This window comes from Streptomyces sp. SS8 (genome assembly GCF_054072955.1).
The window spans coordinates 1-56,359 of sequence record NZ_JBSVCZ010000017.1; the positions used below are offsets into that span (position 1 = coordinate 1).

Sequence of the window (56,359 nt, forward strand, 5' to 3'; positions counted from 1 at the left end):
TTCCAACCTTACCAGAATCATTTTCCGGTCCGTTTCCGTCCCGTTCACTGATTCCGGCTGCCGGGAACCTGTCAGTGCAAGACTGCTTCCGGTTCCCGTTCGGCGGAGCCCTAAACGTACTGGAGCGGGGCGCCCGGATGCAAATCCGGGTGCCCCGCCCCTGGTTGAGCCTCAGACCTCGACGACCACGGGGAGGATCATGGGCCGGCGGCGGTAGTTGTCCGACACCCACCTGCCCACCACACGGCGGACGAGCTGCTGCACCTGGTGCGGCTCGGAGATGCCGTCCTGAGCCGACTTGGCCAGGACCTCGTCGATCTTGGGGATCACCGACTCGAAGTCCTTGTCGTCGATGCCGGAACCCCGGGACTGGATGTGCGGACCACCCGTGATCTTGCCGGTGGTGCTGTCCACCACCACGAAGATCGAGATGATCCCCTCCTCGCCCAGGATCCTGCGGTCCTTCAGCGATGTCTCGGTGACGTCGCCGACCGACAGACCGTCGACGTATACGTAGCCCGCCTGGACCTTTCCGACGATCTTGGCCCTGCCGTCGACCAGATCGACCACCACGCCGTCCTCGGCGATCACGATGTGGTCCTTGGGTACACCGGTCTGCGCGCCCAGTTCCGCGTTGGCTCGCAGATGGCGCCACTCGCCGTGGACCGGCATCAGGTTCTTCGGTCGGCAGATGTTGTAGAAGTACAGCAGTTCACCGGCCGAGGCGTGGCCGGAGACGTGGACCTTGGCGTTGCCCTTGTGGACGACGTCGGCGCCCCAGCGGGTCAGCCCGTTGATCACCCGGTAGACCGCGTTCTCGTTTCCCGGGATCAGCGAGGAGGCCAGGATCACCGTGTCGCCGGGGACGATGCGGATCTGGTGGTCGCGGTTGGCCATCCGCGACAGCGCCGCCATCGGCTCGCCCTGCGAACCGGTACAGACGAGCACCACCTCGTCGTCCGGCAGGTCGTCCAGCGTCTTGACGTCCACGACGAGCCCCGCGGGCACCTTGAGATAGCCCAGGTCCCGGGCGATGCCCATGTTCCGGACCATCGAGCGGCCGACGAAGGCGACACGGCGGCCGTACTCGTGAGCCGCGTCGAGGATCTGCTGGATGCGGTGGACGTGACTGGCGAAGCTCGCCACGATGATGCGCCTGCGCGCTCCGGCGAACACCTGGCGCAGCACCTGGGAGATGTCGCGCTCGTGCGGGGTGAAGCCCGGCACCTCGGCGTTCGTGGAGTCCGACAGCAGCAGATCGATGCCCTCCTCGCCCAGACGCGCGAAGGCACGCAGGTCGGTGAGGCGCCGGTCCAGCGGGAGCTGGTCCATCTTGAAGTCGCCGGTGTGCACGGCCATGCCCGCGGGGGTGCGGACGGCGACGGCCAGGGCGTCCGGGATGGAGTGGTTGACCGCCACGAACTCGCAGTCGAAGGGGCCGATGCGCTCGCGGTCGCCCTCGGTCACCTCGAGGGTGTAGGGGCGGATGCGGTGTTCCTGGAGCTTGGCCTCGATCAGGGCCAGGGTCAGCTTGGAGCCGATCAGCGGGATGTCCGGCTTCTCCCTCAGCAGGTACGGGACGCCGCCGATGTGGTCCTCGTGGCCGTGGGTCAGGACGATGCCGTCGATGTCCTCCAGCCGGTCCCGCACGGAGCTGAAGTCCGGGAGGATCAGGTCGACTCCGGGCTGCTCCTCCTCGGGGAAGAGCACGCCGCAGTCGACGATGAGCAGCCGTCCGCCGTACTCGAAGACGGTCATGTTGCGGCCGATCTCCCCCAGGCCGCCCAGCGGGGTGACGCGCAGGCCGCCTTCGGGCAGTGGCGGCGGCGGGCCGAGTTCGGGATGCGGGTGGCTCAAAAGTCTCTCCTCACCACGCGCGCCACGCACCCTGGCGGGCACGTGGCGCGCGATCGTCGTGCACTTGCAGTTGTTGGTCCTTATCCAGTTGTGAAGTCTGTTTCAGAGCTGTACCCCGCCGGCGGCGAGATCGCGCTTGAGCTGCTCGGTCTCCTCAGGGCTCAGCTCGACGAGCGGCATGCGCAGGGGGCCGGCCGGCAGCCCCTGGAGCGCGAGAGCGGCCTTGGTGGTGATCACGCCCTGGGTGCGGAACATACCGGTGAAGACCGGCAGCAGCTTCTGGTGGATCTCCGTCGCCTTGGTCACGTCGCCGCTGAGGTGGGCGTCCAGCAGGGCGCGCAGTTCGGGGGCGACCACATGGCCGACGACCGAGACGAAACCGACGGCGCCGACGGACAGCAGCGGGAGGTTGAGCATGTCGTCACCGCTGTACCAGGCCAGTCCGCTGGTGGCGATGGCCCAGCTCGCACGCCCCAGGTCACCCTTGGCGTCCTTGTTGGCGACGATCCTGGGGTGCTCGGCCAGCCGGACGATGGTCTCGGTGTTGATGGGGACGCCGCTGCGGCCCGGGATGTCGTAGAGCATGACCGGCAGGCCGGTGGCATCGGCGATGGCGGTGAAGTGCCGGTACAGGCCCTCCTGCGGGGGCTTGCTGTAGTACGGCGTGACGGCCAGCAGGCCGTGGGCGCCGGCCCGCTCGGCCGCGCGGGCCAGTTCCAGGCTGTGCCGGGTGTCGTTGGTACCGGCTCCGGCGACGACGTGGGCGCGGTCTCCGACCGCCTCGACCACGGCCTTCACGAGCTGGGCTTTCTCCGCATCGCTGGTGGTCGGGGACTCACCGGTGGTGCCGTTGACGACGATGCCGTCGTTGCCGGCGTCCACCAGGTGGACGGCGAGCTGCTGCGCGCCGTCGAGGTCGAGATCGCCGTCCGCGGTGAACGGCGTGACCATCGCGGTCAGGACCCGCCCGAAGGGCGTCTGCGGTGTGGAGGTCGGAGCCATGGGTCCCACGCTACTCGCAGCCTGAGGTCCGGCGCGCCCTCGGGAGGCGGTTGAGGAGCCCGGCACTGTCCGCTCGGGGGTTCAGACAGTGCCGGGTCCGTGAGAAAAGCGTAGACGAACATTCCCGAAGGCCGCAATCCGGACATATGGCGCAGTGGTCCGTGTATTACGGGGCGACCCGCCCGTTGGCGTTGAACGCCTCGTGCGTCAGCGGCATGAGACCGGCCCAGTGCGCCTCCATCCGCTCGGCGACCATCTCGATCTCCCGCTGGGGGAAGGAGGGCACCTTCGCCAGTTCGTGCCGGGTGCGCAGCCCCAGGAAGTGCATCAGCGACCGGGCGTTGCAGGTGGCGTACATCGAGGAGTAGAGGCCGACCGGAAGGGCCGCGCGGGCGACCTCGCGAGCGATGCCGGCGTCCAGCATCTCCTGGTACGCCTCGTAGGAGCGGCGGTAGCTGTCCTCGAGGGTTCGGACGGTGCCCCGGTGCTGCTCGGCCGTGCCCTCGACGAACCGGTACTTGCCCGGACGCCCCTCCTGCACCAGCTTGCGGGAGGTGTCCGGCACGTAGAAGACGGGCTCCAGCTCCCGGTACCTGCCGCTCTCCTCGTTGTAGCTCCAGCCGGCCCTGTGACGGTGGAACTCGCGGAAGACGAACAGCGGCGCGCTGATGAAGAAGGTCATCGAGTTGTGCTCGAACGGGCTGCCGTGCCGGTCGCGCATCAGGAAGTTGATCAGCCCCCTGGAACGCTGCGGATCCTTCTCCAGCTCCTCCAGGGACTGCTCACCCGCGGTGGAGACCCGCGCCGCCCACAGCACGTCGGTGTCTGCGGCCGAGTGTTTGACCAGCTCGACGGTCATGTCACTGCGGAAGCGGATGTCGGGGGCGTCGGACACCGGGAATCCTTTCGGTCGTGCCACGCGGGAAGTCGGGGCGGCGCACAGCCTATGGCGGGGGCGAACCGGGGGGCGACCTCGCCCCCTCGGCCCGCCTCCGCCGGCACGGCGGCGGGCACGGTCGCTGATATTCTTCCGCAAGCAGCAGAAAACGGGCACTCGACCGAACGTCTGGGCGTTCTCCCCGTGGCAGTACAGATCACCCCTGAAGGAGCAGCAGCAGATGGCCCGCCGCGAGGAGTCCGTTCCCTTCGCCTTCGTCGCCGACTCCGGGCGATTCCGCAGTAACGTCACTCCCCCGCGCAGCCGTCCGTCGAGGGCTGACATGGCCGGTCGCGTACTGCTGGGAGTGGTCGTGGTCGCCGGCCTCGTGGGTTCCCTGCTCCTGGGGATGCCGGCCCTGGACACCCCACGGCCGCAGGACGGCGGGCCGCACCAGCCGACCGCCGCCGAGAGCCGCTGATAATCTCCTCGCTCACAGGCCCCCACCCACTGTGTCCGTGAGCGAGGAACCCGTGCCACTGCACTTCCTGACGGCCGACGGCGAACTGGACGCCACCGCCTCCGACGCACCGCTGCCGTACGAGGAACGGGAGAGATGGCGTCGACCGTACCGGCCGGGCCCCTGGCGGGTCGCCGGGGCGGCGCTGACGCTACTGCTCGCCGCCTACATGCTGATGTCCACCCTGATCATCGCCATGGCGGGCGGCACCGTGGAGGCGGTCGTGTGCCTGCTGGTGGCGGTGCTGGTGATCGTGTACGCGCTGCGGCTGCTGCGGATGGGGGTGTGGGTCAGCGCCCGCGGGATACGCCAGGTGGGCCTGGTCTCGACCACGACGCTGTCCTGGCGCGAGGTCTCGGCCGTGCGCACCGTGCAGCAGCCGGTGAAATGGCTGGGCCTGCCGCGGACGGTGCAGGGGCAGGCCCTGCTCGTCGAACCGCGGCGCGGCGAGGCGCTGAGGCCGGTGCTGACCGACCACAACGCCGACTTCCTGTCCCGCCCCGACTCCTTCGACCAGGCGGCGGACGTGGTCGAGGGCTGGGCCGCGGAGAACCGCCGCCCCTAGCCCACGCCGATACGGCGGGCCCCGGGGCGGCCGGCTCCCTTCAGGCGGCGGTCTCCCGCACGGGGCCTGCCGTCGTGCAGCGTGATGGCGCGCTGCATGGCCTTGCGGGCCCGCGGGGTGTCCCGGGCGTCGTGGTAGGCCACGGCCAGCCGGAACCAGCAGCGCCAGTCGTCCGGGGCGGCCTCGGTCTCCTCCTTGCGCCGGGCGAAGACCTCGTCCGCCGACGCCCTGTCCACGCGTCCGCCCGCCGTCCGCGCGGGCCCGTCCTGCGGCAGCCCGCCCTCGGCCTCCAGCTCCCGTGCCAGACGGCCGGCGTTCCGCGCGAAGCGGGTGTTGTGCCACAGGAACCAGGCGCCGACGCACGGGAGGACGAAGGCGACGACCCCCATCCCCATCGCGGCGGGCTCACCCGTCCTCAGCAGCAGCACGCCCTGCATGGCCACCACCGCGAAGACGGCGACCAGGGAGACGGCGAGGAAGGCGTAGGTGATCTTTCCGCCCATGGTTGTCAGTCCAGTTCCATGAAGTGCTCCAGCCCCACGGTGAGGCCGGGCGTGTCCGTCACACGGCGCACTCCCAGCAGGATGCCGGGCATGAAGCTGCTGTGGTGCAGTGAGTCGTGGCGGATGGTGAGGGTCTCGCCGGTGTCGCCGAAGAGAACCTCCTGGTGCGCCAGCAGTCCGCGCAGCCGCACCGCGTGCACCGGGATTCCGTCCACGTCCGCGCCGCGGGCGCCGTCGAGTGCGGAGGTGGTGGCGTCCGGCTGCGGCGGGCAGCCCGCCTCGGCCCGTGCCTCGGCGATGAGCCGGGCGGTGCGGGTGGCGGTGCCGGAGGGCGCGTCGGCCTTGTTCGGGTGGTGCAGTTCGACGACCTCGGCGGACTCGAAGAAGCGGGCGGCCTGACGGGCGAAGCGCATGGTCAGCACGGCGCCGATGGAGAAGTTCGGCGCGACCAGCACTCCGGTGCCCGGGGACGCCTCCAGCCAGGTGCGCAGCCTGCCGAGACGCTCGTCGGCCCAGCCGGTGGTGCCGACGACGCCGTGGATGCCGTGGCCGACGCAGAACTCGAGGTTGCCCATCACCGCGTCGGGGTGCGTCAGGTCCACCGCGACCTGGGCGCCCGCCTCGGTGAGCGCCTCCAGGGAGTCGTCCTTGTCCAGGGCGGCGACGAGCTCCATGTCGTCGGCGCCCTCCACGGAGCGGGCCGCCTCGGAGCCGATGCGGCCCCTCGCGCCGAGGACTGCTACGCGGAGCTTGCTCATGTGCGTGTTCCCTTTCACGGGTACGGGCCCGGCGGGGCCCGGATCGGGCGGACCGGCCAGGCCGGGCGGGCCTGTGGTCAGGCGACGGCTTCGTCCAGGCGGGCGCTCTGCCGGTCGGTCAGCGGCCCGATGACCGACAGCGAGGGCCGCCACCCCAGGATCTCGCGGGCCACCGAGCGGATGTCGTCGGGGGTGACGGAGGCGATCTTCGCGAGCATCCCGTCGACCGACAGCTGTTCGCCCCAGCACAGCTCACCCTTGCCGATGTGGTTCATCAGCGCGCCGGTGTCCTCCAGGCCCATGACCGTGGAGCCGGAGACCTGGCCGATGGCGCGGCGCAGCTCCTCGTCCCCCAGGCCGTGCGAGGCGACGTGGTCGAGCTCGTCGCGGCAGATCTTCAGCACGTCGTGGATCAGGTTGGGGCGACAGCCCACGTACACGCCGAACAGACCGCAGTCGGCGAAGCCGGAGGTGTAGGAGTACACGCTGTAGGCCAGTCCGCGCTTCTCGCGCACCTCCTGGAACAGCCGGGAGCTCATCCCGCCGCCCAGGGCCGCGCTGAGCACTCCGAGCGCCCAGCGGCGCTCGTCGGTGCGGGACAGGCCGGGCATGCCGAGGATGACGTGGGCCTGCTCGGTGGCGCGGTCCAGCAGGTCGACGCGGCCCGCGGTGCGGATACGGCGCGAACCGCTCCGGGGGGCGACGGGCTCGGCGTCGGTGCGGCCCAGGGCGCCCGCGCGTTCGAAGGCCTCGCTCACCTGACGTACGACCGTGTCGTGGTCGAGGTTGCCTGCGGCGGCGACGACCAGATGGGTGGGATCGTAGTGCCGGCGGTAGAAGCGGGCGATCTGGTCGCGGGTGAGGGCGTTGATGGTGTCGGTGGTGCCCAGGACCGGGCGGCCCAGCGGGGTGTCGCCGAGCATGGTCCTGGCGAACAGGTCGTGGACGCAGTCCCCGGGATCGTCCTCGGTCATGGCGATCTCCTCCAGGACGACGTTGCGCTCGGCGTCGACGTCCTCGGAGCGGATCAGCGAGCCGGTCAGCATGTCGCAGACGACGTCGACCGCCAGCGGCAGGTCGGTGTCCAGGACCCGGGCGTAGTAGCAGGTGAACTCCTTCGCCGTGAAGGCGTTCATCTCGCCGCCGACCGCGTCGATCTCCGCGGAGATGTCCAGGGCGCTGCGCCGTCCGGTGCCCTTGAAGAGCAGATGCTCCAGGTAGTGGGTGGCACCGCCCAGCGCGGGCGTCTCGTCGCGGGAGCCGACCCGCGCCCAGATGCCGAAGGTGGCGGAGCGGACGGTCGGCACCGACTCGGTGACCACCCGCAGGCCCCCGGGTAGCACGGTCTTGCGGACGGTGCCCGTGCCGTTTCCGGCCGTGGTGGCGGACGGGGACCAGCGCCCGAAGGCGGGCCCGGCGGCCGGGCGGGGGGTGTGATGGGGACGGGCGACGGCCCGCCCCACCGGGGCGGTGGGGCGGGCCGTCGTACGGGGCGTGCGCGTCACTTGGTCGCGGTGTCCTTCGCGTCGGTGGTCTCGGCGCCTTCCTTCTCGTCCTCCTCGAGGACCGGGATCAGCGACAGCTTGCCGCGCTGGTCGATCTCGGCGATCTCGACCTGGACCTTCTGGCCGACCCCCAGCACGTCCTCGACGTTCTCCACGCGCTTGCCGCCGGCGAGCTTGCGGATCTGCGAGATGTGCAGCAGGCCGTCCTTGCCCGGGAGCAGGGAGACGAAGGCTCCGAAGGTGGTGGTCTTCACGACCGTGCCCAGGTACCGCTCGCCGACCTCGGGCATCGTCGGGTTGGCGATGCCGTTGATCGTGGCGCGGGCGGCCTCGGCGGCCGGGCCGTCGGCGGCACCGATGTAGATGGTGCCGTCGTCCTCGATGGTGATGTCGGCGCCGGTGTCCTCCTGGATCTGGTTGATCATCTTGCCCTTGGGGCCGATGACCTCGCCGATCTTGTCGACCGGGATCTTCACGGTGATGATCCGCGGCGCGTTGGGGGACATCTCGTCCGGGACGTCGATGGCCTCGCTCATCACGTCCAGGATGTGCAGGCGGGCGTCGCGGGCCTGCTTGAGGGCCGCGGCCAGCACGGAGGCCGGGATGCCGTCCAGCTTGGTGTCGAGCTGGAGGGCGGTGACGAACTGGCGGGTGCCGGCGACCTTGAAGTCCATGTCGCCGAAGGCGTCCTCCGCACCGAGGATGTCGGTGAGGGTGACGTAGTGGGTCTCGCCCTCGATCTCCTGGGAGATCAGGCCCATGGCGATGCCTGCGACCGGGGCCTTGAGCGGCACGCCGGCGTTCAGCAGCGACATGGTGGAGGCGCACACCGAGCCCATGGACGTCGAGCCGTTGGAGCCCAGCGCCTCGGAGACCTGGCGGATGGCGTACGGGAACTCCTCGCGGGTGGGCAGCACCGGGACGATCGCCCGCTCGGCCAGCGCGCCGTGGCCGATCTCGCGGCGCTTGGGGGAGCCGACGCGGCCGGTCTCGCCGGTGGAGTACGGCGGGAAGTTGTAGTTGTGCATGTAGCGCTTGCGCGTCACCGGCGAGAGGGTGTCGAGCTGCTGCTCCATGCGGAGCATGTTGAGCGTGGTGACGCCCAGGATCTGGGTCTCGCCGCGCTCGAACAGCGCCGAGCCGTGGACCCGCGGGATCGCCTCGACCTCGGCGGCCAGGGTGCGGATGTCGGTCAGCCCGCGGCCGTCGATGCGCTTCTTCTCCTTGATGACGCGCTCGCGGACCAGGGCCTTGGTCAGCGAGCGGTACGCCGCGGAGATCTCCTTCTCGCGCCCCTCGAACTGCGGCAGCAGCTTCTCGGCGGCCAGCGCCTTGACGCGGTCGAGCTCGGCCTCGCGCTCCTGCTTGCCGGCGATGGTCAGCGCCTGGGACAGCTCGTCGCGGACGGCCGTCTGAAGCGCCTCGTACACGTCGTCCTGGTAGTCCAGGTAGATCGGGAACTCGCCGACCGGCTTGGCGGCCTTGGCCGCCAGGTCCGACTGGGCCTTGCACAGGGCCTTGATGAAGGGCTTGGCGGCCTCCAGGCCGGCGGCGACGACCTCCTCGGTCGGCGCCTCGGCGCCGCCCTTGACCAGCTCGACGGTCTTCTCGGTGGCCTCGGCCTCGACCATCATGATCGCCACGTCGCCGTCGGGCAGGACACGGCCGGCGACGACCATGTCGAAGACGGCCTCCTCCAGCTCGCTGTGGGTGGGGAAGGCCACCCACTGGCCGCGGATCAGGGCGACGCGGGTGCCGCCGATCGGGCCCGAGAAGGGCAGGCCGGCCAGCTGCGTGGAGCAGGAGGCGGCGTTGATGGCGACCACGTCGTAGAGGTGGTCGGGGTTGAGGGCCATGATCGTCTCGACGATCTGGATCTCGTTGCGCAGGCCCTTCTTGAAGGACGGGCGCAGCGGGCGGTCGATCAGGCGGCAGGTGAGGATCGCGTCCTCGCTCGGGCGGCCCTCGCGGCGGAAGAAGGAGCCGGGGATCTTGCCCGCGGCGTACATCCGCTCCTCGACGTCGACCGTCAGGGGGAAGAAGTCCAGCTGCTCCTTGGGGTGCTTCGAGGCGGTGGTGGCCGACAGCACCATGGTGTCGTCGTCCAGGTAGGCCACGGCGGACCCGGCGGCCTGGCGGGCCAGGCGGCCGGTCTCGAAGCGGATGGTGCGGGTGCCGAAGGATCCGTTGTCGATGACGGCCTCGGCGTAGTGGGTCTCGTTCTCCACCAGGGAATTCTCCTCGTCTGCGTCCGCGCCCGTGTGGCCCGGACGGTGTCGGTGGAGCGTCTTCCCGTACGGGCCGGTCTTCGATCGAAGCTCCCGGGACCTTTCGCCCGGGGGCCACTACCGAGGACCGGCGGCGTGAAGGCGCTCCGCCTCGTTCTCGTATGTCGTTGTGGGACCAGACTACAAAGCTTCCGGCCTCCGTGAGTGCCTGTGAGGTGCCGCGAGTACGGCGAAGGGAGCGGTTCCCGGCCGGGAACCGCTCCCTCTCACGGCGTACTACCGGGCGCCGGCCGCACCGCGGCGGATGCCCAGGCGCTCGACCAGCGCGCGGAAGCGCTGGATGTCCTTCTTCGCCAGGTACTGCAGCAGGCGGCGGCGCTGGCCGACCAGGAGCAGCAGGCCCCGGCGGGAGTGGTGGTCGTGCTTGTGGGTCTTCAGGTGCTCGGTGAGGTCCGAGATGCGGCGGGTGAGCATCGCGACCTGGACCTCGGGGGAGCCGGTGTCGCCCTCCTTGGTGGCGAACTCGGCCATGATCTGCTTCTTCGTAGCGGCGTCGAGCGACACGCGATACTCCTTGGGTTCTTCGTCGAGGCCACCGAGTGCCCCTGGTCTTCCGCGCAGGGGATCTTCCATGACTCGGGAGGCGGGGTCCGCTGGGCGCTGCCTCCAGGTGATCACCGGAAGACGCGTACACAAACGGCCGCCGACAACCCTACCAGCCGTGCGACGGGTCACTCACCGCAGGTCGCCGCCGGACCCCGGAGGCCGCCGGGGCGGCCCGGACGTCCGTCTCAGCCGGTCATGCTCCGTGCGGCGGAGTAGGCGTCCAGCACCGCCAGGCACAGCGGGACCAGCGACAGCAGGACGAAGCCCTCGGCGAAGTCGAGGAAGCGGCCCCAGAAGGGGGTGACACCGCGCCGCGGCACGATCAGGCCGACGGCGGTGGCCAGTGCCGCCGCGCCGGCCAGGGCCGCCGACAGCCAGACGGTGCGCAGGTCCAGCGGGCCGCTGTCCCCGGCCAGCAGTTCGCCCACCAGGTCGACGGGCGGGTTGAGGGCCAGGCCGAGGGCGAGGAGGGACAGGGCGGCCAGTCCCGCGGCGAGGGTGCAGGCGACCTGGGCGGTGTAGCGGAACAGGCGGGCGCGCGTCAGCGCCGCCAGGCCGGCGGCCAGGGCCAGGAGCTGTCCCCAGCCGGAGTCGGAGAAGCCCAGGACGGCCGCGGAGGCGACGGTGACGGCCGAGCAGCCTCCGACGAGACCGAGCAGCGTCTCGTGGCCGCGGCGGGCCTGGGCCGCGATGCGGTCCGCGTCGACGGGGCCCGCGGTGTCGGGAGCGGCGTCGGGGTCCTCGTCGTAGCGCATGCTGCCGGTGCGCGGCGCGTTGTAGCCGATGGGGAGCCGGGCGAAGCGGGCGGACAGGCCGGGCAGGAAGGCGATGGCGCCGATCGCCACGGGTGCGCACACGGCCGCGGTCTGCACCGGGCTCAGTTCGGCGAGGATGCCGGTGAAGGTGACCAGGGTGCCGACGACGGCGGCGAAGGCCGCGGCGACGAACGGGCCGTCCCCGCCCGGCATGGCGGCGATAAGGGCGACGGAGGCGACGAGGACGGCCACGCATCCGAGCAGGAACTGCAGTCTGCCGATGCCGCCGCCGTCCGCCAGGGGCAGCAGCCCGGACCCGGCGATCATCACGTGCGGCAGGGAGGCGAGTCCGAGCGCCGTCGCGGAGGGCCGGTCGTCGTACACCCGGGCCCGTACCGCCGCGAAGGCGATCAGCAGCACTCCGGTCACGGCGGCGAGGACGCCCGGCAGGCCGTGCATGTCGTGGCGGACGGGGTCGGCGAACCACAGCACGAAGGCCATCAGCGACAGCAGCACCACGCCGCCGGCCAGACCGGCGCCGCGCATCAGGTCGTCGCTCCACATCCTGCGGTCCTTGGAGACCGCGGAGGCGACCGCGTCGGAGACGTCGTCGAAGACGGCCGGCGGCAGCGACTCGGCGAACGGGCGGAGGCTGAGGACCTCGCCGTCCAGGACCTGCTGGGCCGCCAGGGAGCGGGCACTGTCGAGTACTCCGCCGTCGCGGCGCACCAGGTGGTAGCCGACGGGGGCGCCCTCCGCGGAGGTCTGGCCGCTGAGGCGGAGGATCTCGGGGTACAGGTCGGCGGCCGGCACGTCCTCGGGGAGGGCCACGTCGATACGGCTGTCGGGTGCGACGATGGTGACCCGGCAGAAGCCGGTGGCGGCTGCCGGTGCAGTCGTACTCACCTTGAGATCCCCCTCGTGGGCTGCTCGCTGGCTCACTGGCTCCACACGATGCGCACGGGCATTTCGCCGGAACCCCGCGTTCTCCCGCGGCTTCTCACCCCTGGTCGGCCGCTCACGCCGCGCATGCGCCGCGCGCCACCCTACCGCCCCCCGGCATCACCGGCTGCCAGTAGTATCGCCCCGCGCGGACGGGGTCCGTCGCCACGGGGGCGTCGGCAGGCACACCACCGTCCCGCTCTGCCCGAGGGATTGATGCTTCCGTGAGCCAGATCGTCGTCAAGCGTCCGCCGCGGGTGCTGCCGCCCAGCGTGCCCGGCGAGGATCTGAGGCTCGAACCGCCGCCCGAACTCCCGCGCGGGCAGCAGGAGAGCGTGCTGTTCCAGCTTCTGCCGATGCTGGGCATGGGCGGTTCGGTGGTCTTCTTCTTCATGCCGAACGCACATCCCTTCATGCGCATCATGGGCGTGATCATGATCGCGTCCACCCTGGCCATGCTCGTCGCCACCATCGTGCGGTACCGGCGGGGCACGCAGGGCGAGATGGCCCAGATGCGCCGCGACTACCTCAAGTACCTGGCGCAGACCAGGCGCAAGGTCCGCAAAGCGGCGCGGACGCAGCGGGACGCGCAGTACTACCTGCACCCCTCGCCGGACCAGCTGTGGGTCCTGGTCGCCGAGTCCTCCCCGCGCTTCGCCGGGGAGGCGCCCAGCCGGGTGTGGGAACGGCGCGCGAGCGACGACGACTTCGTGCATGTGCGCGTCGGCCTGGGCGAGCAGCGGCTCGCCACCCCTCTGGTGGCTCCGGAGACGGCTCCGGTGGACGAACTGGAGCCACTGACGGCCGGTGCGATGCACCAGTTCCTGCAGACGCAGGGCACCGTCGCGAACCTGCCGATGGCCGTGTCCCTGCGTGCCTTCTACCACCTGACGGTGAGCGGCGACCCGGAACCGGTGCACGGTGCGGTCCGTGCCATGGTCGCCTCCCTGGTCACCCTGCACTCCCCCGAGGACCTGGTGGTCGGCGTGGTGACCGGGCGGGAGGGCGCCGAGCGCTGGGAGTGGGCCAAGTGGCTGCCCCACGTCCAGGTCCCCGGTGTCGCCGACGGCGCGGGCAGCGGACGGCTGATCACGGGCGACCCCGCGGGCCTGGAGCATCTGCTGGGCGCGAAGCTGGAGGGCCGCCCCCGCTTCAACTCATCCGCACCGCCGCTGCTGGACCAGCCGCATGTGGTGGTCGTGCTGGACGGCGGCTCCGTGGTGCCCCCGGACTCGATGCTGGCCTCCGCCGAGGGGCTGCAGGGGGTCACCGTCATCGAGGTCGTCCCCGGTGACATCGGCAGTCCGCGCGGCGGCCTGTCAGTGGTCGTACGTCCCGGCGAGCTGCGGCTGGAGTCGCCGCACGGTGCGGTGTACCGGGGCCGGCCCGACCACCTCTCCGTCGAGGCCGCCGAGGCTCTGGCCCGCCAGCTCGCCCCGCTGCGCATGGGCACGGGCGGCGACGACGACGAACCGCTGCTGGCGAACCTGGAGTTCACCGACCTGCTGAGCCTGGGCGACGCCGCCTCGGTCGACGTACGGCGCACCTGGCGGCCGCGGTCGACGGCCGAGCGGCTGCGGGTGCCCATCGGTGTGGGCGAGGCCGGCCAGCCGGTCATGCTGGATTTGAAGGAGGCCGCGCAGGACGGCATGGGCCCGCACGGCCTGTGCGTCGGCGCGACCGGCTCGGGCAAGTCGGAGCTGCTGCGCACCCTGGTGCTGGGCCTGGCGGTCACGCACTCCTCGGAGACGCTGAACTTCGTGCTGGCGGACTTCAAGGGCGGCGCGACCTTCGCCGGGATGTCGCAGATGCCGCACGTGGCGGCCGTCATCACCAACCTGGCCGACGACCTCTCACTGGTCGACCGCATGGGCGACTCCATCCGCGGCGAGCTCAACCGCCGGCAGGAACTGCTGCGCGACGCCGGCAACTACGCCAACATCCACGACTACGAGCGGGCCCGGGCCGCGGGCGCCCCGCTGATCCCGCTGCCCTCGCTGGTGCTGGTCATCGACGAGTTCAGCGAACTGCTCACGGCCAAGCCGGACTTCATCGACATGTTCATCCAGATCGGCCGCATCGGCCGTTCGCTGGGCGTGCACCTGCTGCTGGCCTCGCAGCGTCTGGAGGAGGGCCGGCTGCGCGGCCTGGAGACCTATCTGTCGTACCGGATCGGTCTGCGCACCTTCTCCGCGGCCGAGTCCCGCGCGGCGCTGGGCGTGCCGGACGCGTACCACCTGCCGTCGGTGCCCGGTTCGGGGTACCTGAAGTTCGGCACCGACGAGATGGTCCGCTTCAAGGCCGCCTACGTCTCCGGCACCTACCGCTCCGGCGTCTCCGCCTCCGCCGGGGCCTCCGGCGGGCCGCTGCCCGCCGAGCGCCGGCCGGTGCTCTTCACCGCCAGGCCGGTGCCGGTGCCCGCCCCCCGGCGCCCCGAGCCCGTCCCGGCCCCCGTGCCCGCCGCCCCGGCCGACGACGACGCGCTGGCCGACACCGTTCTGGACGTCGTCGTGCGCCGGCTGGAGAACCAGGGTCCGGCCGCCCACCAGGTGTGGCTGCCGCCGCTGGACCAGGCTCCGCCGCTGGACGAGCTGCTGCCCGGTCTGGCGGTGGTCCCCGGCCGCGGCCTGACCCAGCCGGACTACCAGTACGCGGGCCGGCTGACGGTCCCCCTGGGTCTGGTGGACAAGCCGTTCGAGCAGCGGCGCGAGACGCTGCTGCGCGACTTCTCCGGCGCCGCGGGCCACATGCTGGTCGTCGGCGGTCCGCAGGCGGGCAAGTCCACCCTGCTGCGCACCCTGATCACCTCCTTCGCCCTCACCCACACCCCGCAGGAGGTCCAGTTCTACGGGCTGGACTTCGGCGGCGGCGGTCTGTCGGCCGTGCGGGAGCTGCCGCACGTGGGCGGCGTCGCGTCCCGGCTGGACCCGGAGCGGGTGCGGCGGACCGTGGCCGAGGTCGCCGGTGTGCTCAACCAGCGAGAGGAGTACTTCCGGGCCACCGGCGTCGACTCCATCGCCACCTTCCGGCGCCGCCGGGCCCGCGGGGAGATCACCGACCAGCCGTGGGGCGATGTGTTCCTGGTCATCGACGGCTGGGGCGCCTTCAAGCAGGAGTACGAGATGCTGGAGGCCGTCGTCACCGACATCGCCTCCCGCGGTCTGGGCTACGGCATCCACGTCGTGGTGGCGGCCTCCCGCTACATGGAGGTGCGTCCGGCCCTGAAGGACCAGCTGCTGAACCGGCTGGAGCTGCGGCTGGGCGACACCATGGACTCGGAGTTCGACCGCAAGGTCGCGGCGAACGTGCCCACCGGCGTCCCCGGGCGCGGCCAGACGCCGGAGAAGCTGCACTTCATGACCTCGGTGCCGCGCATCGACGGCGTCGCCTCCGACGAGGAACTCTCCGACGCCACCGCGGCGCTGACCCGGGCGGTGGCCGAAGCCTGGCAGGGCCCCGCGGCCCCGCCGGTGCGGCTGCTGCCGCGCGAGCTGCCCGCGGCCCGGCTGCCCGGGGGAGGCGACCACCCGCGGCACGGTGTCGCCTTCGGCATCGACGAGAACACCCTGCAGCCGGTCTTCGTCGACTTCGAGACCGACCCGTTCTTCCTGGTCTTCGGCGAGAGCGAGTCGGGCAAGACGGCGCTGCTGCGCCTGCTGGCCAAGCAGATCTGCGAGCGCTACACGCCCGCTGAGGCGCGCATCGTCGTCGCCGACTACCGGCGCTCGCTGCTGGGCGACATCCCCGACTCCCACCTCATCGTGTACGCCGCCATGTCCAACGCCATGGACACGCACATGGCCGCGATGAAGGACCTGATGGAGAAGCGCACCCCGCCGGAGGACGTCACCCCGCAGCAGCTGCGCGACCGCAGCTGGTGGCACGGCCCGAAGATGTTCATGATCATCGACGACTACGAGCTGGTCTCCACCTCCAGCGGCAACCCGCTGGCGATGCTCGCCGAGCACCTGCCCTTCGCCCGGGACATCGGCGTCTGCTTCATCATCGCCCGCAGCTCCGCCGGGGCCTCCCGTGCCTCCTACGAGCCCTTCATGCAGCGCATCAAGGAGCTCGGGGCCCAGGGCGTGGTCCTCTCCGCCGACCCCGGCGAGGGCGACCTCCTCGGCAACGTCCGCGGCAGGCCGATGCCCCCCGGCCGGGGCCACTTCGTCTCCCGCAAGCGCGGGGCCCCGCTGGTCCAGGTGGGCTGGCTGCCTCCGAACTGACCACCGCCCGGACCGGCGTTCCCCGTGGTCCGGAGGTTGTGCGGACGCCCCGCGGAGCGCTTACCGGGCTGTTATCTTGCCCGGGGGCCGTGAGCCGCGCAGTGCCGCGCCGTGCCGTGCCCCCACGTTCACCGACGCCGCACCTCGGATACGCGGTGCGGCGTGGCACGGGGGCACGCTCCCGTCGCCGGCGTCCATCGAGGAAGGACACTGATGGGGACTCAGCAGGAGAAGGACGAGCTGTACGCGATGGACATCTCCGACGCCGTGTGGGAGAGCGCGCCCGGCGGTCCGGAGGACGAGAAGGTGGAGATCGCCCATCTGCCGGGCGGCGCCGTGGCCATGCGCAACTCCAAGGATCCCGACACCGTGCTGCGCTACACCGCCGCCGAGTGGCGGGCCTTCGTGCTCGGGGTCCGCGACGGGGAGTTCGACCTCAAGCCCTGAGCCTTTGCGCCCGGCCTCTCACGGCCGGGAGACGGGCGGAAAACGGGCGGGCGCGGCAGACCCGAGCGATCAGAACTCGAACCGCTGGGCCGCCTTGCGGTCCGTCCGCTGGTAACCGCTGGTCGACTCGACCAGGTTGTCGGCGATGGCGTTGAGGGTGGTGTTCAGGCCGCTGACGTCCCGGCTCCAGCCGGCGTGCTTGGCCCTGAACGCCTGCTTCGCCTCACCGTCCCAGGTGTTGACGACCTTCATCACCTTGTCCTCGAGCGCGTTGAGCTGGCTCGTCAGATCCCTGGCCGCACTGCGGACATCCTCCGCCGCGTTGATGACGGTGGCGTATGTGATCTTGATGGTCATATCGACCCCTACCTTCTTCGTGCGGCTCGTTACTTGATGGTCGGGGTGTTGCCCGTACCGGCGAAGTCGCTGATCGGGCTCGCCTTCGCCAGGTGGTTGAACTTCTCCATCTGGTCGATCTCGTTGGCGGTGAACCCGTCCTTGCTCGCCTCAAGGGCGTCCTCGATCAACTGGAGCCTGCCGTCCAGCTTCTGGCCGTACTCGTTCGTCTGCCGCTGGAGCCTGTCGTAGGAGTTCGCGGCATCTCCCTTCCAGGCCCGCTGGATCGTGTCGACCACGTCGTTCAGGTTGGAGAGCTTGGTCCTCAGCTTGACCTGCATCTCGTTGACCTGCTTGATCAGGTCATTGAGTTCGGCCTCGCTTGACTGGAAGTCGCCGCCACCTTCTCCGGACATACCGTTCTCCTCGAATCGGGTTGATGGTGTTCACTGACTGGTCTTCGTGGGTGCTCCGCGTACGGGCCCCCGTCATGTCCCGCGGACCGTCCTCCGCACGAGAACGAACGCGCCGACGACCACGATGGCCGCCGCGGCCCCCGCCCCCAGGTAGATCCACAGACTGCCGTCGTCCTCCGACACGGCGGCCGCGGCCTCGCCCTGGTCCTTCCGGTCCCCGGCCGTTCCCCCGGCACCGTCCCGGTCGTTCTTGCCGTCGCTCTCCCCCTCGGAGGATGACGCCTCCGGCGGGAGGGTCGGTTCCGAGGCCTCGATCGGGTTCGTGCCCGGGTCTCCGGGGTCGCCCTTGCCTTCGAGGAGGTGGATGCGGGGCCGGACGGCACCGTATCCGATGTAGACACTGGAGGCCCCCTCTTTCCGGTCCTTGCGCCCGGCGGTGTCCACGAGCACGCGCAGGACCTGGTTGGCCGTCCAGTCCGGGTTCTTGGCCCAGATCAGGGCCGCCGAGGCGGAGGCGATGGCCGTGGCGGCACTGGTGCCTCCGTCTCTGACGCAGTACTTCTGGAAAGTTTTGTCACACCACCCGGGCATCTCGCTTCCCGGAGCGGAGAGATCCACGTTGACGCCGTACTGGGAGAAGCCCGTCACCTCGCCCTTCTCATCGGTGGCGCCCACACCGACGACGCCGGGGTACGAGGCGGGATATTCCGGCCTGTTCTTTCCCTCGGCGTCGTTTCCGACGGAAGCGAAGAGCAGTTTCCCTTTGCTGATGGCGTACTCGACCGCCTCTGCTCTGGCCGGGTCGTAGTACGGGCCCCCGAAGGACATATTAATGATCTTGGCGTCGCTGTCGGCCGCCGCACGGAGCGCCTTCACATAACCACTGGTTTTGGACTTGCTGTCGAGGCCCTTCAGCGGAATTCGGTACGGGATGACCTTCGCTCCGGGAGCCAGTCCTCGAACGCTTCCGTTCCTCCCGGTACCAACGATGACTTCAGCCATGTCCGTCCCATGGCCGAGGTAGTCGTCAGTAGCCTCCCCTGGAGTCCCGGTCATGTCCTCCCCGGGCAGCACCTGGCCCCGAAGAGCATCGGTGGAGTCGTTGACGCCGCTGTCGATGACGGCCACCTTGATGCCTTCGCCCGTGCTGACCTTCCACATCTCCTCGGCCCGCATGGCGTCCAGATACCACTGCTGCGAACGGACGTCGTCCGCCTGGGCCACAGGTGCCGTCCCGACGAGGCATACGGTCCATGCACCGGTTACAGCCAGCACGGAGAGCAGGCGCCGTCGCATCCGCCGCGACGGCAACCTGGGGCCGTGGTCGTGTCCTGCCGTCATCGCCGCTCTCTGTCGTGGGTTAGTCGATAACCGGAGGGGCGATTCCGTTGCGCCCCGTCCGCCAGGTCTCTTCGTCCTCGGTGAGATAGTCGGGCCTGCGGGAGTCCTTCCGGTTCTCCTCGCGGGGGCTCGTGCCTCCGCTGCGGGGCGCCGCGCCCGTCGTGCTCTGGCCGCTCCCACCCGTTCCGCCTGTGCCACCTCTCGCCAGTCCGGAGCCGCCGGGTGTGAAGGGGCGTACCGCGCCGCCCTGGCCGGGGGCGCTCCGGGGAGCTCCGACGGCACCGCCGCCGGTCGCCGCGCCCGGTCTGCGCCCGGTGGAACCGCTGCCCGTCCCTGAGCCGATCGCTCCCGTGCCCGAGGCCCCCGCCGGAGGGCGTCCCGTCATGCCGTGTTCCGCTCCGACCACGGTTCCGCGCGGGAGACGCGGGCCGCTGGACGTCCCTCGGCCCTGCTGCGGAGTCCCTCCGAAGATGCCGCTGCCGCCCCGCCCCATGGGCGGTGTCGTCGCGGTGGGTGCCCTTCCTGCCGGAGGGCCGGAGCCCGTGACCGGACGGGGACCGGTGTTGTTCGCCGGCGGAACGGTGGGCGGGCCACCTGCTCGTCCTGTGCCGGGCTGGCCGGGCCCCTGACCTGGAGCGTGTGTGGTCGGGAGCCTGGAGGTTCCCACCTGCTTGAGGTTCCCTCCTCCTCGACGAGTGGGAGCGGGCGCAGGTCCGGGCGGGACAGGGCCGGGTACGGCAGGCCCGCCACCCGTCGGGGCGGACGGAGTGCGCGGACCGGCGTCGGCGGGCGCGGGAGGCGCCACAGGAGCGGCAGTGTTGAGGTCCGTGCGCACAGGCCCCTGAGATGCGGGCGCTCCCCCGGCGAAGCCGGGCTCGCCCGGAGCGGAAGGCATCGCTCCCATGCCGGTGGCCTGCGAGGCGCTCACGGTCCCCCCACCTCCATGGCCAGAAGACGCGGAGGAACCCCCGCCCCCGGGGACGGGTTTCCTCCCCTCCTCGTGCGGCGCCGGCGGCATGCCGACGTCCGGCATCGGGCCGAACTCCGGCTCCTCCAGGTCCTTCATGTTGTCGTGCGAGACCTTGTAGTAGGAGGCCAGGCGGTTCATCTGGTTGATGGCCTCCTGGCGGTTGTCCTCCTTCTTCCTGGCCAGCTTGTACTTCTCGTTGGACTCGTCGCGCTCCTCGGGCGGAATGCTCTCCAGTCGTGGCGCTGCCATGACCGCCGGGTCCCGCTCGGGCATGCCGCCGCGCACCATGGACAGGCCGACTCCGGCGGCCTTCAGCTGGGTGCTGGCCTTCTCGGTGAAGTCCGCGAGGAGCAGGGTGTTCCTGCTCAGCTTCCGGCCCCACTCGCGGAAGCTGTCACCGAACTCGCCCTCCCAGTCGACCTTGTCGATGTGCTTCTTGAGGTCGTCGCCGACCTGCCTGATCTTGCCGCCCGCGTCCCAGAGCGTGTCGGCGGCGTTCTCGATGTCGGCCGGGTCCGCGTCGTCCACCAGGGAGAACATCTCTTCGAGATCCTTGTCCTCGAAGTTCGTGGTGCCCATGGTGCTGTTGCGCGCGGCCGTGCCCCCGAACAGGTCGACCGGGGCGAGGGCGCCCTTCCGCCTGAGGTCGGTCATGACGAGCTGTGCCGCGACGAACGGCTCCTCGGGCCTGGCCGGCCCGCTCTGCCCGCTCTGCCCGTCCTTCTGGTCGGTCATGGTCGTACCTCCCCCCGTCAGTAGGTGACCCCGGTGGCCTCGTCCCTGGGCGGCTGCTTGCTCGCCGCCTGCTGCTGGTGCTGGTGGGCCCTGGTCTGGAGCTCCCAGAAGCGCCGCTTCAGGTCGTCCTCCAGGTTGCCGAAGCCGACGTCGGCTCCGTGGACGGCGATGCGCATGGCCTCGATCTGGCCGCCGAGGACTCCGGAGAGTCTGGTGAGCTGGGCGTGGACCCGGGCGTACTGCGAGTAGACGCCGTCCGCCTCTGCGAACTCGCCCCCGAAGGAGGACCGCTTCACTTCCTGCTGTCCGACCCTCGTGGGGGAGGCGGGAGAACTCTCCAGCTCCTCCAGGATGTTGTCGACCCGGTTCTTGAAGTCCTTGAGCGACTCCAGTTCACCCTTGAGCTTCTCGGCCGGCACCCCCATCAGGCTCCCCCTCCGCCTGCTCCGACGCGCATCCCGATCCGTGCACCATCACTCTAGCCACTGTCTGTGACACGACGGCAACCCGGTTCTCCGGCACGTCACATGGGCATCCCGGCGCCGCGGACGCGTTCCTCGGCCGGTCCCCGCCTGCGCCGCCAGTCCCGGTACACCAGCGAGCCCCCGGCTATCACCGACACCAGGACGCCTCCGCCGACCACCGTGTAGGTGCCCAGGCGCCTGTCGCGTTCCTGCGGGGTCTCGCCGAGGTGGAATTCGGCGGGGGTGGGCGGTTCGGCCCGGTCCACGCCCTCGCGGGCCACCGGCTTCTCGATCCGCCTGTCGTCCTCGGTGAGCGCCCGGACGGGGTCGACGACGCCCCAGCCCACGTGGCGGTCGTGCCCGGGTACGGACCGCTCGGCGGTCTGCGCGATCTGGGCCGCGACGTGGTGCGGTTCCCAGTCCGGGTGCTCGGCCACGAGCAGGGCCGCCACGCCCGCCACGTAGGGTGCCGAGAAGCTGGTGCCGTTGTCGGCGCAGTGGCCTCCGCCCGGGACGGTGGAGATCATGTCGACGCCGGGCGCGGCGACGTCCACGAAGTCGCCGGACTGGGAGAAGGGCGCCCGCTCGTTGTTGCGGTCGGAGGAGGCGACGGCGATGACGCCCTCGTAGGAGGCCGGGTAGGTCTCCTTCACGTTGCCGCCCAGGCCGTCGTTGCCGGCCGAGGCGACGATGACGACGTTCTCGGCCAGCGCGCGGTTCACCGCCTGCTCGAGCTTCGAGTTGGGTTCGAGGGCTCTGGTGGTGTCCTGCGAGATGTTGACGACCTTCGCCCCGACGTCGACCGCGTGGTCGATGGCCTCCGCCATGCTGTCGGTGTTCCCCCTCCCGGCGGCGTCGTTCTGCTGGATGGGGATGATGGTCGCCCCGGGGGCGATGCCGACGAAGCCGGTGTTGTCGGCCGGGCGTGCGGCGATGATGCCCGCGACCTTGGTGCCGTGGCCGACGGTGTCCTCCGTGCCGTCCTTCGCGGGGGGCTTGGGGGTGTTGCCGTACTCGTCCTTCTTGGGGGCGGGCAGGTTGCTCATGCCCAGTCCGGCGTCGACCGCGTCCTTCAACTGGGGGTGGTCGTCGTCCACTCCGGTGTCGATGACCGCGACCTTGACGCCCTCGCCCCTGGTCTTCTCCCACAACTGGTCCAGGATCACCCGTTTCAGCGACCAGGGCCTGCCCTCGAAGGGCTTGGCGGGGAAGGTGCACTGCCCGGTGTCCGCGGCGGCCGGCGGTGCCCAGACCAGGGGACCGGTGACGGCGCCCAGGGCCGCCAGGCCGACCGCCGCGGCCGTCGGGAGCGCCGCCCACCTCGCCGGGGCGGGTGTGGTGGGGGCCGAAGTGTCCGTCATCTCGCGCTCCCCCGGTTCAGGAACCCTGCGGCTGCTTCGCCGCGCTCGTGCTCAGCCTCGGCCCGGTCGGCAGGAAGCCCGACCATGCGGCGGGCACCGGCACCGGCCGGACGCCCTGGTAACCGAGCATGATCTGGGCCTGGTTGCCCTCCTGGACGCTCTGCGCCGGTTCCTTCTTCCTGCCGTCCGTGCCGATCTCGGACTCGTCCCGGCCGCTGTCGGTGTTCGCCTGCACCGCGTAGCGCAGGCCGGTGTCGGTCACCAGGAAGACTCCGCCGGATCCGGTGTCACGCCCGGTGACCTGGCGGAAGAGCAGGCCCGATCCGGGGGTCACGTAGGCGTTGGTGGCACCGTTGGGCAGGGTGGCCGGATAGTCCTCGCCCGCCCAGGTGCTGAGCGTCGTGGTGCCCTTCTTCTCGTCGACGCCGCGCAGCACGCTGCACAGGGCGTCCCGGCCGCTGCCCGCCCGGTTGACCGCGCTCGGTTCCGCCTCGGGCCAGTTGAGGCTGTCGCCGTAGAAGGTGCTCTCGGGCCGGATGGCCCCGGCGCTGACCTCCCGGGCCCTGCCCTGCTGGCCGAGCACGGTGGCCTGCGGGCTGTTGAGCAGCAGCTTGGCCATGAAGTCGGTGACCGGCCTGATCTGGTCCTCGAGCACCACGTAGTGCTGATGGCCGGTGCCGGAGGGGGCGCGCAGCACCATGCCGACCTGGTTGGCCTCGGCGTCCAGGTCGCCGGGGGCGCCGGCCGGGGTGCCCATCTCCTTGAGTCCCTCGGGGAACTGGATCCGGTCGCCGTTCTTGAGGGTCTTGAGCCAGTCGCCGGTGACGTCCTGGGGGCGCGTGTTGCCGACGACGGTGCGCAGCAGCGTGTCGTCCGCCTCGATCGGGTACGCGGTGCCCTGCGCGTCGACGATGTGGAGTTCCTTGCCGGGGCCCCTGACGTACATCACCTGGCCGCCGCGCAGCCGGTTCCTCCCCTCGACCCGCTTGGCGTCCCGGTCGGCGAGGACGAAGACCGCCTTCTGCACGCCGTCGTCGCCGGGCTGGACGCACACGGCCCAGCGTTTGGCCTTCGTCGCCTCCTCCTTGCCGGGCAGCCGGTCGGGGGCGTAGGGGATGCCGATGGTGGCGCCGTGCGGGATCCTCCCGCTGTCGAGGACCTTCTCGTCGACCTCGACGATCCCGAACTTGCCCGGGTCCAGCAGGAGTTTCGCGGAGGCCAGGTTGAGTACCGGGTGGAGCTGCTTCTTCCCCCTGGTCTCGAGGACGACGTAGCGGGTGGTGGACTCGCTGCCGATGATGACCTTCTCACCGGTGTTGTCCCAGCCCTTGGGCGCCTTGGGCTTGAACATCCCCCAGGCCCCGAAGCCCGCCAGGATCACCACCCCGACGACCAGCCCGGGGAGCACAGCCCGCAGCGGGCGCGGTGCCCCCTCCTCGGTACCGGTCGGTGTGGGCTGGAGGAATGCCGAGACCAGCCGCTTCTTGGCGAAGGTGTAGGCGTTGAGCTCGTCCCGCCGTGATGCCATCTCTCGCTGCTTCTCCCCACTGGTGGGCCCAGTGTCCCCCGGGATTCCGGAGCACCGTCACTGCTGCCTTCTGTCGGTCCGGGCCCCTACTATGCCCGTTGGCGATCGGCCCCTGCTGCTCCGGTAGGGTGATCGCCCGACCAACGCCCTGGAGTGGCAGGGCGATTACGGACACAAGGGGATCTACAGGGGATGGGGACCGCCACGCGGGCCCGGACCGCCACGTCCGCGCCCGACAGCCCGGCGCCGGACGGCGCACGCCCCGAGCCCGCGCGGCCGCGTCCGGTGCGCTCGGCCACACCACGCGCCGAGGCACGCCGCCGCGGCCTGGGGCCTCTCCGGCTGCACCATCTGGTTCTGGCCGAGCTGGGCGCGGCGGGGGTGCTGGGCGCGGCCGCCGTGCACGAGGTCCTGGTGGTCCCGGCGGCCGTGGTGGCCGTCGCCCTGCTGCTCGTGACGGTGCTTCGGCGGCGCGGCCGTCCGCTCCCGGAGTGGCTGGGCACCGTCATGGCGCTGCGCCGCCGCAGGCGGCGGGCCGCCGCCGAGGTGCTGCCGCCGGACACCGACCCGGGCCTGGCCCCGGCCGTCGAGTGCGATCCGGCCCTGCGCAGCCTGACCTACGTCGACCGCGAACGGCGCGGCGTCGGCATGGTGGGTGACGGCACGTTCCTGACGGCCGTGCTGCGCGTCGGGCCCCGCCCCTCCGCCCTGCGTCACGGCCCCGGCGAGCGGCCCCTGCCGCTGCGGCTGCTCTCCGAGGCCCTGGAGGTGGACGGCATACGGCTGGAGTCGGTGCAGGCGGTGCAGTACACCCAGCCCGCCCCGGCGCCGCATCTGCCGCCGCGGTCGGTGGCCGCCTCCAGTTACGGCCCCCTGCAGGCGTCGTGCGGCGCACCGGCCGTACGTGTGACCTGGGTGGCCCTCAAACTCGATCCGGAGCTGTGCCGGGAGGCGGTCCGGGCGCGCGGGGACGACCTGGAGGGCGCGCAGCGCTGCCTGGTGCGCGCCGCGGACCAGTTGGCGAGCCGGCTGGCCGGTGCGGGATTCCGGGCGACGCTGCTGCCGGAGCAGGAACTGGTCACCGCGCTGGCGACGTCGGCCGGGGCGAGTCCGGCGGCCACGGCGCGGGCCGGGCGCCCCGACTCCGCTCCCGCGCGGCGCACCGAGGAGAAGGCCCGTGCCTGGCGGTGCGACGACCGCTGGCACACCACGTACGCGGTGTCGCGCTGGCCCGAGCTGGGGCCGGGGGCGGCTCCGCTGCCGTCGCTGGTGGCGTCGCTGACGGGGCTGCCCGCCCTGGGCACCACCTTCGGTCTGACCCTGAGCCGGGGCGGGAGCCGTTCGGTCGCGATTCGCGGGCATGTGCGCATCACCGCCCGCAGCGACGCCGAGCTGGTCAACGCCCGGCATGCGCTGGAGCGGCTGGCGCGGGAGCACCGCGTCGGGATCGCCCGGCTGGACCGCGAGCAGGTGCCCGGGGTGCTGGCGACGCTGCCGCTGGGAGGGACACGCTGATGCCCGGATCCGCCGACTCGGTGCGCACGGCCGCACGTCCCCGTCTGGGGTTCGGACTGCGCGGACCCCGGACGGCCCGTCACGTCCTGTCCGCGGAGCAGCTGGACGCACTCGCCCTGCCGGTCGGTGACGACGGGGTGGTGGCCGGGGTCGACGTCGAGGACCGTCCGGCCGTCATCGGCCTCCACCACCCGGCGCCTTACGACGTGGTGCTGATCGGCGGTCTGTGGACGGCTCAGGTGCTGGCACTGCGTGCGGCGGGCACGGGCGCGCGGGTGGCCGTCGAGACCGGCCGGCCCCAGGCGTGGACGGGTCTGGCCCGGGCCGCGGGCGGCGACCAGCAGTGCATGACGCTCCACGACGTCGGCCGGGTACCGCCGCTGGGTGCCACGGCCGTCTCGCCGGTCGTGGTGATCCGGGACTGCGGCATGAAGCCGCCGCGCGGCAGGGTCTCCTCCGGCCCCTGGCAGTCGGTGCTGACGCTGCTTCCGTATCTGAGCCCGGTGGCCCCCCGGCTGCTCAGAGGCGCCTCGCTCGCCGGTGTCCAGCAGGTCTCCCCCGAGGAGGCCCGGCAGGTGGGCAGGATCCTCTCCCTGTCCCGGCAGGAGTCCGAGGCGCTGTCCACGCTCGCCGACGGTGTGACGCTGTGGTGCACGGGCCGGGACCGGCGGTTCGTGCTGACCCGGCCGACCGACGCCGAGACGGGGCTGCTGGGCGTGGCCCGGCGACTGGACTGACGTCCGCCGCCGGCTCCTCCCGCTGCCCGCCGCACGTCTGTCGTCCCGTCACCGGGCCGTTGCCCGAGTGGGACAGGACCGGCATGCCGTTTCGGGGCCCGTGGCGACTAGGGTGGGCGTGCGCGCGGCAGGACATTCCGAAGGAACAGGCCCAAGACCGCGGCGGCGGGGAGCCGGTGGCCGCGCCCGCCCGTCGGCAGGGAGCGGTCCGCGCGGTTCGACCGGGGTGCTCGACCAGATCAGCAGGAGGCATTGTGAACAGCGACCGGGACGAGATCCGCGTCGACGGGATCGAACCCGGCGACGACCTGCCCAAGGACGAACTCGACGCCACGGGCGAGTTCACCATCGACTACACGCCGCCTGCCTGGTACACGCGGAACACCGGCCCCGCCCCGCAGCCGCCGGCCGCTTCCGCCGGTCCCGCGGACGGGGCGGAGACGGACAGCACGGACGCGGACGCCGGTGCCGGTGCCGGTACCGACGTGCCTCCCGCCTTTCCTCCGGTGACGCCGCCCGGGGCTGCGGTGGACGGTGCCCGGGAGGAGTCCGGTGAACCGCGGACCGGCCCGGCGCCGGGTGCCGCCGACGGCGACGGGGACGACCGGGGGGACGAGCAGGACGGACGGCAGGCGGAGCACTCCGCCGGCGACGGTCCCGTCACCGACGCGACCATGCGTTTCTCCTCCGCCGCACTGCGCCGGGAGATCGCCGAACGGCGGGCGGCGGAGGAGTCCGCCGAGGGCGGGGAGGGCCGGCGGGAGGACGCGGACGGCGAGCCGTCCGTCGGCGCGCCCTCCGCCGATGAGGCGGCCCCGGCGCCGTCCGCCGACTCCGAGGCCCTGCCCCGGCCCCGGTCCGAGGACGAAGCGGGCGATGAGCCCGGGACGGCCGCCGGTCCCGAAGGCGGGGCCGATGCCGGGACCGCCGGTGAGCCGCACGGCTCAGTTCCGCAGGTCCCCGCGCAGCCGCCGTGGCAGACCGCTCCGGAGGGCGGGGCGCCGATCGGACTGCCCCCTCTGCCGCCGCACTTCCAGCCCGCCGCTCCTCCGGCCGGTGCGCCGGCGCCTGCCGTGCCCGGCCCGCCCGCGCCTCAGGACGGTTACCCCCTCCCCCAGCCTCAGGCGCAGCCCCGGCCCCAGCCGCCTGCGACGCCCAGCCCTGCGGCGTCGCAGGGTGGTTACGGCTTCCCCCGGCCGCCCGCCACCCCCCAGGCCGAACCCGACCGTCCACAGCCCGCGGACACGCCCAACACCCCGGCACCGCAGAGCGGTTACGGCTTCCCCCAGCCGCAGGAACAACCGCGGGGACAGCAGCCGCCTCAGCCCATGCCTCCGACCGCGCAGCAGCCCGGTCCGCCTCCCGGCCCCGCGACCACCGGTCAGGCCGGAGCCCCCATGCCGCCCCCGGAGCCCGCCTCCCAGGACGGCTACGGCTTCCCCCGCCCGCAGCCGCAGCCGCCTGCGGCACCCGGCCCTGCGGCGCCGCAGAGCGGTTACGGCTTCCCCCAGGCCGGCCCCTCCCAGCCACTGCCTCCCGCCCAGCCCTCCTCCGCGCCCGGCCCGCAGCAACCGCTGCCGCAGCAGCCGCAGGACCCCCGTGCCGGCTCCGCCTGGCCCGACCCACGCCAGCAGCCTCCGAGCCAGCCCGGCGCGCTCGGGTACACCGCTTCGGTGGAGCTGTCCTCCGAGCGTCTGCTGAACCAGAAGAAGAAGCCCCGCCCGCAGAGCAACCGCGGCGGCTCCCGCTTCCGTATCGGGGCCAGGAAGGAGGAGGCCGAGCGGCAGCGCAAGCTCGACCTCATCCGCACCCCGGTGCTGTCCTGCTACCGCATCGCGGTGATCAGTCTCAAGGGCGGCGTCGGCAAGACGACGACCACCACGGCGCTCGGCGCGACGCTCGCCAGCGAGCGGCAGGACAAGGTCATCGCGATCGACGCCAACCCGGACGCGGGTACGCTCGGCCGCCGGGTGCGGCGCGAGACGGGTGCGACGATCCGCGACCTGGTGACGGCGATCCCGTACCTCAACAGCTACATGGACATCCGCCGGTTCACCTCGCAGGCGCCCTCCGGCCTGGAGATCCTCGCCAACGACGTCGACCCAGCGATCTCGACGACCTTCAACGACGAGGACTACCGGCGCGTCATCGGCGTGCTGGGCCAGCAGTATCCGATCATCCTCACCGACTCGGGCACCGGCCTGCTCTACAGCGCGATGCGCGGCGTCCTCGACCTCGCCGACCAGCTGATCGTCATCTCCACCCCGTCCGTGGACGGCGCCAGCAGCGCCAGTACGACGCTGGACTGGCTCTCCGCCCACGGTTACGGCGATCTGGTGCAGCGCAGCATCACGGTCATCTCCGGGGTCCGCGAGACCGGAAAGATGATCAAGGTGGACGACATCGTGGCGCACTTCAAGACGCGCTGCCGCGATGTGGTGGTCGTCCCCTTCGACGAGCACCTCGCGGCGGGCGCGGAGCTGGACCTGGACATGATGCGGCCCAGGACGCGCGAGGCGTACTTCAACCTCGCCGCTCTGATCGCCGAGGACTTCTCACGCCACCAGCAGGAGCAGGGCCTGTGGTCGCCCGGCGGGAACCCGCCGCTGACCGCGCCGCCCATCCCCGGTCAGCCCCAGCAGCCGCAACAGCCGCAGCCCGGTCAGCCCCACCCCGGCCACCAGCAGCAGCCGCAGGCCCCCTACCCGCCGCAGCCGCAGCCCGGGCAGCCGTACCCCCAGCAGCCTTACGGGCAGCCCCAGCCGTATCCCCAGCAGCAGCCGCCGCAGCCCGGTCAGCCCTATCCCGGCCAGGCACACCCCGGCCACCAGCCGTATCCGGGTCAGCCCGGCCCCTCCCAGCCGCACCCGCAGCAGCACCCCCACCAGCAGCCGCCCGGTGCCGCCGGGACGCCCGCGCCCGGCGCGCAGTGGCAGCAGCCGGAGCGGTGAGGGCGGCGCGCCGGGCGCGGAACGTGAACGGGCCCGCCGGTCCGGGCCCCTCAAGGGGTTCGGACCGGCGGGCCCGTCCGTACGCCCGTCCGCCGCGGGCGGGCCGGGACGTTCAGCCCAGCAGTTCCTTCGCCACCCGCACGTCCTCGGCCATCCGTTCCAGCAGCCCCTCCAGCGTGTCGAACCTCTCCTGGCCGCGGATGTAGGCGAGGAAGTCCACCGCGACGTGGAGGCCGTAGAGGTCGAGGTCCACGCGGTCGATGGCGTACGCCTCCACCGTCCGCTCGGTGCCCTCGAACTGCGGGTTGGTGCCGACGGAGATCGCGGCGGGCATCGACTCGCCCTCCACAACCAGCCATCCGGCGTAGACGCCGTCGGCGGGGATCGCGGTGTGCGGCAGCGTCTCGACGTTGGCCGTCGGGTAGCCCATCTCCCGTCCGCGCTGCGCGCCGCGGACGACCACGCCCTCCACCCGGTGCGGCCGGCCGAGCACCTCGGCGGCTCCCCGCACGTCGCCCTCGGCGACCAGCCGGCGGGTGAGGGTGGAGGAGAACGGCTCACCGCCGCCCGCCTCTCCGCGCTCGAACAGGTCGACGACCATCACGTCGTAGTCGTACGTCCGGCCCAGCTCGGCCAGGGTCTCCACGGTGCCGGCCGCCCGGTGGCCGAAACGGAAGTTGGGGCCCTCGACGACGGTGCGGGCGTGGAGCCTGTCGACCAGTACCTTGACCACGAACTCGGCCGGCGACAGCTTCGAGAACTCCTCGGTGAAGGGCAGGACCAGGACCGCGTCCACGCCCAGGCCGGCCATCAGCTCCGCGCGCCGGTGGTGCGGGGCGAGCAGCGGCGGGTGGCTGCCGGGCCGCACGACCTCGCTGGGGTGCGGGTCGAAGGTGACGACGACAGCCGGTACGCCCAGCTCGCGGGCGCGGTCGACCGCCCTGCCGATGATCAACTGGTGCCCGCGGTGCACCCCGTCGTAGGAGCCGATGGTGACGACGCTGCGCCCCCAGTCCTCGGGGATGTCCTCCAAGCCACGCCAGCGCTGCACAGTGCCCGCTCCTCGCCGAATGCCAGTGGATGGTGCCGGGTCCAAGGGTGCCATGACCCCCCGTCGTGTTCGCACGGGGACCCGCGCCGGAGGGCTCCCGCCGGAAAGCGCCCCGGTGCGCGCCGTGGTTCACTCCGCGCGCCCGCCCGGTGGGGTGATTCCGGGCCTCCGGGTGGACAGGGAACCGGATGCACACAGGAGGGGGATCGTGGGTGCGGATGCCGGACGCGGCGCCCGCACCCACGGTGCTTACCACCGTCCCGCCGGGACGGGTCAGGCGAAGACGGCCAGGCTCCTGGCCCTGCCCCCCTGCTCCTCGACCAGCGCGAGGAAGCGCTCCCCCGGCCCGAAGACCGCGACCGGCCCGGGGCGGCCGGACGGCGGCATGGCGATCCGCACGCCGTTCGCCAGCAGCCTCGCCTGCCGTTCGTCCACGTCCCAGCGCGGGAAGGCGGCCGCGGCCGCCTCGCCGGCGGGCATGACGGTCAGCGACTCCTGGTGCTGCTCCAGGGTGCGTGCCGCGTCCAGGCCGTACGGGCCGACCCGGGTGCGGCGCAGCGCCGTGAGGTGGCCGCCGACTCCCAGCCCGGCGCCCAGGTCGCGGGCGAGCGCCCGGATGTAGGTGCCGGAGGAGCAGACGACGGAGACCAGCAGGTCCAGCACGGGGGTGCCGTCCTCGGCGCTCCCGGCCCGGACGTCGTGGACGGTGAAGGAGGAGACGGTGACCGGCCGGGCGGCCAGCTCCACCTCCTCGCCCTCGCGCACCCGGGCGTAGGACCGCTTGCCGTCGACCTTGATCGCGCTGACCTTCGAGGGGACCTGGAGGATGTCGCCGGTCAGCTTGGCGACTCCGTCGTCGATCGCCTCGCGGGCGATGCCGTCCGCCGGCGTGGAGGAGGTGATCTCGCCCTCCGCGTCGTCGGTGACGGTGTTCTGGCCGAGGCGGATGGTGCCGACGTACTCCTTCTCCGTCAGCGCCAGGTGCCCCAGCAGCCGGGTCGCCTTCTCGATGCCCAGGACGAGGACGCCGGTGGCCATCGGGTCCAGCGTGCCGGCGTGCCCGACCCGGCGGGTGCGGGCGATGCCGCGCATCTTGGCGACCACGTCGTGGGAGGTGAAGCCGGCGGGCTTGTCGACGACGACCAGCCCGCCGGGCTCCTGGGTTCCTTTGCGTGCCACGGGTCAGGCGTCCTCGCCGTCCGCCCGGCCCTTGTCGTCCCCCGCGTCCCCGCTCTCCCCGGCGCCCTCGGAGTCCTCGGCGTCCTCCTCGCTCACGGGCTTGCGGTACGGGTCGGGCTCGCCCGCGTACGTGGCGCCGGAGGACGCCTGGCGCACCTGGGCGTCCGAGGCCCTGGCCCTGGCCAGCAGGTCGTCGATGGTCCGGGCGTTCTCCGGGAGCGCGTCCGGGACGAACGTCAGCGAGGGCGTGAAGCGCACGCCGGTCTGCCGTCCGACCTCCGAGCGCAGTACGCCCTTGGCGCTCTCCAGCGCCGCGGCGGAGGCCGCCCGCTCCTCGTCGTCGCCGTAGACCGTGTAGAAGACGGTCGCCTCCCGCAGGTCGCCGGTGACCCTGGTGTCGGTGATCGTCACATAGCCGAGCCGCGGGTCCTTGATCCGCCGCTGGAGGGTCTCCGCGACCACGACCCGGATGCGGTCGGCCAGTTTGCGTGCCCGCGCGGTGTCGGTCATGTGTCTGCTTCCTTCTGTTTCGGATCGTTCGGTTCGGTCCGGCCGGGGCTGCGCACCGGACGCGTTCAGTCCTCGTCCCCGTGGAACCGCCGCCGCACCGACAGCAGCTCCACCTCCGGCCGGGCGGCCACCAGCCGCTCGCACCGGTCGAGCACGTCCGAGACGTGCCCGGCGTCCCCGGAGACCGTCGCGAGGCCGATCAGGGCCCTGCGGTGGACGTTCTGGTCCCCGACCTCCGCGACGCTCACCGTGTACTTGCGCTGCAGCTCCGCGATGATCGGGCGGACGACCGACCTCTTCTCCTTCAGCGACCGTACGTCGCCGAGCAGCAGGTCGAACGAGAGTGTGCCTACGTACATGGGATGCGGGTCCAGCCGACCCGTGGGGCCTCGTGGGGCGAAGCCCTGCCGACTCCCGGCAGGACACGGGAAACCGTACACGCAACGGTTCCCGGTGATCGACGCATATAACGGCCGGGAGCCCCCCGCCGGGGCGGGAGGCTCCGTGGCCGTTCACCGGTGACACCCACCGGCGGGGGTCAGGCGCGGGGCTTCTCCCGCATCTCGTACGTCGCGATGACGTCGTCGACCTTGATGTCGTTGAAGTTCCCGAGGTTGATACCGCCCTCGAAGCCTTCCCGGATCTCGGTGACGTCGTCCTTGAAGCGGCGCAGACCCTCGATGTTGAGGTTCTCCGCCACGACCTTGCCGTCGCGGATGAGACGGGCCTTGGTGTTCCGCCTGACCTCGCCGGAGCGGATGATGACACCCGCGATGTTGCCGAGCTTGGAGGAGCGGAAGACCTCGCGGATCTCCGCCGTGCCCAGCTCGACCTCCTCGTACTCCGGCTTGAGCATGCCCTTGAGGGCCGCCTCGATCTCCTCGATCACCTGGTAGATGACCGAGTAGTAGCGGACGTCCACGCCCTCGCGCTCGGCCATCTGCGTGGCACGCCCCTCGGCGCGCACGTTGAAGCCGATGACGATGGCGTCGGAGCCGGTCGCCAGGTCGATGTCGGTCTCGGTGACCGCACCCACGCCGCGGTGCAGGACGCGCAGGTCGACCTCCTCGCCGACGTCGAGCTGGAGCAGCGAGGACTCCAGGGCCTCGACCGAACCGGACGCGTCGCCCTTGATGATGAGGTTGAGCTGCTGCACCTCGCCGGCCTTGAGCACCTTGTCCAGGTCCTCCAAGGAGACCCTGCGGGTGCGCTTGGCGAAGGCGGCGTTGCGCTCGCGGGCGGCGCGCTTCTCGGCGATCTGCCGGGCCGTGCGGTCCTCGTCGACCACCAGGAAGTTGTCGCCCGCGCCGGGGACGCTGGTCAGACCCAGCACCAGGACCGGGGTCGCCGGACCGGCCTCCTGGACGTTGTTGCCCTTGTCGTCGAGCATCGCCCGGACGCGGCCGTAGGCGTCGCCGACCACGACCGTGTCGCCGACCCGCAGGGTGCCGCGCTGGACCAGCACGGTGGCCACCGCGCCGCGGCCGCGGTCGAGGTGGGCCTCGATCGCGATGCCCTGCGCGTCCTGCTCCGGGTTGGCCCGCAGGTCGAGCGAGGCGTCCGCGGTCAGGACCACGGCCTCCAGCAGCCCGTCGATGTTCAGGCCCTGCTTGGCGGAGATGTCGACGAACATGGTGTCGCCGCCGTACTCCTCGGCCACGAGCCCGTACTCGGTGAGCTGGCCGCGCACCTTGGTCGGGTCCGCGCCCTCGACGTCGATCTTGTTGACCGCCACCACGATCGGCACGTCGGCCGCCTTGGCGTGGTTGAGCGCCTCGACCGTCTGGGGCATCACACCGTCGTTGGCCGCCACCACCAGGATCGCGATGTCGGTCGACTTCGCACCGCGGGCACGCATGGCGGTGAACGCCTCGTGACCCGGGGTGTCGATGAAGGTGATCTTCCGCTCTTCGTCGTTGACCTCGGTCGCGGCCTGGTACGCACCGATGTGCTGGGTGATGCCGCCGGCCTCGCCCTCGATGACGTTGGTCTTGCGGATCGCGTCCAGCAGGCGCGTCTTACCGTGGTCGACGTGACCCATGACGGTCACCACCGGCGGACGCGAGACGAGTGCCTCCTCGCCGCCCTCGTCCTCGCCGAACTCGATGTCGAAGGACTCGAGAAGCTCGCGGTCCTCCTCCTCCGGGCTGACGATCTGGACGACGTAGTTCATCTCCTCGCCGAGGAGCTGGAGCGTCTCGTCGGAGACCGACTGGGTCGCGGTGACCATCTCGCCCAGGTTGAACATCACCTGGACCAGCGACGCCGGGTTGGCGTTGATCTTCTCCGCGAAGTCGGTGAGCGACGCACCGCGCGACAGCCGGACGGTCTCGCCCTTGCCGCGCGGCAGCATCACGCCGCCGATGGACGGGGCCTGCATGGCCTCGTACTCCTGGCGCCTCTGCCGCTTCGACTTGCGGCCGCGGCGCGCCGGACCGCCGGGACGGCCGAAGGCGCCCTGCGTGCCGCCGCGGCCACCGGGACCGCCGGGACGGCCACCGAAACCGGGACGACCGCCGAAGCCGCCGCCACCACCGCCGGGACGGCCGGCGAAACCGCCACCGCCGCCGGGACGACCGCCACCGCCGCCGCCACCGGGACGGCCGGCGAAACCGGGACGACCGCCACCGCCGCCACCGGGACGGCCCGCGCCGCCGCCGGGACCGCGGCCGCCGGGGCCCGGACGCGGACCCGCGGCCGGACGCTGCGGCATCATGCCCGGGTTCGGGCGGTTACCGCCCGGACGCGGACCCGCTGCGCCGCCCTGTCCGCCCTGCGGACGCGGCATGTTGCCGGGGCTGGGACGGCCGCCGCCGGGAGCCTGCGGACGGGGACCGCCCTGGCCGGCTCCGGGACGCGGACCGCCCGGGCCACCGGGGCCGCCCGGACGCGGGGCGCCGCCCGGACGGGGCGCCTGCGGGCGCGCCATGCCGGTGGAACCGCCGGAGGTGAAGGGGTTGTTGCCCGGACGCGGGCCGGCCGGACGGGCGCCCGGCTTGGGACCGCCCGGCTTGGGACCGCCCGGACCGCGGCGGTCCTGGCCCGCCGGGGCGGGACGGCCACCGGGCTTGGGGGCACCCGGACGCGGTGCGCCCTGGCCGGACGGCGGCGCGGTGAACTCGGGCTTGGCCGGGGCCGGGGGCTGCGCCGGGCCCGGCTTGGCCGGGGCCGGACGCGGGCCGGGGGTCGGCGGAGTCGGGCCGCTCTTGGCGGGACCCGGACCCGGGACGTTCTTCTGGGGCGCGCTCCTGGGCGCCTCGGCCGCGGGGGCCGGGGGCTTGGGCGCGCCGGGCTTGGGGGCACCCGGGCGGGGTGCGGAGGCACCCGGCTTCGGGGCGCCCGGCTTGGGGGCCGCCTTGCGGGGGGCGGCGGGCTTCGCGGCGGACTTCTTGGCGCCTCCGGCGCCGTTGCCCGCGTCGAACGCGTCGGTCAGCTTGCGTACCACCGGCGCCTCGATCGTCGAGGACGCCGAACGGACGAATTCACCGAGTTCCTGGAGCTTGGCCATGACGACCTTGCTCTCGACTCCAAGCTCCTTGGCGAGCTCATATACCCGGACCTTAGCCACTTCGCTCCTTACGGTCCGGGGGGATTCGTCCGCCGGACCTTCGCTACTGCATGGGCGTACTCATCGCGTACTCATCGAGTGCTCATCGCAATCTCGACCTACTTCCAACTCGCGAGGTACCTGTCCCGCACGGCGGGGTGCCGTACGGACGTCGTGCGTGCTTGCTGTCTTACGGTGTTGCCCGCGGTACTGCCTGCAGCAGTTCCGCGGTATCGAGCGGTCCGCCGGCCCGGAAGGCCCGCTGGAACGCCCGGCGGCGGACCGCCAGGTCGACACAGGTCGGTGCGGGGTGCAGATAAGCGCCCCGGCCGGGCAGCGTACCGCGATGGTCCGGAACGCATCTGTTCCCGACCAGCACCACACGCAGCAGATCGCCCTTGCCCGACCGCTCCCGGCAACCCACACAGGTGCGTTCAGGGCATGCGCGGGCGCGCGTCCGGTCAGACACTCTTCAGTCTACCTCCCCGCGCCGATTGCGCCGTTGGCGGGGGCACCACGGGGGTACGGACGGTGACAGGCCTCTCAGCCCCTCTCCGCGCCGCTCCCCCGGTGCTCCCCACCGCGTTCTCCGCTCTGCTCGACGTCCGGGCGGATGTCGATCCGCCAGCCGGTGAGCCGGGCGGCGAGCCGGGCGTTCTGCCCTTCCTTCCCGATCGCCAGCGAGAGCTGGTAGTCGGGCACGGTGACCCTGGCCGACCGGGCCGCGGCGTCCACGACGTCCACCCTGCTCACCCTGGCGGGCGAGAGCGCGTTGGCCACCATCTCGGCCGGGTCGTCCGACCAGTCCACGATGTCGATCTTCTCACCCTGCAGCTCGGCCATCACGTTGCGCACCCGGCCGCCCATCGGGCCGATGCACGCGCCCTTGGCGTTCAGGCCCGCACGGGTGGACCGTACCGCGATCTTGGTGCGGTGGCCGGCCTCGCGCGCGATGGCCGCGATCTCCACAGAGCCGTCCGCGATCTCGGGCACCTCCAGGGCGAAGAGCTTCCTCACCAAATTGGGGTGGGTGCGCGAGAGGGTCACCGACGGACCGCGGACGCCCTTGGCGACCCGCACGACGTAGGTGCGCAGCCGGGTGCCGTGCGAGTAGTCCTCGCCGGGCACCTGCTCCTGCGGGGGCAGGATCGCCTCGAGCCTGCCGATGTCAACAAGGACGCTGCGCGGATCCTTCCCCTGCTGGACGACCCCCGTGACGATGTCGCCCTCGCGCCCGGCGTACTCGCCGAGGGTGACCTCCTCCTCGGCGTCCCGCAGACGCTGCAGGATGACCTGCTTGGCGGTGGTCGCGGCGATCCGGCCGAACCCGGAGGGGGTGTCGTCGAACTCGCGCGGCTCGGCGCCCTCGGGCAGGTCGGCGGGGTCCTCCTTGGCCCACACCGTCACATGGCCGGTGGAGCGGTCCAGCTCCACGCGGGCCTGGCGGCGGCTTCCCTCGGTGCGGTGGTACGCGATGAGGAGAGCGGCCTCGATCGCCTCGACCAACAGGTCGAAGGAGATCTCCTTCTCCCTCACCAGACCCCGCAGGGCACTCATGTCGATGTCCACGGCTACGCCTCCTCCTGGCTCTCTTCGTCAGAGGCCGCAGCCTGACGCGCCTTCTCGGCCTTCTCGGCGGCCTTGCGGTTGAACTCGATCTCCACCCGGGCCCTGGCGATCTCGGTGTAGGCGAGGCGGCGGGCGGTGGGCCTGCGTCCCTTGACGCCGGGCACCTCCACGTCCACGCCGTCCTCGTCCGCCGCGCCGACGCGGGCGACCAGCTCGCCGCCGCCCGCCTCCTCCGTCAGCTGCGCCCTGACCAGCCTGCCCACGGCGCGGCGGTAGTGCCGCGGCTCGGTCAGCGGGCGGTCGGTGCCGGGTGAGGTGACCTCCAGGACGTACGGGGCGCCACCCATCACGTCGGTCTCGTCCAGCGCCTCGGAGGCCTCGCGGCTCAGCTCCGCGCAGGTGTCGAGCCGCACTCCGTCGTCGGAGTCCACCACCACGCGCAGCACCCGCCGTCTTCCGGCCGGAGTCACGGTGATCTCCTCGAGATCCAGCCCCTTCGCGGTGACGAGAGGCTCCAGCAGTCCTCGCAGCCTCTCGCTCTGGGTGGTGCTCATCCGGGTGACTCCTCGGCCGCGTGTGCTGTTGTGGGAACGTCCAGTCCTGGGTTACGGGGGTCAAGCCTATCGCCTGCCGCGGGCCGCGCCGACCAGACGGCCCGGACGGCCAGAGGCGCTGCGCCGGGCGGCCGTCCCCCGCACGGGGCATGCGCGGGGCGCGGCGGTGCCCCGCCGAGGGGGACGGTACGAACACGGGTACGCTCACATCCGCGGTGATCACCGCCCGTCCCCCCGCGCCGCCGAACCACCTCCCCTGGGAGCGCCCGTGCCGATCGACCCGCGTCCCCGCCGGCGGAGCCTGCTGGCCGCCGGTGCGGCGGGCGCCGCCGCGCTGCTGCCGACCGGATGCTCGCGGGAGGAACCGACGGCCGCCGAGCGCAGGCTCGCCTCCGCGGGCGAGCGGCTGCGCGGCGCCGCCGCACACGGCAGCGCCGCGCTGCTGGCCCGCTACGACCGCACCCTCGCCGCACACCCGGACCTGGCGGAGCGGCTGAAACCGCTGCGGGCGGACGTGGCACGGCATGTGAAGGCCTTCGGCGGGACGGGGTCCGGCGCTTCGGCGGCCCCGAAGGCCCCCGGATCCCCCAAGGCCTCCGCGAGCGCCGGCGGCTCCCCGGCCCCGGGCGCCTCCCGTGGCGCCGAGGCGGGCGTGCCCGCCGATCCCGGGCGCGCGCTGGCCGCCCTCGCGAACGCCGAACGCGCCACCACCGACACCCTCACCCGGGCCCTCGACGGCGCCCCGCCCGAACTCGCCCGGCTGCTCGCCTCCGTCGCGGCGGCCGGGGCGGTCCACGTCTACCTGCTCACGGACGGCGAGTGATGAACCAGGCGGCGAACCCCGCGATGAATCCGGCGGCGGGCCCGGCGGCGACGGCCGCTTCCACCGGCTCCCCCGCGTCCTCCTCCCCCGGCGCCCCCGGCGGGAAGGACGACCCCGCCCTGACCGCCCTGCAGGCCGCGCTCTCGGCCGAGCACGCCGCCGTCTACGGCTACGGCGTCGTGGGCGGGCGGATCGCCGAGGACCGGCGCGCGCAGGCGCGGCAGGCCCACGACGCCCACCGCGCGCGCCGTGACGCCCTGCGCCGCGCGGTGCGGCGGATGGGCGGTACCCCCGAGCCCGCCGCGGCGGCCTACTCTCTGCCCTTCCCCGTCCCGGACGGCGCCGCGGCGGTGCGGCTCGCCGCCGAGCTGGAGGAGCGGGTGGCCGCCGTCTACGCCGATCTGGTCCGGGCCGGCGAGGGCGGGCTTCGGCGGGAGGCGGCCGCCGCGCTGCGGGAGGCCGCAGTCCGCGCGGCACGCTGGCGCGGCACGGGCGTACCCTTCCCAGGTCTCGCCGAGCGCGCCGCGCCGGCGGGCCCGGAGTCCCTCTGAGGGGCTCCTCCGCGCAACGCCGACGACGAAAGGGACGCCCGGCATGACATCGGCTCCGCACGTCGAACCCCCGCAGCGGCTGGTGCGCTTCCTGGGCGCGGACTCCCCCTGGCTGGCACGGCTGCCCGGCCTGGTGCGGGCGTCGCTGGAGCGCTGGGAGCTGACGGCCGAGCGGGTGGTCTCCCCCGGCGGACGCGGCAGCCTGGTCGTCCTGGTGCGCCGGGCGGACGGCTCACCTGCCGCCCTGAAGCTGCGCGCCGCCGGCGCGGCGGACGAGGCGGCGGCACTGTCCCGCTGGGAGGGACACGGCGCCGTACGGCTGCTGGACGCCGCTCCCGAGGACGGCGCGCTGCTGCTGGAGCGGCTGCACGCGGACGTGTCGCTGCGTTCGCTGCCGGACGCGAAGGCCACCCTGGAGGCGGTCTCGGCGCTGCACCGGCTGTGGGTCTCCCCCACGCGCCCGGGCGTCCCCGACGACGAGCACCCCTTCACAAGCGTCGAGGAGCACACCGCCCGGGCGGTGGAGGGCATCCGCGCGCATGTGCCGAAGGAGGCCCGCCCGCTGGCCGACGAAGCCCTGGCACTGCGCTCCGAACTGCTCGCCGGCGCTCCCGAGAACGTGCTGCTGCACGGCGACTTCCGGCAGGGCACGGTGCTCTCGGGGGAACCGGGGCGGGCGCACTGGCTGGTGGTCGGCCCCGATCCGCTGGTGGGCGAACGGGCGTACGACCTGGCCCGGCTGGTCCGCGACCGGCTGCACGACCTGGCCGCCGGATCCGGCGCTCCGGCGATCGCCCGGCGCCGGGTGGGCAAACTGGCGAACTCCCTGGATGTGGACCGCGACCGGCTGCGCGGCTGGAGCCTGTACCGGGCGGTGGAGTCGGGCGCGCGGCACATCGCCGCCGGCGACCGTGCCGACGGCGAGGCGCTGCTGGAGTTCGCCGGCTGGCTGTGAGCCTTCCGCCGCGGGCCCCGGTCCGGGGCCCGCGGCGGAAGGCACGGTGAAAACCGCGGCGGGGCCCGTCACGGAAGCCCCGCCGCGACGGCTCAGGCGGAGGCGCCGGCCGGGCGCATCAGCCGCTCCACCGCCTCGTCCACCGGCACCTCCTCGCGCTCGCCGGTGCGCCGGTCCTTCAGCTCCACCAGGCCCTTGGCCGCGCCCCGGCCCACCACCAGGATCTCGGGCACGCCGATCAGCTCCGCGTCGGTGAACTTCACACCGGGCGAGACGCCCGTACGGTCGTCCACCAGGACGCGCACCCCGGCCGAGGCCAGCCTCCCGGCCAGCTCCAGGGCCATCTCGATCTGGGCGCCCTTGCCGGCGGCGACGACGTGGACGTCTGCCGGAGCGACCTCGCGCGGCCAGCACAGGCCCTGGCCGTCGGCCGTCTGCTCGGCGAGCGCGGCCACCGCGCGGGAGACGCCGATGCCGTAGGAGCCCATGGTGACCCGGACGGGCTTGCCCTCGCGGCCGAGCACGTCCAGGGAGAAGGCGTCGGCGTACTTGCGGCCGAGCTGGAAGATGTGGCCGATCTCGATGGCCCGGTCCAGCTTCAGCCCCTCCCCGCAGGACGGGCAGGGGTCGCCGTCCTCGACGGTGACCACGTCCAGGTACTCGTCGACCTCGAAGTCGCGGCCGCACACCACGTTGCGGGCGTGGGTGTCGGGCTTGTTGGCCCCGGTGATCCAGGAGGTGCCGGGGGCAACACGCGGGTCGGCGACGTAGCGGAAGGCCGTACCGGCCAGCCCCTGCGGGCCGACGTAGCCGCGCACCAGGGCTGGGCGGCCGGTGAAGTCCTCGGCGGTGACCAGTTCCACGGTGGCGGGCGCCAGGTGCTCGGTGAGCTTGCCGAGGTCCACCTCGCGGTCGCCGGGCACGCCCACGGCCCAGATCTCCCCGTCCACCTTGACCAGCAGGTTCTTCAGGGTGGCGGAGGCGGGCACGCCCAGGTGGTCGGCGAGGGTCTCGATGGTGGGGGTGTCGGGGGTGTCCAGCTCCTCGATGGGCGGGTGGCCCATGGGGTCGGCCGGCTTCAGCGGGAAGGTGACGGCCTCGGTGTTGGCCGCGTAGCCGCAGGCCGGGCAGTCGGCGAAGGTGTCCTCGCCGGCGGCGGCCGGGGCGAGGAACTCCTCGGAGGCCGAGCCGCCCATCGCGCCCGAGACGGCGGAGACGACCCGGTGGTCCAGGCCGAGCCGGGTGAAGATCCGCACATACGCCTCGCGGTGCAGCCGGTAGGACTCCGCCAACTCCTCGTCGGTGGTGTCGAAGGAGTAGGAGTCCTTCATCAGGAACTCCCGGCCGCGCAGGACGCCCGAGCGCGGGCGGGCCTCGTCGCGGTACTTGGTCTGGATCTGGTAGACCATCACCGGCAGGTCCTTGTAGGACGTGCACTGGTCCTTGACGACCTGGGTGAAGATCTCCTCGTGGGTGGGCCCGAGGAGGTAGTCGGCGCCCTTGCGGTCCTTGAGGCGGAACAGCAGGTCGCCGTACTCCTCCCAGCGGCCCGAGATCTCGTAGGGCTCCTTCGGCAGCAGGGCCGGGAGCAGCACTTCCTGGGCGCCGATGGCGTCCATCTCCTCGCGCACGATCCGGGTGACGTTCTCCAGGACCTGCTTGCCCAGCGGCAGCCAGGTCCAGATCCCGGCGGCGGTGCGGCGTACGTAGCCGGCGCGGACCAGGAGCCTGTGGCTGATGGTCTCGGCGTCGGCCGGGTCCTCGCGCAGCGTCTTCAGCATGAGCCGGGACATGCGCTGGACACGGGCTGCCATGGGTTTCTCCTGCGTGCGGTGGGTCGGTTTCCGGGGCCGCGACGGTGATGCGGCCCGCCCAGGAGACTACCGGCGCCGCAGCGGCAGCGGCGCACCCATCACCGCGTACGGACTCCCCGCACTGGGGAACAGCACGCGGCGGGCCAGGTCGCGGTAGCCCAGCGAGCGGTAGAGGGCACGGGCCGGGCTCTCGGTGTCGATCGCGGAGAGGATGGAGCGCGGTTCGGCGGCGGCGTCGGTGATCGTGGTGATCAGCTCCCGGCCGAGGCCGTGCTTCTGGTACGCCGGGTGGACGTGCAGCTCGGTGATGACGAAGGCGTCGTCCAGCCATCCGGCGTTCCCGTTGCGCCGCAGGTACGGCTCGACGACCGTGGACCACCACTGCGTACGGTCGTTGGGCATGCCGTAGACGAAGCCGACCAGCCGCCCTCGCGGCGTGGTGGCGCCCAGCGCCCGGACTCCGGGGGCGGCGGCGTGCCGCAGCACGATGTGGCGGCGCACCTCCACCTCGTCGTCTGTCAGTCCGAAGGCGACGGCCTGTACGGCGAGTGCCTCGTCCACGCGGGCTGCGAGGTCCAGGGGACCGACCTGGGCGTCTTCCATGGTGACCGACCCTACTGGAGGGGCCGGGTGGATCCAGCGGACACCCGCGCGGGCACCGGCCCGTCCGGGAGCGTTCAGAACAGCACGCTCATGAACTCCCCGACCTCGCGGAAGCCGACCCGGCGGTAGGCAGCGCGGGCGGCGGAGTTGTAGTCGTTGACGTAGAGGCTGACGACCGGGGAGACCTCGGTCAGCGCGTAGCGCAGCACCGCCGCCATGCCGGCCACGGACAGGCCCCGGCCGCGGTGTTCGGGCGCGACCCACACGCCCTGGATCTGGCACGCCCGCGGTGTGACGGCGCCGATCTCGGCCTTGAAGACCACCCGGCCGTCCTCGATGCGGGCGAAGGAGCGGCCGGCGCCGACCAGTTCGGCGACCCGGGCCTGGTAGATCAGCCCGCCGTCCCCGGTCATCGGCGAGACGCCGACCTCCTCGGTGAACATCGCCACGCAGGCGGGCATCAGCACGTCCATCTCGTCCTTGCGGACGCGCCGCACGTACGGGTCGGGCCGTATCCCCGAGGGCATGCGGTCGGCGACCATCAGCGGCTGGTGGCGGCGGACCTCGCGGGCCGGCCCCCAGTGCGGCTCCAGCCGGGCCCACAGGGCGGCGGTGGGCCCGGCCGGACCGACGACCGACGAGCAGCGCCGCCCCTGGCGGCGCGCCCGCTCGGCGAAGGCGCGCACCGCCTCCCGCCCCGCGCACACGGGGACGAGGTTGGCGCCCGCGTAGCACAGGGACTCCAGCCGCCCGCGGTGGTACCAGCCCCACATCTCGCCGCCCAGCCGCCACGGGTCCAGGCCGGCGACCCGGACGCGGGCGGCGACGAAGGCGTTGTTGACCGGCTCGCGGTCGAGTACCGCGAGGGCGTCGTCGAGCTCGTGGGGCTCGACGACACGGGTGGTGGTGGTCGTCAACACGTGGGATGCCTCACCGTGCGGCCGTGGTGGCGGGGGAGTGTCTCCCGACTTTACCCCCGGGCCGTGGCGGGCGGCCCCGGTCGGTCGGTCAGCTGACGGAGACCTCCGGCTCGCCGGAGATCACGCCGTCCTTCTCCATCTGCTCGGCGATCTTCATGGCCTCGTCGATGAGGGTCTCGACGATCTTCGACTCGGGGACGGTCTTGATGACCTCGCCCTTGACGAAGATCTGGCCCTTGCCGTTGCCGGAGGCGACCCCGAGGTCGGCCTCGCGGGCCTCGCCGGGCCCGTTGACGACGCAGCCCATGACGGCCACCCGCAGCGGGACCTCCATGCCCGCCAGCCCGGCGGTGACCTCGTCGGCGAGCTTGTAGACGTCCACCTGGGCACGGCCGCAGGAGGGGCAGGAGACGATCTCCAGCCGGCGCTGGCGCAGGCCGAGGGACTCCAGGATCTGGATGCCGACCTTGATCTCCTCCACCGGCGGCGCGGACAGCGAGACGCGGATGGTGTCGCCGATGCCCTCGCTCAGCAGGGCGCCGAAGGCGACGGCCGACTTGATGGTGCCCTGGAAGGCCGGGCCGGCCTCGGTGACGCCCAGGTGGAGGGGGTAGTCGCACTGGGCGGCGAGCTGCCGGTAGGCGTTGACCATCACGACCGGGTCGTTGTGCTTGACCGAGATCTTGATGTCGCGGAAGCCGTGCTCCTCGAACAGCGAGCACTCCCACAGCGCGGACTCCACCAGCGCCTCGGGGGTGGCCTTGCCGTACTTGGCCAGCAGCCGCTTGTCCAGGGAGCCGGCGTTGACGCCGATGCGGATGGGGACGCCGGCGTCGGAGGCGGCCTTGGCGATCTCCTTGACCTTGTCGTCGAACTGCCGGATGTTGCCCGGGTTGACGCGCACGGCCGCGCAGCCGGCGTCGATGGCGGCGAAGACGTACTTGGGCTGGAAGTGGATGTCCGCGATCACCGGGATCTGGGACTTCCTGGCGATGACCGGCAGCGCCTCGGCGTCGTCCTGGGACGGGCAGGCCACGCGGACGATCTCGCACCCGGACGCGGTCAGCTCGGCGATCTGCTGGAGCGTGGCGCCGATGTCGGCGGTGACGGTGGTGGTCATCGACTGCACGGAGACCGGGGCGTCGCCTCCGACGGCCACCGAGCCGACCTGGATCTTCCGGCTGGCCCGTCTGTCGGCCAGTTTGGTCGGTACGGACGGCATTCCGAGCGAAATGGCTGTCATTGTGGTGTGCAACCCCAAGCTGTGGTCCAGTGCCCCGTTCGGCGGCGGGCTCCGGCCTCCGAGATTACGGTACGCCCGGTACCCGGGGCACACCGTGGTCCGCCGTACGCGGTGCGGGGCCGCGGGCGCGCGCCCGCGGCCCCGCACCGCCGCGTCAGCCGGTCAGGCGTACGGGGTTGACCACGTCCGCGATGAGCACCAGCAGCGTGAAGCAGACGAAGACGCCCGCCACCACGTACGCCACCGGCATCATCCTCGCCACGTCGAACGGGCCGGGGTCGGGACGGCGCAGCATCCTGGCCAGGCCCCGGCGCAGCGACTCCCACAGGGCTCCCGCGATGTGGCCGCCGTCCAGCGGCAGCAGCGGCAGCATGTTGAACAGGAACAGCGAGAGGTTGAACAGGGCGAGGGTGAGGAGGGTGATCGCCACCCGCTGCTCCGCCGGGATCTCCAGGGCGAAGATCTCCCCGCTGACGCGGGCCGCGCCGACCACGCCCATCGGGGAGTCCTGTTCGCGCTCGGCGCCGGCGAAGGCCGCGTTCCACAGCCCGGGGATCTTCTCCGGCAGGCGGGTCAGCGCCTCGGCGCCGGCGACCATCATGTCGCCCATGCGGTCGACGGCCTGCGGGAAGGACTGCTCGACCACACCGGTGGCCGGGGAGAAGCCGAGGAAGCCGGTGGTGACGTACTCGCCCTCGACGTAGCCGCCGCGCCCGTCGGACTTGGCGACCTGGTTCCTCACCAGGTTCGCCTGGAGGACCTCGCGCTCGCCGTCGCGCTCGACGGTGATGGTGGCCGGCCCGATGGTGTCGCGGATGCGCTGCTGGAGGTCGCCCCACTCGGTGACCTCGGCCCCGTTGAAGGCGACGATGGTGTCGCCGGGCTTCAGGCCGGCGGCCTTGGCCGGGGAGTCGGGGGCGCCCTTCGGGCAGGTGTCGGTGCGCTCGGAGACCCTGACCACGCACTCGGAGACGGAGGAGACGGTGGTGGTCGTGGTGTTGATCCCGAAGGTCATGAGCGTGCCGAGGAAGATCGCCACGGCCAGCACCAGGTTCATGAACGGGCCGGCGAACATCACGATCACGCGCTTCCAGGGCTTGCGCGTGTAGAACATCCGCTTCTCGTCGCCCGGCTGGAGCTCCTCGTAGGCCGCCGCGCGGGCGTCCTCGATCATCCCCCGGAAGGGGGAGGTGGAGCGCTGCCGGACGGCGCCGTCGTCACCGGGCGGGAACATGCCGATCATGCGGATGTAGCCGCCCAGCGGGATCGCCTTGATGCCGTACTCGGTCTCGCCTCTCTTCCGCGACCACAGGGTGGGGCCGAAGCCGACCATGTACTGCGGCACGCGGACGCCGAACATCTTGGCCGTGGACAGGTGGCCCAGTTCGTGCCAGGCGATGGAGAACAGCAGGCCGACGACGAAGACGACTATGCCGAGGATGGTCATCACCGTCGTCATGCGCGTGCCTCCGCTGTCGGTCGTGTCGTGTGTGCCGCCAGTTCGCGGGCGCGGGCGCGCGCCCAGGTCTCGGCGTCGAGCACCTCGTCCAGGGTCAGATCGCCTCCCCTGGGGGTGCCGTGCTCCTCGACCACCGCGGCGACGGTATCCACTATGCCGTTGAACGGCAGCCCGCCGGACAGGAACGCCTCGACGCACTCCTCGTTGGCGGCGTTGAACACCGCCGGCGCGGTGCCGCCCAGGGCCCCGACGTGGCAGGCCAGCGCCACGGACGGGAAGGCCTTCTCGTCCAGCGGGAAGAACTCCCAGCTCATCGCCTTGGACCAGTCGAAGACGGGGCCGGCGTCGGGTACCCGGTGCGGCCAGCCGATGCCGAGCGCGATGGGCAGCCGCATGTCGGGCGGGCCGCACTGGGCCACGGTGGAGCCGTCCGCGAACTCCACCATCGAGTGGATGTAGGACTGCGGGTGGACGACCACCTCGATGCGGTCGAAGGGGATGTCGTACAGCAGGTGCGCCTCGATGACCTCCAGGCCCTTGTTGACCAGGGTCGCGGAGTTGACGGTGATCACCGGGCCCATCGCCCAGGTGGGGTGGGCCAGGGCGTCCTCGGGCGTGACGTGCTCCAGCTCCTCGCGGGTGCGGCCCCGGAAGGGGCCGCCGGAAGCGGTCACCAGCAGCTTGCGGACCTCGGCGCGGGTGCCGCTCATCAGCGCCTGGAACAGCGCGGAGTGCTCGGAGTCGACGGGGATGATCTGCCCCGGCTCGGCCAGCGCCCTCACCAGCGGGCCGCCGACGATCAGGGACTCCTTGTTGGCCAGGGCCAGGGTGCGGCCCGCTTCCAGGGCGGCCAGGGTGGGGCGCAGGCCGATGGAGCCGGTGATGCCGTTGAGGACGGTGTGGCACTCGGAGGCGGCCAGTTCGGTGGCCGCGTCCGGCCCGGCCAGCACCTCGGGCAGGGGCTCGGCCGAGCCGTGGCGGGCGCGCAGCGCCTCGCGCAGTTCGCCGGCCCTGCCCGGGTCGGAGACCGCGACGGTGCGGACCTTCAGCCGGTGGGCCTGCTCCGCCAGCAGCTCCACCCGGCCGCCCGCGGCGGACAGCGCGGTCACCCGGAAACGGTCGGGGTTGGCCAGCACCACGTCGACGGCCTGGGTGCCGATCGATCCGGTGGAACCCAGGATCACGATGTCGCGCGGGCCGTCCCCGGCGGAGGCGTCGGCCGGGTGGCGCAGATGCGGGTCTGCGAGGGGAGCGGGACTGTCGGTCATCCCCCTATTGTGTCCGGTCCGCGAGACGGCCCGGACACCGCGTCGCGCCGCGCCACCTGGCCGCCACCCGGCCGGGCACCGGCCGGGTGGCGCGGGGCCCGGCCGTCAGCCGGTGCGCAGTTCCTCCACCGAGGCGCCCGAGCGCAGGAACAGCAGCCCGAGGCCGGTGGCGGCGGCGACGAGGGCCAGCACCCCCAGCCCGTGGAGAGCGAGGTCGCCGAAGGGCACGGGGACGGCGCGCACGATGTCGGGGACCTCGATCAGGTGGCTGTACTTCTCGAAGTTCTCCTCGCACAGGGCCGGGGCCGCGTCACAGGTCTGCGCCTGGCCGCCGCCCTCCCGCGCCTCCGCGCCGAAGTATCCCCGGCCCATCAGGGTGCCCACGGCCATCGCCAGCGCCACGGCCGGGACCAGGGGCGCGAACGTCTGCCACACCAGCGCCCGGCCCAGCACGGAGCGGGGCACGCCCGCGGCGGCCAGGGCCGCGTGGGCGCGGCGGCGGGCGACGACGGCCTCGGCGACGGTGACCAGCAGCCCGGCTGCCGCGATCACCAGCCCCACGGCGACGGCCGTGTCCACCACGTCCATGGCATCGAGGTAGAAGGTGTCCGTGCCGTACCCGTCCGTCGTCTCCCGTCCGGCCGCCTCGTCGTAGAAGCGCTGCACCTCCTGCCGTGCCTCCAGCATGGTGGCGAAGAAGGCGCGTACGGCCAGTGCTCCCGCGCCGAAGACCACGGCCACCAGGAGGGCGGCGAGGGTGCGGCTGCCGTGCCAGGGGTCGGCCATCAGCCGGCGGGCGGCCAGCAGCGGGGCCGGGCGGCGGGCGAAGCGGTGCAGCACCCGGCCGGTGGCGTGGGAGAGCCAGCCGGTGCCGAGTACCACGCCGAGGGCGGCCGCCAGTCCGCCTCCGAAGAGCAGCAGGAACGGCAGCGGGGAGAGGAAGGCCGGATCGCCGGAGTCCTCGTAGCTCTTCCGGATCGCTTCGAGGGTGAGGGACGCGCCCACGCCGAGGACGATCAGGACGGCGGGCCACGGTCTCGGCGACCTCTTCCGCCTCGCCTGCCGGACGACTCCGAGCGGGGTGACCACCACTCGGCGCAGCATCACCGCGGCGGCGAGCGCCGCCAGCAGCGGCAGTCCGAGTACGGCGGCGGCCAGGGCGGGTGCGGACGGCAGTACGTCGGTGGGCAGCGGGATCCTGCCCTCGGCGTCCGGCCTGTGCAGCACCTCGCGCCCGATCAGGTGGACCACGAGTCCGGCGCAGGTGCCCAGCAGACTCGCCACCCCCGTCTCGGCGGCGGCGACGGCCATCGTCTGCCGCGGAGTGCCGCCGGCCAGCCGGATCGCGGCGAGTCGCCGGTCGCGGGAGGGCGCGCCCAGCCGGGCGCACTGCCCGGCCAGGGCCAGTACGGGGATGGTGAGCAGCAGCAGGGCGGCGATCACGCCGGGGCGCAGCCCCGGTTCCCTCAGCAGTGCGTTGGCGTACTGGTCGTTGAGGGGCACGCCCGCGTCCAGCGGCGGTACGGGGTCGGGGATGGCCTGCACCGTCAGCGCGGCGAGGAGCGCCAGGGCTGCGAGCATCGCGCTGACGGCGGTGAGCACCACCCGCAGGGTGTCGGTACGCGTCCCGGCGAGGGCCAGCCTGAGCAGTGCGCTGGGCTTCACCGGCGACCGCCGATCGACATGTCGACTCCGCCGTCGATGCCGAGCCCGGTCGGGTCCGGCGTTCCGTCCCGCAGGACGATCTCGCGGTCGGCGTAGGCGGCCACCGATGCCTCGTGGGTGACGAGCACGACGCTGGTGCGCTGATCCTGGGCGACCCGCGTCAGGTGCCCGAGCAGGCGCTCCCCGGCCAGCGCGTCCAGCGCGCCGGTGGGCTCGTCGGCGAAGAGCACCTTCGGCTCGGTGACCAGCGCCCGCGCGGCGGCGCACCGCTGCTGCTGGCCGCCGGACATCTCGCCGGGCCGGGAGTCGGCAACGTCGGCCACCTCCAGCCGCTCGAGCCAGTTCAGCGCGGCGGTACGCGCCTCGCGCCGTCCCCTGCCGGCCAGCAGCAGCGGCAGGGCGACGTTCTCGGCCGCCGTCAGTTCGGCGACGAGCTGCCCGAACTGGAACAGCACCCCGAAGTCGGTGCGCCGCATCCGGGAACGGTCGGCCTCCGAGCGGGTGTCGAGGCGCTGCCCCCCGTACAGCACCTCGCCCGCGTCGGGGCGCAGGATTCCGGCCAGGCAGTGCAGCAGGGTGGACTTGCCGCAGCCGCTGGGTCCGGTGACGGCGAGGATCTCGCCCTCGGCCAGTTCCACGGTGACGCCGCGGAGCGCGGGCGTGGCCCCGTAGGACTTCACGATCCCGCGTGCTTGCAGGAGCGTCATGGGTGCACCTCCCGGTGCAGATCGGCGACGCGGTCCAACGTGGTGTGCAACCAGCGCAGGTCGGCGTCGAGATGGGCGATGGCGAAGTCCGCGGCGATCACGTCGCCGAGCGAGGACTCGGGGTCGGTCTTGACGGCGGTCAGCTCGCGCAGCCGCGTGGTGTGCGCCCGGCGCTGTTCGGCGAGGTATCCGCGGGCCTGTTCGACGCCGCTGACCAGCAGGGCGACGACGACCTTGGCCAGCAGTGTGCTGGTGACGTACGGGGCCGGGGTCTCGATCTCCTCCAGCCAGGCGCGCAGCTTCTCGCGTCCGGCGTCGGTGAGGGCGAACTCGGTGCGGTCCGGCCCGCCTTCGCGGCTCTGCCCGCGCTTCTCCACCAGGCCGTCGCGTTCCAGCCTGCCGAGCGTGCCGTAGACCTGGCCGAAGGCGATCGGCTTGGCCTTGGGGAAGCGCTGGTCGTGCGCCTTCTTCAGGTCGTAGCCGTGCTGCGGCCCGGCGGCCAGCAGGGCGAGCAGTACATGGGCTGCGGTCGACATGACGGCGACTATTCCCTGAGAGAATAGTTGCCGTCAAGTCGCGCCCTGCTGAGGCTTGTTGACGCTCACGCGGAGACGAGCAGCCAGGCGGCGCCGGAGGCGGACAGCACGGTGAGCGCCGCCGGGGCGGTCTCGCCGCGCAGCGGCAACACCAACTGCGTGGAGACGGCCGCCCTGCCCGGCGGGCGGACGGCCGTGCGGGGCTCCAAGGACCCCGCCGGGCCGGCGCTCGCCTTCGGCGCGGCGCCGTGGGCGGCCTTCCTGGAGCGGATGCGCGCGAAGAATTGATCACCCGCCGCCGGGCGTAATCCCGTTGCCCGCGCCCAGGGTGGCGGCGCAGACTGCCCTGGTGCTGATCCGACGCGAGAGCCCCGCCGACGTCTCCGCCGTACGCGCCGTGACCGGTGCGGCCTTCGCCGCCCGGTCGCAGACGCCCGTCCCGGTGGAGGTCACCCTGCTGGACGAACTGCGCGGCTGCGAGGCGTGGTTGCCCGCGCTGTCGCTGGTGGCCGAGGGCCCCGGCGGCGAGGTCGTCGGCCATGTGGTGTGCACCCGGGGTCGCATCGGCGCCGCGCCCGCCCTGGGGCTCGGCCCCATCAGCGTCCACCCCGATCACCAGGGACGCGGCACCGGCTCGGCACTGATGCACACCGCACTGGGCGCCGCCGACGCCCTCGGCGAACCGCTGGTGGCCCTGCTCGGCGAGCCCGCCCACTACCGCCGCTTCGGCTTCCGCGCCTCCACCGAGTACGGCATCGCCCCGCCCGACCCGGCCTGGGGCGAGTACTTCCAGGTCCGCACCTTCGCCACGTACGACCCCGACGCCCCCGCCCTGCGCGGCACCTTCGCCTACGCCGAGCCCTTCAGCCGGGTGTGAGCAAAGACGGGATCAGAGCGATCCCGGCGGAGCCAGCCACTGGGTGGGCTGACCGGTGACCCCGGCGATGGTCTCGAAGTCGCGGTCGTAGTGGAGCAGGGTCAGCCCCTGGAGTTCGGCCGTGGCGGCGATCAGGAGGTCCACGGCTCCGGCCGAACGGTGCCGGCCGACCTTCGTCAGCTCCCTCTGGACATCCCAGGCGCGAGACACAGCCCGGTCATCCAGAGGGCTCCAGCCGAAGATCGCGTCGAGATCCGCCACCAGCTCGGCGCGGTCCTCGGCGTTCCGGGCGCTGTACAGGAACTCGACCTCGGTCACCGGGCAGCGCGCGATGATCCCCTCGGTCAGGGGCTTCTCCCAGGTGTCACGCGCGGGCTGCCGGAGGATGCGCACCAGGGCGCTGGTGTCGATCAGGTAGACGGCGGCGGTCACGGTCGGTAGTTCTTCTTCTCCAGGAGTTCGTCGAACGCTCCGGCCTCCGCCTTCGCCGCGAGCCGGGCGAGTGCTACGGCACGGCGCTTGCGCTCCACGCCTTCGCGCAGGGCGGCCGTGACCGTGTCCTTCTTGGTCTTGGTACCGAAGGCGATCGCGGCGTCGGCGAGCAGCTTCTCATCGATGTCGATCAGCGTCTTGGCCACAACCACACCTCCGAATATATCCACCTGACAGTCAAGTATATCTCCGGTCCGGCCACAAGCCACCACTTCGATCCTCGCCCGGGAATCGACAGCTTCCCGACCACGGGCGGACCGGGCCGATCCCGGACGGGCGCCCGGACATATGACTGGACAGCCCACACCCGGGGCGTAAACACATGCGCCATGACACATGACAATGCACAGGACCGGGGCGCCGCCCCCGCGACGTGGCCGACCGGCTTCCGGGCCTACTCGGGGCACGGCGGGCTGCGCGAGCACGGTGACGACATCTCGATCGTCGTGTCGGACCGGCCGGCCACCAGTGCCGCGATGTTCACCCAGAGCCTCTTCGCGGATCCGGCCGTGGTCCTCAGCCGTACGCACGCCGAGGAGCGGAACCTGCGCGCCGTGACGACACTGGCGCAGAACGCGAACGTCGCCACCGGGCGCCGGGGCGAGGAGAACGCCGCCGAGATCGCCCGGCGCGTCGCCCAGATCCTGGGCGTCCCGGCGGACGAGGTGCTCATCGGCTCCACCGGAGTCATCGGACGACCACTGCCGATGGACGCCGTCCGCGCGCACTTCGACGAGGCCGCCCGCGACGGCCTCGCGGCGTTCACCGCCGGACCGCTGGACGTGGCCCGCGCGATGATGACCACCGACACCCGCCCGAAGACCGCCGTCCACGGCGCCGACCCCAACTGGGGCCGGGTGCTGATGGCCGTCGGCAAGAACACCGGCGACACCGACATCACGCCGGGCAGCGTCACCGTGAGATTCGGCGACATCGAGGTGCACCCCGAGGAGGCCGGGGCCGGCACCCTCGGCAGGCTCTCCGAGACCACGCGCCGGGACGAGGCCGACATCCTCATCACGCTCGGCCTCGGGGAGGCCGAGGCCACGGTCTACGGCTGCGACCTGTCCGCCGGCTACATCCGCGTCAACGCGGACTGCACGACCTGACCGGCCCCGGGCACACACCGCTTCCCGCGTCAGTACGCCACCGTGAACCGCCCGCGGTGGTGCCGGGGTCTCTCTACCTCGTCCAGCAGGGCCACCGCCAGGTCGGCAACCGTGATACGGGAGACGCCCTCGGCGTCGGCGATGAGTTCGTCGGCGCCCAGCCGGTAGCGGCCGGTACGCTCCCCCGGCTCCAGCCGGGCGGGCGGGCTGAGGTACGCCCAGTCCGCTGCGGAGGTGTCGGCGCGGCAGAGCGCCAGTTGCTCGGCGCCGGCCTCGGCGACGGCCCGCCAGTCGGGGTGGAGGTACCGCGGGTCGTCGAGGACGGTGCGGCCGCCGGTGCCGGGCACGGTCAGGCTTCCGGCGCCGCCGACGAGCAGTAACCGGGCGCCTGCCCCGGCCGCGCCCGCCAGCAGGATCCGGGTGGTGGCGGCGAGTTCGCGCTCACGGCCGGGTGCCGGGCGGGTGGCGCCGACCAGCACGTCCTGACCGGCGCTCAGTCCGGCCACGTCCTCGGCGCTGCGGGCGTCGCCGGTGCGGCCCAGGGCGGCGGCGGGCAGTTCGGACAGGCGGGCCGCGTCGCGGACGACGGCGGTGACCCGGTGGCCCCGGGCCAGCGCCTCGGCCACCACCTGGCCGCCCACGCTGCCGGTGGCTCCGAAGACGGTGATGTCCATGGTCTTCATGGCTTTCAACTCCTTTGGGGTTCCGGGTTCTTGACTTCGGCGGGCACGGCGGGCACGGCGGGCACGGCGGGCGTGCCGGTCGCGGAACGGGGCCGGGTCTGGGCCGCGACGAGGGCGGCCAGGACGATGAGCGCGCCCGCCGTCTGCGCCCAGGTCAGGTGCTGGCCGAGCACCAGCCATCCGAGCGCGGTGGCGACCAGTGGGCTGAGCAGGCCGAGGAAGGTGACGGCGGTGGGTGACAGGGCGCGGATCCCCCTGAACCACAGGGCGTAGGCGAGCGCCGCGCCGACGACCGACAGGTAGCCGTAGCCGAGCAGGTTGCCTGCGGCCAGCCCGGCGGGCGGTGGCCCCTCGGCGGCCAGGGCGACGGGGAGCAGCAGCAGTCCGCCCGCGACGAGCTGCCAGCCGGTGACGGCGAGCAGGGGCGCGGGCGTGGTCCACCGCTTGCTGAGGACGACGCCGGTGGCCATGACGGCCGCGCCGCCGAGCGCGGCGGCGACGCCGACCGCGTCCAGCCGTGCGTCGGCCCGCAGGACGAGCAGGCCGACCCCGGCCACGCCCGCCACTCCGGCGAGCGCGGTGCGGACGGTGAACCGCTCGCCCAGCACGGCGGCCGACAGCCCCGCCGCGATCAGGGGCTGGATCGCTCCGGCGGTGGCCGCGACGCCACCGGGGAGCCGGTAGGCCGCGACGAACAGCAGCGCGAGGAACACCCCGATGTTGAGGGTGCCGAGCACGGCCGCGCGCCACCACCACCGCCCGGTGGGCAGACGACGGGTGAGTGCGAGGAGGAGGAGCCCGGCGGGCAGGGCGCGCAGGACGGCGGCCAACAGCGGACGGTCGGGCGGCAGCAGTTCGGTGGTGACGAGGTAGGTGGTGCCCCAGATGGCCGGGGCCAGGGCGGTGACCAGCAGAATTCCGACTCGGTTGCTTAGCACTAAATGAAAATACCTCAGCACTAAGCAACCTGGCCATGGTGGGTGACGCATTTCTCACCGCTAAGACACCGAGTAGGGTTAAGGCCATGGCCGATCACGTCGACCGAGTACTGGAGCAGTGGGCCCGTGAGCGCCCCGACCTGGACGCCTCCCCGATGGGAGTGATCGGGAGGCTGGGCCGCCTCTCCCGGCTGATCGACGCCGAACTGCGCCGCACGTTCGCCGCCCACGGCCTGGACCACGCGTCCTTCGACGTCCTGGCGACCATGCGCCGCAGCGGGCCGCCGTACCGGCTGAACCCGGCCGAGCTGATGCGCTCGGCCATGGTCACCTCCGGGGCCATCACCCAGCGCCTGGACCGGCTGGAGGCGCGCGGCCTGGTGGCGCGCTCCCCCAGCGAGACCGACGGCCGCGCGGTGCACGTCACCCTCACCGAAGAGGGACGCGCCCTGATCGACCGGGTGCTGCCCGACCACCTCGCCACCGAGCACCGCGTCCTGGCCGGGCTCACCAACGCCCGGCAAGACGAACTCGCAGCTCTGCTGCGCGAGTTGCTGGAGTCCCTCGGGGACCGGGTGGACTGAGCCGGGTGCGCCCGCGGGCCGGCGGAAGCAGCCCTGCCCACCGGGCGCGCGGCACCTTCGCCCGCGCCGAGTCGTTCGACCGGGCGTGAACGAGATCGCGGTCAGCACCGAGCAAGGCATCGTCTACGAACCCGGCGGCCGGTCACTGGACGTCCACCGGCCCGCCAACGGCCCGGCCGCCGTGCCCACCGTCCTCCTCTGGCACGGCAGGGGGCCGGACGAGCGGGACGTACTCGCGCCGCTCGCCCGTCAGGCCGCCTCGCTGGGGCTGGTGGTCGTGGTGCCCGACTGGCGCCCCGACGCGCCCGACGGCGGCTGGGGACATCTGCGGGCGTCGGTGCGTTTCGCTCGGGAGCGGGCGGGCGATTTCGGCGGCGACGTCGGCCGGATCGTGCTGGCCGGCTGGTCGCTGGGCGCGTACGCCGCGGTGAGTGTCGCGGTCCGGCCCGGCCTGATGGGCGGATGGCGGCCCGCGGCGGCCGCCGGGATCGCGGGCAGGTACCTCTGGGAGCGCCCGGAGATGGGGCTGGGCAACCTGAGTGACGCGCTGGCCACGACATCCGCCGGACCCGTGCCCGTCCATCTGGTGCACGGCACCGCCGACGACATCGCCCCCGCCCACCACTCGCGGGACTTCGTGCCCGTACTCGACCGGTGGGGATGGCCGGTCACCCTCACCGAGACCGACGCCGACCACGCGGGCGCGGTGATGACCGAGTACGACCCCGCGCGGCAGCGCTGCGTCCCGGCCTGCGGCACGGGCGCTCTGGCGGCCGGCCGCACCGCGGCCCGCGCCCTGGCCCGCGCCGCGGGTCTCCCCGTACCCGGGTAGCCGCCCGCGGCGTCGGGCCGGGCGCGCCGGGGGGGGCAGCGGTCAGGGGATGGGGCGGTGGACGTCCGTGCGGGTGGAGGGGCCGGGGGCGGCCTCGGCGATCCAGGGGCCGGGGGTGGAGGGGTCGACGACGCCCTCCTCCAGCCAGGTGTACGCGCCGCCCAGCACGCCGCGCACGACCTTGCGGTCGATGTCGTCGGTGTTGTCCCACAGCCGGTCGAAGAGTTCCTCGGCGCGGAGGCGGGCCTGGCGGCAGAAGGCGTCGGCGAGCTGGTAGGCGGCGCGGCCGTTCTCGCCGCGGGCGCGCAGCATCTCCGCCCGTACGCAGGCCGCGCTCATGGCGAACAGCTCGGCTCCGATGTCCACGATCCGCCCCAGGAAGCCCTGCTTGCCCTCCAGTTTCGCCTGCCAGCGGGACATGCCCAGGAAGGTGGCGCGGGCCAGGCGGCGGGAGGCGCGCTCGACGTAACGCAGGTGGGCGGCCAGGTCGGGGTGACCGGCGGGGTGGAACTCGCGGTAGGAGCCGGGCAGTTGGCCGGGTCCGGCGACCAGTTTGGGCAGCCAGCGGGCGTAGAAGCCGCCGGCGCGGACGGCGGCGCGGCCCTTGTCGGTGAGGGTCTTGTCGGGGTCGACCAGATCGCCCGCGACCGACAGGTGGGCGTCGACGGCCTCGCGGGCGATGAGCAGGTGCATGATCTCGGTGGAGCCCTCGAAGATGCGGTTGATGCGCAGGTCGCGCAGCATC

The 56,359-nt window shown here is 72.6% G+C and carries 53 protein-coding genes (1 of these 53 cut by a window edge); 15 read left to right on the top strand and 38 right to left on the bottom strand.

What is annotated here, in order from left to right:
* Nucleotides 1-171 precede the first annotated feature (171 nt).
* From ACW69E_RS17350 to thyX, 3 genes are all read right to left on the bottom strand, one after another.
* Entirely contained in the window at nucleotides 172-1,857 is a 1,686-nt protein-coding gene (locus ACW69E_RS17350) for a ribonuclease J (protein ID WP_457499156.1), read from the bottom strand.
* Between the two features lie 102 nt (nucleotides 1,858-1,959).
* A complete protein-coding gene (gene dapA, locus ACW69E_RS17355; RefSeq protein WP_457499157.1) occupies nucleotides 1,960-2,859 on the bottom strand; it encodes a 4-hydroxy-tetrahydrodipicolinate synthase in 900 nt (299 codons plus the stop codon).
* A 166-nt stretch (nucleotides 2,860-3,025) separates the two neighbouring features.
* Complete coding sequence (thyX, locus tag ACW69E_RS17360; RefSeq protein WP_457499251.1) at nucleotides 3,026-3,718, bottom strand: FAD-dependent thymidylate synthase; 693 nt, start codon at nucleotides 3,716-3,718, stop codon at nucleotides 3,026-3,028.
* A 259-nt stretch (nucleotides 3,719-3,977) separates the two neighbouring features.
* Here thyX and ACW69E_RS17365 point away from each other — a divergent pair, with 259 nt between their 5' ends.
* Nucleotides 3,978-4,217, top strand: coding sequence for a hypothetical protein (locus tag ACW69E_RS17365; protein ID WP_457499158.1), 240 nt, complete (start codon nucleotides 3,978-3,980; stop codon nucleotides 4,215-4,217).
* A 52-nt stretch (nucleotides 4,218-4,269) separates the two neighbouring features.
* Complete coding sequence (locus ACW69E_RS17370; protein ID WP_457499252.1) at nucleotides 4,270-4,821, top strand: hypothetical protein; 552 nt, start codon at nucleotides 4,270-4,272, stop codon at nucleotides 4,819-4,821.
* Here ACW69E_RS17370 and ACW69E_RS17375 read toward each other — a convergent pair.
* The 6 genes from ACW69E_RS17375 to eccD all read right to left on the bottom strand — a co-directional run bounded on the left by ACW69E_RS17375 (nucleotide 4,818) and on the right by eccD (nucleotide 12,082).
* Complete coding sequence (locus ACW69E_RS17375) at nucleotides 4,818-5,324, bottom strand: hypothetical protein (protein ID WP_457499159.1); 507 nt, start codon at nucleotides 5,322-5,324, stop codon at nucleotides 4,818-4,820. The genes ACW69E_RS17370 and ACW69E_RS17375 overlap by 4 nt on opposite strands.
* 5 nt (nucleotides 5,325-5,329) lie before the next feature.
* Nucleotides 5,330-6,082, bottom strand: coding sequence for a 4-hydroxy-tetrahydrodipicolinate reductase (gene dapB / locus ACW69E_RS17380; RefSeq protein WP_457499160.1), 753 nt, complete (start codon nucleotides 6,080-6,082; stop codon nucleotides 5,330-5,332).
* Nucleotides 6,083-6,159: 77 nt separating this feature from the next.
* Complete coding sequence (locus ACW69E_RS17385; protein WP_457499161.1) at nucleotides 6,160-7,587, bottom strand: M16 family metallopeptidase; 1,428 nt, start codon at nucleotides 7,585-7,587, stop codon at nucleotides 6,160-6,162.
* Nucleotides 7,584-9,815 (bottom strand): polyribonucleotide nucleotidyltransferase, encoded by a 2,232-nt coding sequence (locus tag ACW69E_RS17390; protein WP_457499162.1) that lies wholly within the window; start codon nucleotides 9,813-9,815, stop codon nucleotides 7,584-7,586. Before ACW69E_RS17390 ends, ACW69E_RS17385 begins: the two co-directional genes overlap by 4 nt.
* 276 nt (nucleotides 9,816-10,091) lie before the next feature.
* Nucleotides 10,092-10,379 carry a 30S ribosomal protein S15 gene (gene rpsO, locus ACW69E_RS17395; RefSeq protein ID WP_093662273.1) on the bottom strand — a complete coding sequence of 96 codons (288 nt, stop codon included), beginning with the start codon at nucleotides 10,377-10,379 and terminating at the stop codon, nucleotides 10,092-10,094.
* A gap of 227 nt (nucleotides 10,380-10,606) precedes the next feature.
* Complete coding sequence (eccD, locus tag ACW69E_RS17400; protein ID WP_457499163.1) at nucleotides 10,607-12,082, bottom strand: type VII secretion integral membrane protein EccD; 1,476 nt, start codon at nucleotides 12,080-12,082, stop codon at nucleotides 10,607-10,609.
* Between the two features lie 260 nt (nucleotides 12,083-12,342).
* On the opposite strand from eccD, the gene eccCa reads away from it, so the two are divergent.
* Both eccCa and ACW69E_RS17410 read left to right on the top strand, forming a co-directional pair.
* The gene (gene eccCa / locus ACW69E_RS17405; protein ID WP_457499164.1) at nucleotides 12,343-16,344 is read left to right on the top strand and encodes a type VII secretion protein EccCa; all 4,002 of its coding nucleotides are present in this window, start codon (nucleotides 12,343-12,345) and stop codon (nucleotides 16,342-16,344) included.
* A gap of 213 nt (nucleotides 16,345-16,557) precedes the next feature.
* Nucleotides 16,558-16,791: a DUF397 domain-containing protein gene (locus ACW69E_RS17410; RefSeq protein ID WP_031508379.1), complete on the top strand. Its 234-nt coding sequence runs from the start codon at nucleotides 16,558-16,560 to the stop codon at nucleotides 16,789-16,791.
* A 69-nt stretch (nucleotides 16,792-16,860) separates the two neighbouring features.
* Here ACW69E_RS17410 and ACW69E_RS17415 read toward each other — a convergent pair whose 3' ends face one another.
* From ACW69E_RS17415 to eccB, 7 genes are all read right to left on the bottom strand, one after another.
* Entirely contained in the window at nucleotides 16,861-17,148 is a 288-nt protein-coding gene (locus ACW69E_RS17415) for a WXG100 family type VII secretion target (protein WP_279952053.1), read from the bottom strand.
* Nucleotides 17,149-17,177: 29 nt separating this feature from the next.
* Nucleotides 17,178-17,543, bottom strand: coding sequence for a WXG100 family type VII secretion target (locus tag ACW69E_RS17420; RefSeq protein WP_279952052.1), 366 nt, complete (start codon nucleotides 17,541-17,543; stop codon nucleotides 17,178-17,180).
* A 72-nt stretch (nucleotides 17,544-17,615) separates the two neighbouring features.
* Nucleotides 17,616-18,767 (bottom strand): S8 family serine peptidase, encoded by a 1,152-nt coding sequence (locus tag ACW69E_RS17425; RefSeq protein ID WP_457499165.1) that lies wholly within the window; start codon nucleotides 18,765-18,767, stop codon nucleotides 17,616-17,618.
* Between the two features lie 136 nt (nucleotides 18,768-18,903).
* Nucleotides 18,904-20,589 carry a WXG100 family type VII secretion target gene (locus ACW69E_RS17430; protein ID WP_457499166.1) on the bottom strand — a complete coding sequence of 562 codons (1,686 nt, stop codon included), beginning with the start codon at nucleotides 20,587-20,589 and terminating at the stop codon, nucleotides 18,904-18,906.
* A 17-nt stretch (nucleotides 20,590-20,606) separates the two neighbouring features.
* Nucleotides 20,607-21,014 (bottom strand): hypothetical protein, encoded by a 408-nt coding sequence (locus tag ACW69E_RS17435; protein WP_457499167.1) that lies wholly within the window; start codon nucleotides 21,012-21,014, stop codon nucleotides 20,607-20,609.
* Between the two features lie 98 nt (nucleotides 21,015-21,112).
* Nucleotides 21,113-22,414: a type VII secretion-associated serine protease mycosin gene (gene mycP / locus ACW69E_RS17440; RefSeq protein ID WP_457499168.1), complete on the bottom strand. Its 1,302-nt coding sequence runs from the start codon at nucleotides 22,412-22,414 to the stop codon at nucleotides 21,113-21,115.
* A 16-nt stretch (nucleotides 22,415-22,430) separates the two neighbouring features.
* Nucleotides 22,431-23,942 carry a type VII secretion protein EccB gene (gene eccB, locus ACW69E_RS17445; protein WP_457499169.1) on the bottom strand — a complete coding sequence of 504 codons (1,512 nt, stop codon included), beginning with the start codon at nucleotides 23,940-23,942 and terminating at the stop codon, nucleotides 22,431-22,433.
* Between the two features lie 192 nt (nucleotides 23,943-24,134).
* Here eccB and eccE point away from each other — a divergent pair, with 192 nt between their 5' ends.
* From eccE to ACW69E_RS17460, 3 genes are all read left to right on the top strand, one after another.
* Nucleotides 24,135-25,457, top strand: a complete 1,323-nt coding sequence (gene eccE, locus ACW69E_RS17450; protein ID WP_457499170.1) for a type VII secretion protein EccE — start codon at nucleotides 24,135-24,137, stop codon at nucleotides 25,455-25,457.
* Nucleotides 25,457-26,194, top strand: coding sequence for a hypothetical protein (locus ACW69E_RS17455; protein ID WP_457499171.1), 738 nt, complete (start codon nucleotides 25,457-25,459; stop codon nucleotides 26,192-26,194). Before eccE ends, ACW69E_RS17455 begins: the two co-directional genes overlap by 1 nt.
* A 254-nt stretch (nucleotides 26,195-26,448) precedes the next feature.
* Nucleotides 26,449-29,145 (top strand): SCO5717 family growth-regulating ATPase, encoded by a 2,697-nt coding sequence (locus ACW69E_RS17460; protein ID WP_457499172.1) that lies wholly within the window; start codon nucleotides 26,449-26,451, stop codon nucleotides 29,143-29,145.
* Between the two features lie 112 nt (nucleotides 29,146-29,257).
* Here ACW69E_RS17460 and ACW69E_RS17465 read toward each other — a convergent pair whose 3' ends face one another.
* From ACW69E_RS17465 to rimP, 8 genes are all read right to left on the bottom strand, one after another.
* Complete coding sequence (locus ACW69E_RS17465) at nucleotides 29,258-30,196, bottom strand: bifunctional riboflavin kinase/FAD synthetase (RefSeq protein ID WP_237882685.1); 939 nt, start codon at nucleotides 30,194-30,196, stop codon at nucleotides 29,258-29,260.
* Nucleotides 30,197-30,469: 273 nt separating this feature from the next.
* The gene (gene truB, locus ACW69E_RS17470; RefSeq protein WP_457499173.1) at nucleotides 30,470-31,375 is read right to left on the bottom strand and encodes a tRNA pseudouridine(55) synthase TruB; all 906 of its coding nucleotides are present in this window, start codon (nucleotides 31,373-31,375) and stop codon (nucleotides 30,470-30,472) included.
* 3 nt (nucleotides 31,376-31,378) lie between these two features.
* Nucleotides 31,379-31,885, bottom strand: coding sequence for a 30S ribosome-binding factor RbfA (gene rbfA, locus ACW69E_RS17475; RefSeq protein ID WP_457499174.1), 507 nt, complete (start codon nucleotides 31,883-31,885; stop codon nucleotides 31,379-31,381).
* 65 nt (nucleotides 31,886-31,950) lie between these two features.
* Nucleotides 31,951-32,244: a DUF503 domain-containing protein gene (locus ACW69E_RS17480; RefSeq protein WP_457499175.1), complete on the bottom strand. Its 294-nt coding sequence runs from the start codon at nucleotides 32,242-32,244 to the stop codon at nucleotides 31,951-31,953.
* Between the two features lie 179 nt (nucleotides 32,245-32,423).
* Nucleotides 32,424-35,453, bottom strand: a complete 3,030-nt coding sequence (gene infB / locus ACW69E_RS17485) for a translation initiation factor IF-2 (protein WP_457499176.1) — start codon at nucleotides 35,451-35,453, stop codon at nucleotides 32,424-32,426.
* 169 nt (nucleotides 35,454-35,622) lie between these two features.
* Nucleotides 35,623-35,901, bottom strand: coding sequence for a YlxR family protein (locus tag ACW69E_RS17490; protein WP_093850722.1), 279 nt, complete (start codon nucleotides 35,899-35,901; stop codon nucleotides 35,623-35,625).
* A 74-nt stretch (nucleotides 35,902-35,975) separates the two neighbouring features.
* Entirely contained in the window at nucleotides 35,976-37,001 is a 1,026-nt protein-coding gene (gene nusA / locus ACW69E_RS17495; protein WP_457499177.1) for a transcription termination factor NusA, read from the bottom strand.
* A gap of 2 nt (nucleotides 37,002-37,003) precedes the next feature.
* Nucleotides 37,004-37,555, bottom strand: a complete 552-nt coding sequence (rimP, locus tag ACW69E_RS17500) for a ribosome maturation factor RimP (protein WP_101257985.1) — start codon at nucleotides 37,553-37,555, stop codon at nucleotides 37,004-37,006.
* A gap of 268 nt (nucleotides 37,556-37,823) precedes the next feature.
* On the opposite strand from rimP, the gene ACW69E_RS17505 reads away from it, so the two are divergent.
* Genes ACW69E_RS17505 through ACW69E_RS17515 form a run of 3 tightly spaced genes read left to right on the top strand, consistent with a single transcriptional unit; the run spans nucleotide 37,824 to nucleotide 39,884 of the window.
* On the top strand, nucleotides 37,824-38,378 hold the full coding sequence (locus ACW69E_RS17505; RefSeq protein ID WP_457499178.1) for a hypothetical protein: 555 nt from the start codon (nucleotides 37,824-37,826) through the stop codon (nucleotides 38,376-38,378).
* Complete coding sequence (locus ACW69E_RS17510) at nucleotides 38,378-38,929, top strand: ferritin-like domain-containing protein (RefSeq protein ID WP_457499179.1); 552 nt, start codon at nucleotides 38,378-38,380, stop codon at nucleotides 38,927-38,929. The genes ACW69E_RS17505 and ACW69E_RS17510 overlap by 1 nt, the downstream gene beginning before the upstream one ends.
* A 43-nt stretch (nucleotides 38,930-38,972) precedes the next feature.
* A complete protein-coding gene (locus tag ACW69E_RS17515; RefSeq protein WP_457499180.1) occupies nucleotides 38,973-39,884 on the top strand; it encodes an aminoglycoside phosphotransferase family protein in 912 nt (303 codons plus the stop codon).
* A gap of 92 nt (nucleotides 39,885-39,976) precedes the next feature.
* Here ACW69E_RS17515 and ACW69E_RS17520 read toward each other — a convergent pair whose 3' ends face one another.
* The 9 genes from ACW69E_RS17520 to ACW69E_RS17560 form a co-directional block, all read right to left on the bottom strand.
* Nucleotides 39,977-41,698, bottom strand: coding sequence for a proline--tRNA ligase (locus tag ACW69E_RS17520; RefSeq protein WP_457499181.1), 1,722 nt, complete (start codon nucleotides 41,696-41,698; stop codon nucleotides 39,977-39,979).
* Between the two features lie 66 nt (nucleotides 41,699-41,764).
* Entirely contained in the window at nucleotides 41,765-42,301 is a 537-nt protein-coding gene (locus tag ACW69E_RS17525; protein WP_457499182.1) for a GNAT family N-acetyltransferase, read from the bottom strand.
* A 74-nt stretch (nucleotides 42,302-42,375) separates the two neighbouring features.
* Entirely contained in the window at nucleotides 42,376-43,221 is an 846-nt protein-coding gene (locus ACW69E_RS17530) for a GNAT family N-acetyltransferase (RefSeq protein WP_457499183.1), read from the bottom strand.
* 88 nt (nucleotides 43,222-43,309) lie between these two features.
* Complete coding sequence (gene ispG / locus ACW69E_RS17535; RefSeq protein WP_457499184.1) at nucleotides 43,310-44,464, bottom strand: flavodoxin-dependent (E)-4-hydroxy-3-methylbut-2-enyl-diphosphate synthase; 1,155 nt, start codon at nucleotides 44,462-44,464, stop codon at nucleotides 43,310-43,312.
* A gap of 154 nt (nucleotides 44,465-44,618) precedes the next feature.
* Nucleotides 44,619-45,923 (bottom strand): M50 family metallopeptidase, encoded by a 1,305-nt coding sequence (locus ACW69E_RS17540; protein WP_457499185.1) that lies wholly within the window; start codon nucleotides 45,921-45,923, stop codon nucleotides 44,619-44,621.
* Complete coding sequence (dxr, locus tag ACW69E_RS17545; RefSeq protein WP_457499186.1) at nucleotides 45,920-47,191, bottom strand: 1-deoxy-D-xylulose-5-phosphate reductoisomerase; 1,272 nt, start codon at nucleotides 47,189-47,191, stop codon at nucleotides 45,920-45,922. The genes ACW69E_RS17540 and dxr overlap by 4 nt, the downstream gene beginning before the upstream one ends.
* A 105-nt stretch (nucleotides 47,192-47,296) precedes the next feature.
* Entirely contained in the window at nucleotides 47,297-48,856 is a 1,560-nt protein-coding gene (locus ACW69E_RS17550) for a hypothetical protein (RefSeq protein WP_457499187.1), read from the bottom strand.
* A complete protein-coding gene (locus ACW69E_RS17555; RefSeq protein ID WP_457499188.1) occupies nucleotides 48,853-49,563 on the bottom strand; it encodes an ABC transporter ATP-binding protein in 711 nt (236 codons plus the stop codon). The genes ACW69E_RS17550 and ACW69E_RS17555 overlap by 4 nt, the downstream gene beginning before the upstream one ends.
* Nucleotides 49,560-50,099, bottom strand: a complete 540-nt coding sequence (locus ACW69E_RS17560; RefSeq protein ID WP_457499189.1) for a PadR family transcriptional regulator — start codon at nucleotides 50,097-50,099, stop codon at nucleotides 49,560-49,562. The genes ACW69E_RS17555 and ACW69E_RS17560 overlap by 4 nt, the downstream gene beginning before the upstream one ends.
* A 111-nt stretch (nucleotides 50,100-50,210) precedes the next feature.
* Between ACW69E_RS17560 and ACW69E_RS17565 the strand changes: the two genes are divergently transcribed.
* Together ACW69E_RS17565 and ACW69E_RS17570 are read left to right on the top strand one after the other, a co-directional pair.
* Nucleotides 50,211-50,387: a DUF397 domain-containing protein gene (locus ACW69E_RS17565; RefSeq protein WP_457499190.1), complete on the top strand. Its 177-nt coding sequence runs from the start codon at nucleotides 50,211-50,213 to the stop codon at nucleotides 50,385-50,387.
* 61 nt (nucleotides 50,388-50,448) lie between these two features.
* Nucleotides 50,449-50,976 (top strand): GNAT family N-acetyltransferase, encoded by a 528-nt coding sequence (locus ACW69E_RS17570; RefSeq protein ID WP_457499191.1) that lies wholly within the window; start codon nucleotides 50,449-50,451, stop codon nucleotides 50,974-50,976.
* A gap of 12 nt (nucleotides 50,977-50,988) precedes the next feature.
* Here ACW69E_RS17570 and ACW69E_RS17575 read toward each other — a convergent pair whose 3' ends face one another.
* On the bottom strand, nucleotides 50,989-51,408 hold the full coding sequence (locus tag ACW69E_RS17575) for a PIN domain-containing protein (protein WP_457499192.1): 420 nt from the start codon (nucleotides 51,406-51,408) through the stop codon (nucleotides 50,989-50,991).
* The gene (locus ACW69E_RS17580; protein WP_457499253.1) at nucleotides 51,405-51,614 is read right to left on the bottom strand and encodes a type II toxin-antitoxin system VapB family antitoxin; all 210 of its coding nucleotides are present in this window, start codon (nucleotides 51,612-51,614) and stop codon (nucleotides 51,405-51,407) included. The genes ACW69E_RS17575 and ACW69E_RS17580 overlap by 4 nt, the downstream gene beginning before the upstream one ends.
* A 183-nt stretch (nucleotides 51,615-51,797) precedes the next feature.
* Between ACW69E_RS17580 and ACW69E_RS17585 the strand changes: the two genes are divergently transcribed.
* On the top strand, nucleotides 51,798-52,577 hold the full coding sequence (locus ACW69E_RS17585; protein WP_457499193.1) for a bifunctional ornithine acetyltransferase/N-acetylglutamate synthase: 780 nt from the start codon (nucleotides 51,798-51,800) through the stop codon (nucleotides 52,575-52,577).
* A 29-nt stretch (nucleotides 52,578-52,606) separates the two neighbouring features.
* Here the strand turns inward: ACW69E_RS17585 and ACW69E_RS17590 are convergent, their stop codons facing one another.
* Together ACW69E_RS17590 and ACW69E_RS17595 are read right to left on the bottom strand one after the other, a co-directional pair.
* Nucleotides 52,607-53,260 (bottom strand): NAD(P)-dependent oxidoreductase, encoded by a 654-nt coding sequence (locus ACW69E_RS17590; protein WP_457499194.1) that lies wholly within the window; start codon nucleotides 53,258-53,260, stop codon nucleotides 52,607-52,609.
* Nucleotides 53,261-53,265: 5 nt separating this feature from the next.
* On the bottom strand, nucleotides 53,266-54,198 hold the full coding sequence (locus ACW69E_RS17595; RefSeq protein ID WP_457499195.1) for an EamA family transporter: 933 nt from the start codon (nucleotides 54,196-54,198) through the stop codon (nucleotides 53,266-53,268).
* A gap of 86 nt (nucleotides 54,199-54,284) precedes the next feature.
* Between ACW69E_RS17595 and ACW69E_RS17600 the strand changes: the two genes are divergently transcribed.
* Both ACW69E_RS17600 and ACW69E_RS17605 read left to right on the top strand, forming a co-directional pair.
* Nucleotides 54,285-54,782: a MarR family winged helix-turn-helix transcriptional regulator gene (locus tag ACW69E_RS17600; protein WP_457499196.1), complete on the top strand. Its 498-nt coding sequence runs from the start codon at nucleotides 54,285-54,287 to the stop codon at nucleotides 54,780-54,782.
* Between the two features lie 85 nt (nucleotides 54,783-54,867).
* Nucleotides 54,868-55,614, top strand: coding sequence for an alpha/beta hydrolase (locus ACW69E_RS17605; protein ID WP_457499197.1), 747 nt, complete (start codon nucleotides 54,868-54,870; stop codon nucleotides 55,612-55,614).
* 42 nt (nucleotides 55,615-55,656) lie between these two features.
* Here the strand turns inward: ACW69E_RS17605 and ACW69E_RS17610 are convergent, their stop codons facing one another.
* Nucleotides 55,657-56,359: the end of an acyl-CoA dehydrogenase family protein gene (locus ACW69E_RS17610; RefSeq protein WP_457499198.1), read on the bottom strand. It continues 1,214 nt past the right edge of the window; the window shows 703 of its 1,917 coding nt (coding positions 1,215-1,917); the start codon falls outside the window, past its right edge; the stop codon is at nucleotides 55,657-55,659.

Bases quoted from the DNA above. Each gene is read 5' to 3' on its own strand.
- ACW69E_RS17455 (WP_457499171.1), top strand. From the start codon at position 25,457: ATGCCCGGATCCGCCGACTCGGTGCGCACGGCCGCACGTCCCCGTCTG.
- dxr (WP_457499186.1), bottom strand. From the start codon at position 47,191: ATGACCGACAGTCCCGCTCCCCTCGCAGACCCGCATCTGCGCCACCCG.
- ACW69E_RS17375 (WP_457499159.1), bottom strand. From the start codon at position 5,324: ATGGGCGGAAAGATCACCTACGCCTTCCTCGCCGTCTCCCTGGTCGCC.
- ACW69E_RS17555 (WP_457499188.1), bottom strand. From the start codon at position 49,563: ATGACGCTCCTGCAAGCACGCGGGATCGTGAAGTCCTACGGGGCCACG.
- ACW69E_RS17430 (WP_457499166.1), bottom strand. From the start codon at position 20,589: ATGACCGACCAGAAGGACGGGCAGAGCGGGCAGAGCGGGCCGGCCAGG.
- ACW69E_RS17415 (WP_279952053.1), bottom strand. From the start codon at position 17,148: ATGACCATCAAGATCACATACGCCACCGTCATCAACGCGGCGGAGGAT.
- ACW69E_RS17560 (WP_457499189.1), bottom strand. From the start codon at position 50,099: ATGTCGACCGCAGCCCATGTACTGCTCGCCCTGCTGGCCGCCGGGCCG.
- ispG (WP_457499184.1), bottom strand. From the start codon at position 44,464: ATGACAGCCATTTCGCTCGGAATGCCGTCCGTACCGACCAAACTGGCC.
- ACW69E_RS17410 (WP_031508379.1), top strand. From the start codon at position 16,558: ATGGGGACTCAGCAGGAGAAGGACGAGCTGTACGCGATGGACATCTCC.
- ACW69E_RS17590 (WP_457499194.1), bottom strand. From the start codon at position 53,260: ATGAAGACCATGGACATCACCGTCTTCGGAGCCACCGGCAGCGTGGGC.
- ACW69E_RS17520 (WP_457499181.1), bottom strand. From the start codon at position 41,698: ATGGCAGCCCGTGTCCAGCGCATGTCCCGGCTCATGCTGAAGACGCTG.
- dapB (WP_457499160.1), bottom strand. From the start codon at position 6,082: ATGAGCAAGCTCCGCGTAGCAGTCCTCGGCGCGAGGGGCCGCATCGGC.
- dapA (WP_457499157.1), bottom strand. From the start codon at position 2,859: ATGGCTCCGACCTCCACACCGCAGACGCCCTTCGGGCGGGTCCTGACC.
- ACW69E_RS17420 (WP_279952052.1), bottom strand. From the start codon at position 17,543: ATGTCCGGAGAAGGTGGCGGCGACTTCCAGTCAAGCGAGGCCGAACTC.
- ACW69E_RS17525 (WP_457499182.1), bottom strand. From the start codon at position 42,301: ATGGAAGACGCCCAGGTCGGTCCCCTGGACCTCGCAGCCCGCGTGGAC.
- eccB (WP_457499169.1), bottom strand. From the start codon at position 23,942: ATGGCATCACGGCGGGACGAGCTCAACGCCTACACCTTCGCCAAGAAG.
- ACW69E_RS17435 (WP_457499167.1), bottom strand. From the start codon at position 21,014: ATGGGGGTGCCGGCCGAGAAGCTCAAGGGTGAACTGGAGTCGCTCAAG.
- ACW69E_RS17540 (WP_457499185.1), bottom strand. From the start codon at position 45,923: ATGACGACGGTGATGACCATCCTCGGCATAGTCGTCTTCGTCGTCGGC.
- eccE (WP_457499170.1), top strand. From the start codon at position 24,135: ATGGGGACCGCCACGCGGGCCCGGACCGCCACGTCCGCGCCCGACAGC.
- rimP (WP_101257985.1), bottom strand. From the start codon at position 37,555: ATGAGCACCACCCAGAGCGAGAGGCTGCGAGGACTGCTGGAGCCTCTC.
- ACW69E_RS17365 (WP_457499158.1), top strand. From the start codon at position 3,978: ATGGCCCGCCGCGAGGAGTCCGTTCCCTTCGCCTTCGTCGCCGACTCC.
- ACW69E_RS17585 (WP_457499193.1), top strand. From the start codon at position 51,798: ATGACACATGACAATGCACAGGACCGGGGCGCCGCCCCCGCGACGTGG.
- mycP (WP_457499168.1), bottom strand. From the start codon at position 22,414: ATGACGGACACTTCGGCCCCCACCACACCCGCCCCGGCGAGGTGGGCG.
- ACW69E_RS17600 (WP_457499196.1), top strand. From the start codon at position 54,285: ATGGCCGATCACGTCGACCGAGTACTGGAGCAGTGGGCCCGTGAGCGC.
- ACW69E_RS17510 (WP_457499179.1), top strand. From the start codon at position 38,378: ATGAACCAGGCGGCGAACCCCGCGATGAATCCGGCGGCGGGCCCGGCG.
- rbfA (WP_457499174.1), bottom strand. From the start codon at position 31,885: ATGACCGACACCGCGCGGGCACGCAAACTGGCCGACCGCATCCGGGTC.
- ACW69E_RS17515 (WP_457499180.1), top strand. From the start codon at position 38,973: ATGACATCGGCTCCGCACGTCGAACCCCCGCAGCGGCTGGTGCGCTTC.
- ACW69E_RS17480 (WP_457499175.1), bottom strand. From the start codon at position 32,244: ATGTACGTAGGCACACTCTCGTTCGACCTGCTGCTCGGCGACGTACGG.
- thyX (WP_457499251.1), bottom strand. From the start codon at position 3,718: ATGACCGTCGAGCTGGTCAAACACTCGGCCGCAGACACCGACGTGCTG.